We start from the raw sequence: 56,007 nt of genomic DNA, 5'->3' as shown, positions 1-56,007 counted from the left end.
TGCCTCCCCCTGCTGCACAACCCGTCATTTTGCCCCTTTACGGGGCGGTTTTTGCTCGGGGCATCTACCACCGGGTTTCAGCCTTTCAGGGTCTGCTCCAGCACATGCAATTGCTGGTTCAGTTCGGTGAGCTGCTGGCGCTCGCCCGAAATCTTGCGCACGGCGTGCAAAACGGTGGTGTGGTCGCGCCCGCCGAACAATTCTCCGATCTCGGGCAGGCTCTTTTGTGTCAGCTCCTTGGCCAGGTACATCGCAATCTGGCGCGGGCGGGCAATGCTGGCCGGGCGCTTCTTGCTGTACATGTCGGCGACCTTGATCTTGTAATAGTCGGCCACCGTCTTCTGGATGTTTTCCACGGAAATCTGCCGGTTCTGGATCGACAGCAGGTCGCGCAGCGCCTCGCGGGCGAGCTGGATGGAGATTTCCTTCTGGTTGAAGCGTGAGTACGCCAGGATCTTGCGCAGCGCGCCTTCAAGCTCGCGCACGTTGGAGCGCACGTTCTTGGCGACGAAGAAGGCGACTTCCTCGGGCATCTCGGTGCCTTCCACGCGCGCCTTGTTGATCAGGATGGCCACGCGCATTTCCAGCTCGGGCGGCTCGATGGCCACCGTCAGGCCCGAATCGAAGCGCGACACCAACCGCTCGTGGATGTTGGCCAGGCCCTTCGGATAGGTGTCCGACGTCATCACGATGTGGCTCTTTTTGGCCAGCAGGGCTTCGAACGCGTTGAAGAACTCTTCTTGTGTGCGGTCCTTGTTGGCGAAGAACTGCACGTCGTCGATCAGCAGCAAATCGAGCGAGTGGTAGCGCTCCTTGAACTCGTCGAAGGTGCGGCGCTGGTAGGCCTTAACCACATCCGACACGAACTGCTCGGCATGGATGTAGAGAACTTTGGCGCCCTGCTTGTCTTGCAGCAGGCGGTTGCCCACGGCGTGCACCAGATGGGTCTTGCCCAGGCCCACGCCGCCGTAGATGAACAGCGGGTTGTACAAGTGGCCCGGCATGCCCGCCACGTGCATGGCGGCCGAGCGTGCCATGCGGTTGGCCGTGCCCTCCACCAGGGTTTCAAAAGTAAGGGCAGCGTTGAGCCGGTTGCGGAAGGCGCCAGCGGAGGAGTCGTCGCTGTTGCCGATGGGAGATTCTGCCGGTGCAGGGGTGTTGGAAGGCTCGGGCGACGCTGGGCGCACATAAGTGCGGGCAACGGATTCCCGCTGAGCGAGCGCTAACTCCAAGGCGACGGGCTGGCCGTACAGGCCTTCAAGCAAAGCAGCAATGCGGCCCGCATACTGGGCGCGGATCCAGTCGAGCTTGAAGCGGTTGCCCACCAGCAGCGTGACCTTGGAAAAATCCTCAGCCACTTGGGCGATCAGCGGCTTGATCCAGGTGTTGTATTGCTGTTCGGGCAGGTCTTGCGCCAGTTGCTCTGTGCAGGCTTGCCACAGGCCCTGGCCCGCATCGGCGCTGGGGGATTGCTGGGGGCTGCGGGAGGGTTCCTCGGTCATTTCTGGAGAATTATTGTTGTGGATAGGAGGAACGGGGCTGGGCGGGGGATTGTAGCTTGCTAAGGAGTTATCCACAATTTGATGGCCCCTGCCGTCGGGTGATTCGCAGGGAGGGTGGCGGGTGCGCTGTGGCCGCGGGAAACAAGGCTCCGATAGGCCTGCCCGTCAAAAGGCATTGCCAGCAGTCAACAAGCCTGCGATAATTTTGGGTTTCCCTGAATGTGTTCAGGGTGATTTGACCCGGCGCACCGTTATTTCTGCCTCGTCCTGATAGGGATGGAGCAGGGGTTCAGGAGCAGCAGTCCGGAACTGAACCTCAAGGAATAGCACCATGAAACGTACTTATCAGCCCTCCAAGACGCGCCGCGCGCGCACCCACGGTTTCCTCGTCCGCATGAAGACCCGCGGCGGCCGTGCCGTTATCAACGCACGCCGCGCCAAGGGCCGCAAGCGCCTGGCCGTCTAAGGCCGTTGCGGTCCACGGCCTGCTTCTTGCCTGCCCCCGGTTTGTACCGTCAGGTTCCAAACGGGGTGCTTGCATGCAACGGCTGAAAACCCGTCCGCAGTTCCAGGCCGCCATGGCGGGGGGCACTGTCTCTCGCACAGCGCATTTCGCTCTGCACCGCCTGGTGTTGGACGCTGATACTGACAGCAGCGCCGCTGCCAACCCAGCCAGTGCTGCACCCACAGGGCCCGGCTCCTTGCCGCCAACGCAAGGGCCGCAGGCCCTGTTTGCCGTGCAGGGCGTTTGGCTGGGTGCCATGGTGCCCAAGCGCTGGGCGCGGCGCGCGGTGACGCGCAACACCATCAAGCGACAGATCTACACCGTGGGTGCCACGTTTGAAGCGCGGTTGCCGCAGGCCGCCCATGTGGTGCGTCTGCGCACGGCCTTCGACCGCAAGCAGTTCCTCAGTGCCACGTCCGACCAGCTCAAGCAGGCCGTGCGTGCGGAGCTGCTGCAGTTGTTTGGCCATGCTGCGCGGCGCGCCGGTGGTGTTGCCCCGTCTCAGCCGGTGGCTGCAGAGGCGGTTGCACCATGATGCAGCGTTTGCTGATGGGCGTGGTCAAGGGCTATCGGCTGTTTCTGAGCCCCTGGCTGGGTTCGGCCTGCCGGTTCGAGCCGACCTGTTCGGCCTATTCGCTGCAGGCGCTGGAGCAGCATGGCGCTGCCGCAGGCAGTTATCTCACGGTGCGCAGGCTGGTACGCTGCCACCCCTGGTGTGACGGAGGTCATGATCCGGTGCCGCAAGATCTGCCGCGCAGCATGCGGCTTTTCTCGCGGCTGCATCATCCGTCTTCCACCACCCAACCATCCTCACCAAAGAAGTCTTCATGAACGACATTCGCCGCACCATTTTGTGGGTGATTTTTGGCTTTTCCATGGTTCTGCTGTGGGACAAGTGGCAACTGCACAACGGCAACAAGGCCACGTTTTTCCCCTCTACCCCGGCCGTGACAGCGCCAGCCGCTGCGGGCGCCGCGTCGGCTGCGGCCGGTGCCGCCAGCGTTCCAACCCCCAGCGTCCCCGTGGCCGCAGCGGGCCAGGGTGCCTCGGCCGTCCCCGGCCAGGCGGCACCGGCAGCGGCAGCCCCCGCCGCCGCGCGTGAGCGCCTGGAGGTCAAGACCGATCTGTATCGCCTCGTTTTCGACAGCGAAGGCGGCTCGCTCATCCAAGCCGAGTTGCTCAAGCATGTGGACATGGCCGACAAGGCCCGCAACTTCCTGTTGCTGGACGAGAGCGCTCAGCGTGTCTATGTGGCGCAGACGGGCCTGGTGGGCGGCAGCTTCCCCACCCACAAGACCGTGATGACGGCCGTGCCCGGCCCGCGCGAGCTCAAGGATGGCCAGGACGAGCTTGCTATCCGCTTCGAGTCGCCCGAGCAGGGTGGCGTGAAGCTGGTCAAGACCTGGACCATCAAGCGCGGCGTCTATGACATCGCCGTCAAGCACGAAGTCGTCAACACCGGCAGCGCGGCCGTGTCGCCCCAGCTGTACCTGCAACTGGTGCGCGACGGCAACAAGCCGCCGGGCGAGTCGTCGTTCTATTCCACCTTCACCGGCCCCGCGGTTTTCACCGAAGCCAAGAAGTACCAGAAGATCGAGTTCAAGGACATTAAGAACAAGAAGTTCGATATTCCCGCTGAGTCGACTAACGGCTACATCGCGATGGTGCAGCACTATTTCGCTACCGCATGGCTGCTGCCCGATGGGGTGAAGCGAGAGTTGCGCTTGGATTCAGCAGATATCGGTGCTAACACGCCAGATTGCTGCTATCGAGTTCAGATGATTACTCCTTTGGGTGAGTTGACTCCCGGTCAATCCAAAACCATCGACGCGCGCCTGTTCGCCGGCCCGCAGGTCGAGACCATGATGGAAAAGCTGTACCCCGGCCTGGAGCTGGTGAAGGACTACGGCTGGCTCACCATTTTGTCCAAGCCGCTGTACTGGTTGCTCGACCAGTTGCACAAGCTTTTGAACAACTGGGGCTGGTCCATCGTGGCCCTGGTGCTGCTGCTCAAGATCGCGTTTTACTGGCTCAACGCCAAGGCCTACGCCAGCATGGCCAAGATGAAGGCCGTCAACCCCAAGATCATGGAGATGCGCGAGCGCCTGAAGGACAAGCCGCAGCAGATGCAGCAGGAGATGATGCGCATCTACCGCGAGGAAAAGGTCAACCCCATGGGTGGCTGCTTCCCCATCATGATTCAGATCCCCGTGTTCATCGCGCTCTACTGGGTGCTGCTGTCCAGCGTGGAAATGCGCAATGCGCCCTGGATCGGCTGGATCAAGGACTTGTCCACGCCCGACCCATTCTTCATCCTGCCCTTGTTGATGACAGCCAGCTCGCTGCTGCAGACGGCCCTGAACCCCGCACCGCCCGATCCGCTGCAGGCCAAGATGATGTGGTTCATGCCGCTGATCTTCAGCGTGATGTTCTTCTTCTTCCCGGCCGGCCTGGTGCTGTACTGGTTGACGAACAACATCCTGTCGATTGCGCAGCAGTGGATCATTAACACCCGCATGGGCGTGCCACCGCAGTTCAATCTGCCGAAGTTCAAGTGATCGTTGCCTGATCACTAAGCCCTGAAAGGCCGCGCAAGCGGCCTTTTTTAATTGCATCACCCTGTACAGTCGCCACCATGCTTGCCCGCCACCGTGATCCCATTGTTGCCATCGCCACAGCTCCCGGGCGCGGGGCCGTCGGCATCGTGCGCGTGTCGGGGCGTGGGCTGGACGCGCTGGTGCAGGCCCTGTGTGGCCGCGCGCTGAAAGCCCGTGAGGCCACCTACCTGTCTTTTCGGGATGCACAAGGCCAGGCCATCGACCAGGGACTGGCGCTGTACTTCCCCGGCCCACACAGCTATACCGGCGAGGACGTGCTGGAGCTGCAGGCCCACGGCGGCCCCGTGGTGCTGCAACTGCTGCTGGCGCGCTGCCTGGAGGCGGGGGCCCAGGCCGACCCGGCCACTGGCGCGGCCACCCTGCCCGGCCTGCGCGTGGCCCAGCCGGGCGAGTTCACCGAGCGGGCCTTCCTCAACGACAAGATCGACCTGGCCCAGGCCGAGGCGATTGCCGACCTGATCGACGCCAGCACCGAGGCCGCAGCCCGCAGCGCCAGCCGCTCGCTCACGGGGGCGTTCTCGGCCGAGATCCACGCCCTGCGCGACGCACTCATCCACCTGCGCATGCTGGTGGAGGCCACGCTGGATTTTCCTGAAGAAGAAATCGACTTCTTGCGCAAGGCGGATGCGCATGGGCAGCTATCAAAATTGCAGCAAACGCTGGCCTTGGTGATGCAGCGTGCACGCCAGGGCGCGCTGCTGCGCGAGGGCATCAAGGTGGTGATTGCGGGCCAGCCCAACGCGGGCAAGAGCTCGCTGCTCAACGCGCTGGCGGGGGCCGAGCTGGCCATCGTCACGCCCATCGCAGGCACCACGCGCGACAAGGTGCAGCAGACCATCCAGATCGAGGGCGTGCCCCTGCACATCATCGACACGGCGGGCCTGCGCGACAGCCAGGATGAGGTGGAGCGCATCGGCATCGCTCGCGCCTGGGACGAGATAGCGGGCGCCGACGCCGTGCTGTTTCTGCACGATCTCTCACGCCGGGATGCTATTGAATATGTAGCTGCTGACGCTGATATAGAAAGCGCATTGGCCCAAAAACTGCCCGCATCCATCCCGGTGATCGATGTCTGGAACAAGCTCGATTGCGCCGCCGATGCTGCCACGTCTGCGCAGCCCCAGGGCGCTGCCCGCCCCGCCGTGCACCTGTCGGCGCGCACCGGGCAAGGGCTCGACGGCCTGCGGCGCATCCTGCTGGACGTGGCGGGCTGGCAGTCGGCCCCCGAGGGCATCTACATCGCCCGCGCCCGCCATGTCGAGGCGCTGCAGGCAGTGGCGGCCCACCTGCAAGAAGCTGCCGATCAGTTGCAGGCCCAGGGCCCGGCGCTGGATTTGTTGGCCGAAGAATTGCGACTGGCCCAGAACGCACTGAGTGCCATCACCGGCGAGTTCAGCTCGGACGACTTGCTGGGTGTCATCTTTTCCAGCTTCTGCATCGGCAAATAGCGACCGTTGGTCGCCTTATCTTGTAAATGGACGTAAACATCGCTTGTGCCCGATCTGTAACAACGTTACTTTCGGCGGACCATGAATGTTTCCACCTCTACCGCCCCCAAGGTTGACCTGAAAGGGTTGCTGGACGCCATTGCGCAGGCCAGCGCCGACGACAGCATGACCAATCCGCTGTCTACCGCGCAATGGGACGTGCTGTCGTCCTACTTGCTGCCCGTGGTCTTGTCTGCGGGGCAGGTGCTTTTTTCCCAGGGCGCCTCGGACCGGACGCTGTATCTGGTGGAAAGCGGGAGCCTGAGCGTGCACCTCCAGGATGAAAAAGAGCGCCTGCGCCTGGCCATCGTGGGCGCGGGGTCCGTGGTGGGGGAAGGTGCGTTCTTTTCGCACCGCGCCCGCAGCGCCACGGTGCAGGCCAGCGCGCCGTGCAAGCTGTGGAGCCTGACGGCCATCCGTTTTACCGAACTCACCAACCGCCAGCCCGCCATTGCGCTGGGGCTGGCGATGGCCGCGGGTGCAGTGCTGGCCAAGCGCCTGGGCAACCGCCGCCGCCGCGTTGCGGCGACCTGACAGGCAGCCCGCAGGCCCGTGTTTGTGGGCATTCTCGATGCAGCAGAAGAGGTGCTGCGCGGTACACTTGATTTGGATTGTTTAAGAATCTGTTCAACATTTGGGGCCCCAAAGATACTGAACAGGCTTTAAAAGCGCCGCCCAAAGAAAGCAAGTCATGTCTCTGTTCAGCTGGTTCAGTCGCAAACCCGCCCCCCCTAAGCCCCGGCCAGCGGCAGAACCGTCAGGTCTTTTGAATGCCGATGCCACCGTGCCGCTGCAGGGCCGCGCGGGCAAACCGTTGGTTCCGCCCCTGCCGCCGGACCATGCCGCCAACCGCAAGAACGAGCGCATGGAGCGCCGCGAACTGTTGTACACCGTGGTGCGCGATGCCATGGTCCGGGCCGGAGTGCTCTCGGCCAGCTACAAATTCAAGGTGTTGTCGCTGGACCAGCGCGGCCGCCAGTTTCTGGTGATGATGGACCTAGCGCGTGAATACGGCGGCGAGACGGTACGCCTGTCCGAAATCGAGGCGCTGATTGCCCAGACAGCCAAAACCCGCTACGACATCCTGGTAACCGCCGTGTACTGGCGCATCAATGACCATGTGGCGTTGGGCATTCCCCAAAAGGGCGTGGCCCCCCAGGGAGCGGCGCTGCCTGTGCCAGCGGCGGTGCCTCCCATGGCCCGGCGGCCCCCTGTGGCTGCGGCCCCTGCACCGGTGGCCAAGCCCGCCGCGCCGGTCGCAACAGCTACACCCGCTGCACCGGTCGCACCAGCCGTGCCGACCGTTCCAACTGCTCCCGTGCGCCCGGCAGCAGCGGCCCCGGTTTTGGGGACGGCGTCTTCATGGCCAGCGCTGATGGCTGCCGGTCCGGCCGCCGCCGCGCCCGAGGCGCCGCGTCAGGCAGCCCCGCGCTACGAACCCATTGAAGCCGACGAGGTGGCCGCCTTCAAGCGCGCGCTGGCCAACGCCGCTGCGGCACCGGCGGCACCTGCCAAGCCGGGCGTGCCCGTGCGGTCCGGGCCTTTGCTCCCGCCGTCACAGCCCACCGGTTTTGAAGACACCGAAATGCCTGGCGCGGACAACCGATCCCCGGACCTGAGCAATACCCAGTACGGCGAATTGCGCTGATTCTTCGGCGCTGTGTTGGTGATGGACAGAGCCCTCCCTTGCGGAGGGCTTTGTTTTTCTTGGGGGCCTGGGCTGGTGGTCAGTGCCCGGCGAAGTCCACCAGCGTGTACAGCGGCAGGCCGGATTCGCGCAGCCGGTCGGATCCCCCGAGCTCGGGCAGGTCCACGATGGCGGCGCCTTCGGTGACGGTGGCGCCCAGTTTTTCCAGCAGCTTCTTGCCCGCCATCATGGTGCCGCCCGTAGCGATCAGGTCGTCGATCAGCAGCACACGGTCGCCCGCCTTGACGGCGTCGGTGTGCAGCTCCACGGTGGCGCTGCCGTATTCCAGTTCGTAGGTTTCCTCGACGGTGGTGAAGGGCAGCTTGCCCTTCTTGCGGATGGGCACGAAGCCCACGTTGAGCTCATAGGCAACCACGGCGCCCAGGATGAAGCCGCGCGCGTCCAGCCCTGCCACCACGTCAGGGCGCAGCGCTTTGTCCATGTAGCGGTGCACGAAAGCGTCGATAAGCACACGGAACACCTTCGGGTCTTGCAGCAGCGGCGTGATGTCGCGGAACTGCACGCCCGCTGCGGGCCAGTTGGGCACGGTGCGGATGTGCTGGCGAAGATAGTCGTTGACGCTGAGTGGCTGCATGGGAGAGGGTGTGCAATGAAGGCGGGAGCGCCCGGGGAAGCTGAAGGCGTGGCATGGCCGTTGCCGGGGGGCGGAAAGTGAAGCAGTGTAAACAGGCCGCCGTGCCTGTGCCAGCAGTCTCTTGGCTGCGGCCACCAGCCCCATAATGATTCACTGTTGCCACATTTCGTTGCAAAGAGCAGTTTCAGGCTGTACCCCCCCTCCTCAGAAGATTGGCCCATGCCCATCTCAGTCCTGTTGATCGAAGATGATTCCCACCATGCGCAAGCGGTGGCGGGCGCGCTGGCCGACCCTTGGTCTGGCTGGCGGGTGGATGTATTGCCCTCGCTGGCGGATGCGCATGTATTTTTGGTGGGGCAGCGGCCCGATGTGGTGCTGGTGGCGCAGAACGCCTTGGGCGGGGAGTCTTTCGATCTTTTGCAACTGCTCGATGGCGTGCCCGCCATCATCATTGTGAGCATAGGGGCAGAGACGCACGCCGCGCAGGCCATGCGGCACGGGTTTGACGACTTCGCCGTGCGGGACCGGGCCCTGGACTATCTGCTCACGCTGCCCGCGCAGATCGATGCCGTGCTCGAGCGCAGTTCCAGCGAGAACGCCCGGAGGGCTGCCGAGGCCATGCAGGCCCGCCAGCACCGCCTGTTGCAGGCGATATCAAGGGCCCAGGCCGTGTTCATCGCGAGCTCTGGACCACGGGCAGCGTTCGAGGCCCTGCTCGAAGAGCTCTTGTCCCTGACCCAGAGCGCCTTCGGCCTGGTGGGCCAGGTGCAGCGGGCGGCCGATGGGCACCCCTTTTTGCGGGTGCATGCCATGAGCGACCTGAGTTGGGATGCCGCGTCCCGCAAGCGCTACGCACAGCACGCCGAGGACGGCATGGTGTTCGACAGCCCACATTCCCTGTTGGGTGCTCCCCTGGTGTCGGGGGAGCCCGTGGTCAGCAACGATGCCCGCCACGATGCGCGCAGCGCTGGCACGCCGCCAGGGCATCCCACGCTCAATACCTACCTGGGCCTGCCTATCCATGCAGGAGGGGAGTTGGTGGCGATGGTGGGCCTTGCCAACTGCAGCGAGGGGTACTCGCTCGCCGATGTGCAGTTTTTGCAGCCGTTGCTCAACACCGTCGGCCAATTGGAGATGGCACGCCGCGCCCAGCTGGCCCGCAGTGAGGTCGAGACCGAGCTGGCGCGCACCAGCGCCCTTCTTGTTGAAAAGACCCGTGCGTTGGAGGTCACGTTGGCCAGTGTCTCCCAGGGCATCACCAAGGTGGACGCCGAAGGGCGGATCCGCATTCACAACCGGCGCTACCTGGAGCTGCTGGACCTGCCCGAGGCCTTGCTGGCGGCCGAGCCCAAGGTAGAAGAGGTGGTGCGCTTTCAGACCGAGCGCGGGGACTTTGGCCCGCAGTTCCAGCTGATCGAACCTGTCGCACGCACCTACGTGGCATCGGAGTACGAGGCCCACCGCGAAAGCCTGACCATGCCGGACAGCTATGTGCGGCGCACGCACAGCGGCCGCTACATCGAAGTGCGCACCAACCCCCTGGAGGCCGGCGGGCGTGTGCGCACATTCACGGATGTCACCGACTACCTGGGCACCCTGGAGGCCCTGCGCCTGAGCGAGGCGCGCTGGCGCAGCCTCACACACCTGTCCTCGGACTGGTACTGGGAGCAGGACGCGCAGTTTCGTTTTGTGCGGCTGGATGGCAACCCCCACCATGAAACCGGCGTGCCCGATGAAATGCACTACGGCCTCACCCGCTGGGAGCTGCCCAACGCCTTCGTGAAGGAGGGCCAGTGGGAAGCACATCGGGCGCAGCTCGAGGCGCACCAGGTGTTCCACGACTTCGAGATGCAGCGGCTGACCCTGCAGGGCACGCCCGTCTGGGTGTCGATCAGCGGCGAGCCCATTTTTGATGCCGAAGGTGTGTTCACGGGCTACCGGGGCGTGGCGCGCGACATCACCGAGCGCAAGCTGGCCGAGGCCGAGATCAAGCGCCTGGCGTTCTACGATGAACTGACGGGCCTGCCCAACCGGCGGCTGCTGATGGACCGGCTGGAGCGTGCGGTGACTGCGAGCGTGCGCGATGGCAGCCACGGGGCCTTGCTGTTCCTCGACCTGGACAACTTCAAGGGCATCAACGACACCATGGGCCACGAATGGGGGGACCGCCTCCTGGTGCAGGTGGGCGCGCGCCTATGCGCCAGCGTGCGGGCTGCCGACACCGTGGCGCGCCTGGGGGGCGATGAGTTCGTGGTGGTGCTCCAGGGCCTGCATGCCGAGCAGCCCGAGGCTGCCGTTGAAGCCGAAGCCGTGGCGCAAAAGGTGCTGGCAGCGCTGAACCAGCCCTATCTGGTGGAGGGCTGCGATATCTACAGCACGCCCAGCATCGGCCTTGCGCTGTTCCGGAACGCGCTGCAGCCGGTGCAAGAGCTGCTCAAGCGTGCGGACCTGGCCATGTACCAGGCCAAGGCCCAAGGGCGCAACACCCTGTGTTTCTTCGATCCCGCCATGCAGGCGGCGGCGTCGGCGCGGTCGGCCCTGGAGGGCGACATCCGCCAGGGCATCTTGCGCAACGAATTCCTGTTGCACTACCAGCCCGTGGTCGACGAGGCCGGCCAGTTGCTGGGCGCCGAGGCCCTGGTGCGCTGGAACCATCCGCTGCGTGGCATGGTGTCGCCTGCAGACTTCATCCCGCTGGCCGAGCAGACGGGGCTCATCCTGCCCCTGGGGCGCCAGGTGCTGGCGATGGCCTGCAGCCAATTGGCGCAGTGGGCGGCCAACCCGTTGGCGGCCCGCTGGAGCCTGGCCGTGAACGTGAGCGCGCAGGAGTTCCGCCAGCCCGATTTTGTCCAGGACGTGCTCACCGTGCTGCGCGAGTCAGGCGCGGACGCACACCACCTCAAGCTGGAGCTCACCGAAAGCCTGCTGCTGCAGGATGTGGAGGACAGCATCCTCAAGATGCAGGCCCTGCGCACGCTGGGCGTGGGTTTTTCGCTCGACGACTTCGGCACTGGCTACTCGTCGCTGTCTTACCTCAAGCGCCTGCCGCTCGACCAGCTCAAGATCGACCAGAGCTTTGTGCGCGACGTGCTTACCGACCCCAACGACGCCACCATCGCCTGCACCATCATCACCCTCGCGCAAAGCCTGGGCCTGGACGTGGTGGCCGAGGGGGTAGAGACCGAAGGGCAGCACGATTTCCTGCTGCGCAACGGCTGCAAACAATTTCAGGGCTACCTGTTCGGACGGCCGGGGCCTGTGACGGCGCTTTGATTGCTATAAAAATAATAGCTGCTTGCGCTTATCAGTAAAGCGCTAGAGGCACAATTTACTTGGATTTCAGCGCTAACCTGTGCAACTGGCACTATCCAAGCCAGGGATGCCAAGCAAGGGCCGCCCCGCAGCGAGGGCATCGTCCCCCTTCCCGAATTGCGTAGCAATTCGAGAGAAGGGGGAAGGCGCGCAGCGCCTCAGGGGGATGTACTCTGCCTCTACCCCCGCAGCAGCGTGTCCTCCGCCAGCGTCAGCGCGGCGGGGTGGCCCGAGAGCACCAGGGTGTCGCCTTCGGCCAGCAGGGTTTCGTCTGTCACCGCGCTCACATGGCCGTTGCTGCGCCGCAGGTTCACCACGCGCACGCCCATCACGGGCAGGGCCAGGTCGCCCAGGCTGCGGCCCAGGGCGGTGGAGCCGGGCGGCAGGTTGAGGGTGGACAGGCGCTCCTGGTCGCGCTCGTTCGCGGTGTCGTCGTCGGCGCCGTGGAAGTAGCCGCGCAGCAGGTTGTAGCGTGCGTCGCGCTGGTCCTGCACCAGGCGCAGCACGCGGCGCATGGGCACGCCCACCAGCGCCAGCGCGTGGCTGGCCAGCATCAGCGAGCCCTCGATCGCCTCGGGCACCACCTCGGTGGCACCGGCCTCTTGCAGCTTGTCGAGGTACAGGTCGTCCTGCGTGCGCACCACCACCGGCACCTGCGGCGCGTGGGAGCGGGTGTTGGCCAGCACCTTCAGCGCGGCGGGCACATCGATATAGGTCACGGCCACGGCGCTCGCGCGCACCAGGCCCGCCGCCATCAGCGCCTGCAGCCGGGTGGCGTCGCCGTAGACCACCGAGTCGCCCGCCGCAGCGGCCTGGCGCACGCGGTCCGGGTCCAGGTCGAGTGCCATGTAGGGAATGCCCTCGTGCTCCAGCATGCGCGCCAGGTTCTGCCCGCAGCGGCCATAGCCACAAATGATCACATGTTTGTTGGTGTTGATGGACTTGCGCGCGATGGAGGTCATCTGCAGCGACTGCTGCAGCCAGTCGCTGGCCACCAGCTTCATCACGATGCGGTTGCTGTACATGATGAGGAAGGGTGTGGCCAGCATCGACAGCACCATGGCTGCGAGGATGGGGTTCATCAGCGCGGGTTGCACCAGCCCGTTGACCTGCGTGAGTGATAGCAGCACAAAGCCGAACTCGCCTGCCTGCGCCAGGTACAGCCCTGTGCGCAGCGCCACGCCCGTGGTGGCGCCCATGCTGCGCGCGATCACCAGGATGATCACGAGCTTGAGCACCAGCGGCACCACCAGCAGCGCCAGCACTACGGCCCAGCGGTCCACCAGGATGTGCCAGTCCAGCATCATGCCGATGGTGATGAAAAACAGCCCCAGCAGCACGTCGTGGAACGGCCGGATGTCCGTGCCCACCTGGTGGCGGTATTCCGTCTCGGACACCAGCACGCCCGCGATGAAGGCCCCAAGCGCCAGGCTCAGGCCCGCCAGCTCGGTCAGCCAGGCCAGGCCCAGCGTGATGAGCAGCAGGTTGAGCATGAACAGCTCTTCGCTTTTGCGCCGTGCCACCAGCGTGAGCCACCAGCGCATGAACCGCTGCCCGCCTGTGAGCAGAATCCCCACCAACACCGTCGCCTTGATCAGCGCCCAGCCCAGCGAGGTCAGCAACTGGTCGGGCGACGAGCCCAGGGCCGGGATCAGCACCAAAAGCGGCACCACGGCCAAATCCTGGAACAGCAGGATGCCCATCACCCGCCGGCCGTGCTCGCTTTCGAGCTCGGCGCGCTCGGACATCAGCTTCACCACAATGGCCGTGCTGCTCATGGCCATCACGCCGGACAACGCCAGCGCCGTCTGCCAGCCCATGTCCCACACCCCGCCCACCCAGTGCGACAAGGCCAGTGCCAGCCCGAACACGGCAGCCATGGTCAGCACCACCTGCATCAGCCCCAGGCCGAACACCTGGCGGCGCATGGCGCGCAGCTTGGGCAGGCTGAATTCGAGCCCGATGGCAAACATCAGGAACACCACGCCGAACTCGCCCAGGTGGCGCACGCCCTCGGAGTCCCGCGCCAGCGCGAGCGCGTGTGGGCCGATGAGCACGCCCGCCGCCAGATAGCCCAGCATGGGCGGCAACTTGAGGCTGCGGCAGGTCACCACGCCCAGCACTGCGGCCAGCAGGTAGAGCAGGGTGAGGGCGAGTGAAGACATGGGTTCGATCCTATCCGAGCTTGCGCGCGGGCAGGCCGCCGCTTTTGCCACCGGGGATGCACGGACCGTGCCAGAGGGCATCCCCACGCCACGGCCCGGCGGGCATGCCCGGTCGATAGAATCCCCGCATGACTCCCGCCCCCGCCGCGCTGCCCCCATTTGATGCCGACCAGGCCCTGCGCCTGGCCCGCGAGACCTTCGACATCGAGGCCGCCGCCCTGACCGGGCTGGCCGCCCGCGTCGATGGCGTGTTTGCCCAGGCGGTGCAGATGGTGCTGCAGGCCCGCGGTCGGGTGGTGGTGATGGGCATGGGCAAAAGCGGCCACGTGGGCCGCAAGATCGCCGCCACGCTTGCCTCCACCGGCACCCCCGCCTTTTTTGTGCACCCCGCCGAGGCCAGCCATGGCGACCTGGGCATGGTCACGGGCGACGACCTGGTGCTCGCCATCTCCAACAGCGGCGAAAGCGGCGAACTCACGGCCATCCTGCCCGTGCTGCGGCGCCTGGGCGCTCCGATGATCGCCATGACCGGCGGGCTGCAGTCCACGCTGGCCCGCTATGCCGACCTGGTGCTCGACTGCAGCGTGGAGCGCGAGGCCTGCCCGCTGAACCTGGCCCCCACCGCCAGCACCACGGCCCAACTGGCCATGGGCGACGCGCTGGCCGTGGCCCTGCTCGACGCCCGGGGCTTTCGCCCCGAAGACTTTGCCCGTTCGCACCCCGGCGGTGCGTTGGGCCGCAAGCTGCTCACCCATGTGAGCGACGTGATGCGCTCGGGAACCGAGGTGCCGCGTGTGGCGCCCGATGCCTCCTTCAGCGACCTCATGCGCGAGATGAGCGCCAAGGGCCTGGGCGCCTCGGCCGTCGTGGACGCCGCCGGGCAGGTGCTGGGCATCTTCACCGACGGCGACCTGCGCCGCCGCATCGAGGCCGGCGCCGACCTGCGCACTGCCACCGCCGCCCAGGTCATGTACGCGAGCCCACGCCGCATCGCCCCCGACGCGCTGGCCGTGGACGCCGCCGAAATGATGGAGGCCCACGCCATCACCAGCGTGCTGGTGGTGGATGCGGCGGGCGCATTGGTCGGCGTGGTGCACATCGGCGACCTCATGCGCGCGAAAGTCATATGACCCCCCTGAGTCGCTGCGCGCCATCCCCCCAGGGGGGGACGCACCCCGTGGCCCGGCAAAGCCGGTTCCACGGGTGCACTGGCGGCGGCCGCGCCTGTTTCATCCGCAACGCCTCCTATTGAAATGACCCTGCCTGTGCTGCAATTTCCCCCCGAGCTGCTGCTGCGCGCGCAGGGCGTGCGCGTGGCTTTCTTCGACGTTGATGGCGTGCTCACCGATGGCGGGCTGTACTTCAGCGAAGCGGGCGAGACGATCAAGCGCTTCAACACACTGGATGGGCATGGCCTCAAGCTGCTGCAAAAGGCAGGCATCACCCCCGCCGTGATCACGGGCCGCGACTCCGCCCCGCTGCGTGTGCGCCTGAAAGCCCTGGGCGTGGAGCACGCCGTGTTCGGCACCGAAGACAAGCGCCCGGCGGCCGAGCAGATCCTGGCAACCCTGGGCCTGGCCTGGGACCAGGCCGCCGCCATGGGCGACGACTGGCCCGACCTGCCCGTGATGCGCCGCAGCGCCTTTGCCTGTGCGCCCGCCAATGCCCAGACCGAGGTGCGCCATGCGGCCCATTTCGTCACCCAGGCGCGCGGCGGTGATGGCGCAGCACGCGAACTGTGCGACCTGCTGCTGGTGGCCACGGGCCGCTATGCGGCGTTGCTGGCGGACTACACCGCATGATCCGCGTGGTTCGCCAGGGCTGGGACCAGCTCTCGATCTACCTGCCGGTGCTCTTGATGGGCCTGCTGGCTCTGGGATCCTGGTGGCTGGTGCGCAACGCGCCCATGCCCCAGGCGCCCGCCATCGTGCCCCTGAAGACCCACCAGCCGGACTACTTCATGAAGAACTTCTCGGTGAAGAACTTCGATGCAACGGGCCGCCTCAAAAGCGAGGTGCAGGGCCAGGAAGCGCGGCACTACCCCGACACCGACACGCTGGAGATCGACCAGGTCCGAATGCGTTCGGTCACCCCCGACGGCCGCCTCACGGTAGCCACGGCCAACCGCGCCCTGAGCAATGCCGATGGCTCGGAAGTGCAATTGTTCGGCAACGCCATCGTCACCCGCGAGCCCCTGCCCGCGAAGCCGGGGGCGCAGGCGCAGCCGCGCATGGAGTTCCGTGGCGAATTCCTGCACGCCTTCACCAACACCGAGCGCGTGCGGTCCGACCAGCCCGTCACGCTCACCCGGGGCAATGACCGCTTCACGGCCGACGGCATGGACTACGACAACCTCGACCAGGTACTGCAGCTGCGCGGGCGCGTGCGCGGCATGATCCTGCCGGGTGCCGCCAAAAAATAAGCCCTCCTTCTTTCCCCGCCCTTGTTGCCCCCTGCCGGAGCCTGCATGACCACTCCCCTTGTTTTCATCACCGGCGCGTCCAGTGGCATCGGCCAGGCGCTGGCCCTGCGGTTCCACCAGGCAGGCTACCGCCTGGCCCTGGTGGCGCGGCGCACATCTGAGGTAAAAACATGGGCTAGCGCCCAAGGGATAAGCGCTGATAGCTATGAAATTTATAGTGCCGACGTGTCCGTGACCGACAGCATCATCGCGGCAGGCCAGGCGTGCCTGGCGCGCCAGGGCGTGCCCGACGTGGTCATCGCCAACGCAGGCATCAGCGTGGGTATGGACACCGCTGTGCGGGACGACATCGACGTGATGGCCCGAACCTTCGCCACCAACAACATCGGCATGGCCGCCACGTTCCAGCCGTTTGTCGAAGCCATGGCGCAGCGGCGCAGCGGCACGCTGGTCGGCATTGGCAGCGTGGCGGGCATCCGGGGCCTGCCGGGGCATGGCGCCTACTGTGCCAGCAAGGCGGCTGTCATCAGCTACTGCGAAAGCCTGCGCGGCGAGATGCGCCCGCACGGGGTGCGTGTGGTCACCATCTCGCCCGGCTACATCGACACGCCGCTCACGCAGAAAAACCGTTACAGCATGCCGTTCCTGATGCAGCCCGGTGACTTTGCCGACCGCGCCTACCGGGCCATCACGGCGGGCGTGAGCTACCGGGTCATCCCCTGGCAGATGGGTGTGGTGGCCAAGCTGCTGCGCATGATCCCCAACCCCCTGTTCGACAAACTGCTCGCGGGCCGCCCGCGCAAGCGCCGCCAGACGGAGCAGCAGTAGCCGTAGCAACTCGTTGCCCAGTTGGGGTGGGTTGCTGCGGGGGCATGCCACCCCTCGGCCCAAAACACGGCGGCCGGGCATGAAAAAAGCCCCCGCAGGGGCTTTTCAAAATATCTGCCGGGGCGCTGGGCTCAATAGCCGCCGTTGCCGCCGTAACCACCACCACCGCCGCCATTGCGGCCACCGCCACCACCGCCGTTGCGGGAGCCCGAACCGTAGGGGCTGCGAAAGCCGCCTTCGCCACGGCCACCACCGCCACCGCCGCCGTAACCGCCACCACCATCGCGGCCACCGCCGCCGTAACCACCACCGCCGCCGCCTTCACGGCCACCGCCGTAGCCGCCGCCTCCACCACTGCGGCCACCGCCGCCGTAGCCGCCGCCACCACCGCCTCCAAACCCACCACTGCGGGGTGGGCGGGGCTCCATGGGGCGTGCCTCATTGACCACGATGCTGCGGCCGCCGAGAGGCTGACCGTTCATGCCATTGATCGCGGCCTGGGCTTCTGCGTCGCTGCCCATTTCCACGAAACCAAAGCCCTTGGAGCGGCCCGTGTCGCGCTCCATCATGACCTTGGCGCTGGTGACTGCGCCAAACTGGCCGAAGGCCTGTTCCAGATCGCTGTCGCGCACCGAGTACGGCAGGTTGCCGACGTACAGTTTGTTGCCCATTAAGGGACTCCTCAAAAACACATGAATAAAGCGATGGAGTCCCGAAAACGCAGCCAGCTAATCTCAATGACGCTCTCAGCGAAACTGACGGATCACCGCAAACTTGGAAAGCGAGAAAAACCCGCGAAGCCATTATGCGCCACACTTTCGCGGAAAAAGCAAGCGGCATGGCCTGTTGTGGTGCCCATGCTGCGCGGGCATGAAAAAAGGAGCCCTGGGGCTCCTTGTTTTGCCGTCGGCAGACGGTGAAATCTGCCGATGAGGTCTTTTTAGTAGCTACCGCGGCCACCGCCGTAGCCGCCACCACCGCCGCCGCCGTAGCCGCCGCCACCGCTACGGCCACCGCCGTAACCGCCGCCGCCGCCATTGCCGCCACCGAAGCCACCGCTACGGGGAGCGCGGGGCTCCATAGGACGGGCTTCGTTGACCACGAGGTCACGGCCGCCGAAGTTTTGACCATGCACGCCTTGGATGGCGGCTTGGGCTTCAGCATCGCTGCCCATTTCGACAAAGCCGAAGCCCTTGGAACGGCCGGTGTCGCGCTCCATCATGACCTTGGCGCTGCCAACCGAGCCGTACTGGCTGAAGGTTTGCTGCAGGTCTTCGTCGCGGAAAGAATAGGGCAGGTTGCCCACGTAGAGTTTGTTGCCCATGAAGGACTCCTGAAAAAACATGAAAACGCGATGGAGCCCGACGCAATCAACAAACCTGTGACGACTTCAAAGACGCGAAACTGACCATTCACCGCTAAGCCAACTGCCTTCCTGCAAGCAGAAAAGCGAGGCCATTATCAGTCACTTTATGGGGCTGTGGGGGTTTATTTCTTGGCCCAGCCCACCAGAACGCGCGAATTGCACGGTTTTTGGGGGCAATCTCAGGGCAAACCATAGGGTAAAATGGAAAAGTCTTTGGGGAGTAGCCCGCCCGGCAGCGCAATGCGCCGGGGGCATGCGTCAACAAACTTGGGTTCGGTGAACCTATGGCGTATGCGGTTTTTTGAACTGGGCGAGACCATTGACTGCAAACCGATCCATAAAGGCCGGAGTCGGGGTGCAGTCAATGCGTTTTCCACCCATCCGGCCGGATAGGACCCCACATGGAACCGTTTTTCGTCTCCACCGCCATCGTTGCGCTCGCCGAAATGGGCGACAAGACGCAGCTTTTGGCGCTCGTGCTCGCCGCCCGCTTCCGAAAACCCTGGCCTATCGTGCTGGGCATCCTGGTCGCCACGCTGGTCAACCATGGCCTGGCGGGTGCCGTGGGCGCCTGGGTCACAACCTTTCTGGGCCCGCAGACCTTGCGCTGGATCCTGGGCGCATCGTTCATCGCCATGGCGATCTGGATGCTTATCCCCGACAAGCTCGATGAAGGCGAGGCCGACGGCTCCCCGCGCTGGGGCGTTTTTGGCACCACGCTGGTGGCTTTTTTTCTGGCCGAGATGGGCGACAAGACGCAGATCGCCACGGTGATGCTGGCCGCGCAATACAACGCCTACCTGTGGGTGGTGGCGGGCACCACGCTCGGGATGATGATCGCCAACGCGCCCGTGGTCTGGCTGGGCGAGCGCATCACGCGGCGCATGCCGATCCGCGCGGTGCATGTGGTGTCGGCGGTGATCTTTCTGGTGCTGGGGCTGCTGGCGATCTTTGCACCCACCGGGGCCTGACGCCACCACAACGGCAGGCGCTTTTGGTATATTTACCGAACGCGCCGATTTGCCAAAGCTTGCGGGCGCTTTATAAATTCTGCTAAAGACCCGTCCGACATATCTGCCCGGCCTCGTTTTTAGCGACGCCGGGTTTTTTTATGTCGTTCATTGTTACGCCCCAGACCATGCACTTCCCGGAGGCCTTGCCGCTGCAAAGCGGCGCGTCCATCCGCGACTACCACCTGACCTACGAGACCTACGGCACGCTCAATGCCGACCGCTCCAACGCGGTGCTCGTGTGCCATGCCCTGAACGCCTCGCACCATGTGGCGGGTGTCTACGCGGGGCAGGACAAGAGCGAGGGCTGGTGGGACAACATGATCGGGCCGGGCAAGCCCGTGGACACCGACCGCTTCTTCGTCATCGGCGTGAACAACCTGGGCTCGTGTTTTGGCTCCACCGGCCCCATGCACACGCACCCGGACACGGGCCAGGTCTATGGTGCGGACTTTCCCGTGGTCACGGTGGAAGACTGGGTGGACGCCCAGGCCCGGCTGCTCGACCGCCTGGGCATAGGGCAACTGGCCGCCGTGCTGGGCGGCAGCCTGGGCGGCATGCAGGCATTGGGCTGGACGCTGCAATACCCTGAGCGCGTGCGCCACGCCGTGGTGGTGGCCAGCGCGCCCAACCTCACCGCCGAGAACATCGCTTTCAACGAGGTGGCCCGCCGCGCCATCGTGACCGACCCGGACTTCCACGGCGGCCACTTCTACCGCCACGGCGTGGTGCCCAAGCGCGGGTTGCGCATCGCCCGCATGATCGGCCACATCACGTACCTGAGCGACGACGTGATGAACGAGAAGTTTGGACGCAGCTTGCGTGCCCCCACGCTCCCCGCTTCGCGTGGTTTGCTGCCCCCCGAGGGGGCTGGTCCGGCTCGGGGCGGCCCAGCGCCGGATCTCCGCGATTATTTGTACAGCACGCAAGATATTGAGTTCCAGATCGAGAGCTACCTGCGCTACCAGGGCGACAAGTTCAGCGACTACTTCGACGCCAACACCTATTTGCTCATCACCCGCGCGCTCGACTACTTCGACCCCGCCCGCTCCCACGGCGGCAACCTCACCCGCGCGCTGGCGCGCGCGCAGGCCAAATTCTTGCTGGTGAGCTTCACCACCGACTGGCGCTTCTCGCCCCAGCGCAGCCGCGAGATCGTCAAGGCCTTGCTCGACAACCGCCGCAACGTGAGCTACGCCGAAATCGACGCGCCCCATGGGCACGATGCCTTTTTGCTTGATGACGCACGTTATATGAGCGTGATGCGCTCATATTTTGATAGCATTTCTAAAGAGGTGCAGCCATGACCGACAAAGCCGCCATGAAAGCGCTGGCGCGCCTGGTGCCCGAAGGCAGCCGCGTGCTCGACCTGGGCTGCGGCGACGGCGCCATGCTCGACTACCTGCAGCGCGAGCGCGGCTGCAGTGGCTACGGCGTGGAGATCGCCGACGCCAACGTGCTCGCCTGCGTGCAGCGTGGCGTGGATGTGATCCAGCTCAACCTGGACGAAGGGCTGGCCATGTTCGACGACAACACCTTCGACGTGGTGCTGCAGATCGACACGCTGCAGCACCTGCGCAACGCCGAGGTCATGCTGCGCGAGACGGCCCGTGTGGGCCGCACCGGCGTGGTCGCCTTCCCCAACTTCGCGCACTGGCCCAACCGCCTGTCCATCCTGCGCGGGCGCATGCCCGTCACGCGCCGCCTGCCCTATCAGTGGTACGACACGCCCAACATCCGCGTGGGCACCTACAAGGACTTCGAGGTGCTGGCCACCAAGAACAGCCTGCGCATCCTGGAGTCGTTCGGATTGCAAGAAGGACAAGAGGTGCGCTGGTTGCCCAACGCGCGCGCGGGCACGGCCGTCTTCCACTTCGAACACGCCTAGCACGCTCGCCCGCCTGCACGACACGCGGCTGTCAAGCGCATCGGCTAAGGTGCGGGCTCCATCCAAGGAGACCCGCATGAAACGCATTGCACTGCGCGCCGTGATTGCCGCCGCGCTGCTCACCACCTGGGCGCTGGGCGCCGCCGCGCAGCAGGCCTGGCCGCCCACCCCCACCGTCATTGCCCACCGGGGCGCTTCGGCCCTTCGGCCCGAGCACACGCTGGCCGCGTACCAAAAGGCCATCGACGACGGCGCCGACATCATCGAGCCCGACCTGGTGATCACCAAGGATGGCGTGCTGGTGGCCCGGCATGAGAACGCCATTGCCATTCTCAATGCCGATGGCTCTGTGAAAGAAGCCACCACCGATGTGGTGGACCGCCCCGAATTTGCCGCGCGCAAGGCCACCAAGACCATCGACGGCAAAGCCCTCACCGGCTGGTTCGCCGAGGACTTCACGCTCGCCGAGCTCAAAACCCTGCGCGCCCGTGAGCGCATCCCCGCACAGCGCCCGGCCAACGTGGCCTACAACGGCCAGTTCGAGGTGCCCACGCTGCAAGAGGTGATCGACCTGGCCAAGGCGGCGACGGCCAAAACCGGCCGCGTGGTCGGCATCTACCCCGAAACCAAACACCCCAGCTACTTCCAGTCCATCGGCCTGCCGCTGGAGGCGCCGCTGCTGGCCGTGCTGGAGAAAAACGGCTGGAACCACAAAGGCGCCCCCGTGTTCGTGCAGTCCTTCGAGGTGGCCAACCTGCAGGCCATCCGCAAACAAAGCAGCGTGCGCCTGGTGCAACTGGTCGCGCCATCGGGTCGGCCGTATGACTTCGTGGCCCAGGGCGCGGCCAATGTGCGCAGTTATGCCGACCTGATCACGCCCGAGGGGCTGCAACAGGTGGCGGCGTATGCCAACGCCATCGGCCCGTTCAAAACCCTGGTGGTGCCGGTGAAGGACGGCGAGCTCGGCGAGCCGACAGGGCTGGTGGAGCGCGCCCGCGCCGCTGGCCTGGCCGTGCACATCTGGACGCTGCGGCCCGAGAACGCCTTTTTGCCTGCGGGCCTCAAGAAGGCACCCACCAGCGACGCCACCCAGCGTGGCGACAGCGTGGCCGAGATCACGGCCTACCTGCGCGCGGGCGTCGATGGCTTTTTCACCGACGACCCGGCCGTGGGCCGCGCGGCGGTGTTGGCCTTCACGTCGTCGTTGCCGAAGAAGTAGCCGAGGGCGACACCTTGGGCCGCCCGCTGCGGCCCGGTGGCGCGCGCCGGGCCTGCCGGGCCCCCAACTGGCGTGCAGCGCCCACCCATTGCACCAGCCGCTCGGTGCTGGTGCTGCGCACCGGGCCAAAGCTGTGCGTGCGCACGGGCCGGACGCCGCAGAACTCCAGGATGGCTTTTTTCATCTGGTGGTGGCCCGGCATGCGCGTGACCCAGCGGAAGTACCAAGGCGGCGAGTCCATGCTGACCAGCAGCTCGGCCGACCGCCCGGCCAACAGCTTGTCCCACATCGACGAACCCTGGCGATACTTGAACGCATAGCCCGGCAGGAACACGCGGTCGATAAAACCCTTGAGCAGCGCGGGCATGGCGCCCCACCAGATGGGGTACACCCACACCAGATGGTCGGCCCAGCTGATGTCAGCCTGCGCGGCCACCAGGTCGGGCTCCAGCGGCTGCGCTGCGCCATAGCCCTGGAGCAGCGGGTTGAACGCGAGCTGCCCCAGGTCCAAAACCCGCACCTCGGCGCCCGCATGGCGCGCGCCCTCGGCATACGCGTGCGCCATGCCAGCACACAGGCTGTCGGCGGCAGGATGGCCCAGGATCACCAGAATGTGTTGTTTTGCCACGGAATCTCCATCACACAGAAGTTGTTGATGGCGCCATGCTCACCTTGCCCCACGGGGCAGAGTCAAGTGATCAGGTCCAAAGATGCCGATGGGGGTGCCGAACGCCGTGTGGAATGCGGGGACAGCGGCTTTGCCGCCAACCCGCTGGGCGCGGCGCAGGCCTGGGGTGTGACGGGCACGGCCAGCGAGTCGCAGGTGTGCAGCTCGGCCTCCAGCACGGCCAGTTGGGCGTCCAGTGCCGCCAGGCGCGCCAGCTCTTGCGCCACGGCGGCGCGGCGCTGGGCAACCAGCTGGGCCATGCGCTCCCAACCAGCGGTGGTGTCGATGTGGGGCAGGCCATCCAGGTCCGCAAGCCGAAAGCCCAGCGCCTGGGCCTGGCGGATCAGCAACACACGCGCCACGTCGGTCTCGCCGTAGTGGCGGTAGCTGCCTGCGCGCGCCACGGTGCCCATCAGGCCGCGCGCTTCATATAGGCGGATGGCCTTGGGTGTGGTGCCCGTGTGGTGGGCGAGTTCTCCGATGCGCATGGACAGTCCTGCTCAGGGGGTGTGTTTGCTATAAAAACAGAAGCTGCTTGCGCTTATCCATCAAGCGCTGGAGGCCAATTTTGCCTAAATCTTCTGCAAAAGCGCGCGACGGCCCCGTGCCGCGCAGGATAAGCTGCTGTGTTCATTTTTTGTGCGACCTCCCTGGCCCACCCTTTCTGCCCCTGCCCGCCATGCCCCAGTTTGCCGCCAACCTGAGCCTGATGTACACCGAGCTGCCCTTTCTGGATCGCTTTGCCGCCGCCGCGCGCGACCGGTTCACGGCGGTGGAGTTTCAGTTTCCCTATGCCTTCGCGCCCACCGAGGTGGCTGCGCGGCTGGCCGACAACGGCTTGCAGCTGGTGCTATTCAATGCCCCGCCCGGCGGCGCCGACAGCGCCAGCATGGCCACGGCCTGGGAACAAGGCGAGCGCGGCACGGCGGCGCTGCCGGGGCGCGGGGCGGAGTTCCGCGCAGGGGTGCAAGAGGCTTTGCGCTATGCCGAAGTGCTGAACTGCCCGCGCATCCACGTGCTGTCGGGCATTGTGCCGCCCGGTGTGGAGCGCGAATCGCTCAAGGGCCTGTGTGTGGACAACCTGTGCTGGGCGGCCGAGCAGGCCGCGCGCGCGGGCCGTGAGATCCTCATCGAACCCATCAATCTGCGCGACATGCCGCGCTATTTTTTGAACCGGCAAGACCATGCCCACGAGCTGCTCGATGCCGCGCAGGTGGGCAACCTCAAGGTGATGATGGACCTGTACCACTGCCAGATCGTGGAGGGCGACGTGGCCACCAAGCTGCGCAACTACCTGCCCACTGGCCGCATCTCGCACATCCAGATCGCAGGCGTGCCCGGCCGGCATGAGCCCGACCGGGGCGAGTTGTACTACCCCTACCTGTTTGACACCATCGATGCGCTGGGCTATGCGGGTTGGGTGGGCTGCGAATACCGGCCTGCCGAGGGCACCTCACAGGGACTGGGGTGGCGTGACAGGGCGTTGGCAATACCGTCTCACGCGTGACACAGCGTTGATTTGCCGCAACAGTACGCGTGATTGCGTAAGGGAATGCGTGAACCCATGCCATAGGACTCCGGACGTAGAGTGATTGCCGACCGGCGCTACCGGTTGGCTTTTCACTTTCAGGAGATATTTCGCATGGCTGCATCCCCCGCCAACAACCGTTCCGTCGCACGCCAGGTCACGCTGATGGCCATTGCGCTGGTGGCCCTGGTGCTGGTGCTGGTGGGCTTGGCGATCTCCGTTTTGACCGAGCGCAGCACGCGCGCGCAGGTCACGGCCAGCGTGGGCGACACGGCCCAGAGCGTGGCCCATTCGCTCGATGCGGCCGACAACACCAACCGCGAGCTGGTACACCTCACCATGCGGGGTTTTCAGCGCTATTTCGAGGGCACGATGCAGCTCGACGAAGCCTCGGGCGAGCTGCGCAGCTACGGCGCGCTGGTCAACGAGGACTATGGCTCGGTGGACAAGTTCGCCACCGAAACCGGCGGCATCGCCACCGTGTTCGCGCGCAAGGGCGACGACTTCATGCGCGTGACCACCTCGATCAAGAACGACAAGGGCGAGCGCCAGCAAGGCACGGTGCTCGACCGCAAAGACCCGGCCTACGCGGCGGTGATCAAGGGCGAACCCTTCACGGGCCTGGTCACCGTGGGCGGCAAGTCCTACATGGGCTACTACCTGCCCACCAAGGACGGCGCGGGCAAGGTGATTGCGCTGCTGTTCATCGGCAACGACATCACCGTGTTCCACACCATGCTGGCCAAGCAGGTGGCGCAGACCAAGTTCTTCGAGCACGGCGGCACCTACGTGATCTACCCTGGCGCTTCGGTGGATCAGGCGACGTTTGTGTACCACCCCACTGCCAGCGGCAAGCGCGTGCTGGAGGCCTACCCCGAGGTCCGCCCGTTCCTGGAGGCGCTGGCCGAGTCCAAGGATGGTTACGTGCGCGAGGCCGCGTCCGTGCTGGGCGCGGGCGCGCAAGACCCCTGGGCGCTGATGCGCAAGACCAGCCGTGGCTGGTGGGTGGTGGCCGAGGTGTCCGATGGCGAAGCCATGGTCAGCCAGGGCCGCATCACCGTTGCGGTGTGGAGCCTGATGGCCGTGGCCGTGGCGCTGCTGGCCATCGGCCTGTTCCTCATGCTGCGCCGGGGCGTGAGCCGCCCGCTGAAAGACCTCACCCAGGCCATCACGCTGGTGGCGCAGGGTGACCTGACCGAGGCGTTCCGCACCACGCGGCGCGACGAAATCGGCGCGCTGGTGCAAGAGGTCGAAGGCATGCGCCAGCGCTACACGCAGATGCTGCAGCAGGTGCGCACGGCGGTGGACAGCATCACCACCGCCAGCGCCGAGATCGCCAGCGGCAACCAGGATTTGTCGGCCCGCACCGAGGCCACGGCCAGCAGCCTGGCCCAGACGGCGCAGAGCATGGACCAGCTGACCGCCACCGTGCGCCAGTCGGCCGACGCCGCGCGCCAGGCCAACCACCTCGCCAGCACCGCCGCCGAGGTGGCTGCGCGCGGCGGCCAGGTGGTGGGCGAGGTCGTCACCACCATGGGTGACATCAACCAAAGCTCACGCAAGATCGCCGACATCATCGGCGTGATCGACTCCATTGCATTCCAGACCAACATCCTGGCCCTGAACGCTGCCGTCGAAGCGGCCCGTGCAGGCGAGCAGGGCCGGGGCTTTGCCGTGGTGGCCAGCGAGGTGCGCAACCTGGCCGGGCGCAGCGCTGAGGCCGCGCGCGAGATCAAGGCGCTCATCGGCGCATCGGTGGAGCGGGTGGAATCCGGTGCGCGCCTGGTGCAGAACGCGGGCAGCACCATGGACGAGATCGTGGGCTCGGTCAAACGTGTGGGCGACATCATCGGCGAGATCACGGCGGCATCGGGCGAGCAGTCCGACGGCATCGGCCAGGTCAACACCGCCGTGAACCAGCTCGACCAGATGACCCAGCAAAACGCCGCGCTGGTGGAGGAATCCGCCGCCGCCGCTCAGAGCCTGCGCGAGCAGGCCACGCGCCTGGCCGGTGCAGTGCAGGTGTTCAAGCTGCTGCCCGGCGATGGCGACGAACACCACGGGGGCATGTCGGCCCTGCCAGCCCCCGACAACGCGGCGCCCAGCCCCGGCGAGCGTGAACCCACGCGCCTGCGCTGACAGAAAGCGCCACATAAGCGCCCGCCGTGGCCTGCTCGCCATGATGCCTCTGTGTATCGTGTTGGCACATCGGCGTTTCGCACGGCGCCGTCCTTGGTTTATGCTGGGCTGACCCACCACCCCGCACAGGCCCACGCACAGGCTTTCACACGCCATGGCAGCCGATGTTCCGACCATGCTGGCAATGATCATTGTCAGCTCGCTCATGATGGCCGTCTCCATGGCCGTTGTGGGCTGGGGGCGCCAGCGCGATGGCCTGGCGCGCTGGGCGATGGCCTTGTTGCTCAACGCCATTGGGCACCTCCTGATCATGCTGCGCGGCGTGGTGCCGGATGTGCTTTCGATCGTGGTGGGCAACGTCCTGCTGTCCTGCGTGTTTGTCGGGATGATCGCGGCGATCCACCAGTTTCAGGGGCGCTCCGTGCGCTGGCCGTTGCTGCTGGCGCCGCCCGTGCTGGTTTTGGGCTTTGTGGTGATGTTCATCGACAACTTTGCGGCGCGCGTAAGCGTTGTTGCACTGGTGATCGGCCTGCAGGCCGTGTGGACCTTGGCCACGGCCCTGGAGAGCCGCCATGCCACCGCCGGGCGCGGGCAATGGTTGCTGGTGGCGGGCTTGGGGCTAGAGGCCGTCGTATTGAGCATCCGCGCGCTGCTGGCCCTGGGCGGCAGCGCCATCGCTAGCGGCATCCTGCAGGCCAGCCCGCTGCAGACGCTCACCTTCTTCGCCACGTTTTCGGTGGTGCTCATCAGCTCCATGGGCTTTGTGTTCATGGCGCGCGACCGCGCCGACGAAAGCAACCGCATCATGGCCGCTGTCGATTCGCTCACAGGCGTTGCCAACCGCCGCTCGCTCATCGCCGCGCTCGACCGCGATGTCTCGCGCGCCGTGCGCATGCGCGAGTCGATCGCGCTCATGATGGTGGACATTGACCACTTCAAGCGCGTGAACGACCGCTACGGCCACCCGGTGGGCGACCAGGTGCTGTGCAGCGTGGTGAACGTGCTGCGTGCGCGGGTGCGGGCGCAGGACCTGGTGGGCCGCTACGGGGGTGAGGAGTTCATGGTGGTGCTGCCCGACACCACGCTGCAGGGGGCGGAGCAACTGGCGCGCACGCTGTGCCGGGCTGTGGCCGAATCACCCTGCCGCGTCGGCGCGGTGGAGGGTGTGGAGGCCGGTGCGCAAACCCGTGCCGAATCCGATGGCGACACGAGCATCGCCGTCACCGTGAGCATTGGCGTGTTCGGCGGCCGCCTGGAGTCCGGCGATAGCTGGGACATGCTCATCGCCGCCGCCGACCGCGCGCTCTACGAGGCCAAGGAAAACGGGCGCAACCGGGTGGAGGTGGCCACGGCCCTGCGCCGCCCTGCCGCCCAGAGTGCGGCGCTGGACGACCCCAACACCCATCCCACATCGCGGTATTGAGCAAGCGCTGGGTACCCCGCCAGTGGGCGGTGCCATGGCAGGGGTTTGTTCGAACCCTCCATGGCGGGCGTGCGAGCCTTGTGTTGGAATGCTGGTTTTGGTCCACGAGATCGCCCGTTTTCAGGAGAGCCGCTTATGAACGCCCGAGTCCCCGCCCACGCCCTGCAACCCGCCCTGGCCCTCGAAAGGGTCAGCCAGGCGTGGGACAACGACATCGTTCGCCAGCTCACCGACTACATCGCCATCCCCGCCAAATCGCCCATGTTCGCGGCAGACTGGGCCGAGCAGGGCCTGCTCGACACCGTGGTGCGCAATGCCGCAGCCTGGGTGGAGTCGCAGAAGGTCGAAGGCCTCACGCTCGACATTGTGCGCCTTGAAGGCCGCACCCCCGTGCTGTTCTTCGAAATCGCCGCCACCCAGGCCGGTGCCACCGACACCGTGCTGATGTACGGCCACCTCGACAAGCAGCCCGAGTTCTCCGGCTGGCGCAACGACCTCGGCCCCTGGACGCCCAAGTACGAAGACGGCAAGCTCTACGGCCGCGGCGGCGCCGACGACGGCTACGCGGTCTACGCCAGCATCGCCGCCGTGCAGGAGCTGAAACGCCAGAACGTGCCCCACCCGCGCATCGTGGGTCTGATCGAGACCTGCGAAGAAAGCGGCTCGCGCGACCTGCTGCCCTACATCGAGGCCCTGAAGCCCCGCATGGGCAACGTGGCGCTGGTGGTGTGCCTGGATTCGGGCGCGGGCAACTATGACCAGCTCTGGCTTACCACCAGCCTGCGCGGCATGGCCACGGGCACGCTCAAGGTCGAGATCTTGACCGAAGGCATCCACTCGGGCGACGCCTCGGGCCTGGTGCCTTCGTCGTTCCGCATCATGCGCCAGGTGCTGGATCGCCTGGAGGACAGCGCCACCGGCCGCCTGCTGCCTGCCAGCTTCCACTGCGAAGTGCCCGCCGACCGCCTGGCCCAGGCCCGTGCCACGGCCGCCATCCTGGGCGACGAGGTGTACAAGCGCTTCCCCTGGGCGCACTACGACTGCGGTGGCGCCACCACCTTTGCATTGCCCACCACCACCGACCCGGTGCAGGCGCTGCTCAAGCGCACCTGGGAGCCAACGCTCTCCGTCACCGGTGCCGAAGGCTTCCCGGCGCTGCAGGACGCGGGCAACGTGCTGCGCCCCTACACCGCCTTCAAGCTCAGCCTGCGCCTGCCGCCCCTGGTGGATGCCGCCCAGGCCGTGCAGGAGCTCAAAGCGCTGCTCGAAGACAACGCACCCTACCAGGCCAAGGTCACCTTCCAGGGCACGAGCGGCGCCACGGGCTGGAACGCGCCCAGCACCACGCCCTGGTTCGAGCAGGCGCTCAACGCGGCATCAGAGGCCCACTTCGGTGCGCCCTGTGGCTACATCGGCCAGGGCGGCACCATTCCGCTCATGAACATGCTCAGCGAAGGTTTCCCTACCGCGCAGATGATGGTCTGCGGCGTGCTGGGCCCCAAGAGCAACGCACACGGCCCCAACGAGTTTTTGCACGTGCCCTATGCCAAAAAACTCACCGCAGCCGTGGCGCAGGTGATTGCAGGCATGGCACAAAAACCCGTGGAGTCGGCCATAGCGGAATGAGGCGCTTGCCAACTTTTCGGCCCTTTCTTTTTTGACCCTTCGAGCAGACCAAAACAATGATGGACAAACGCGGATTCCTGCAGGCCTGTGCGGCCACCACCCTGGGCGCGGTGGCCAGCCATTTGGCGCATGCCCAGGCGCCCGTTTCTGCTGCTGCGGCTGCAGCGGCGGTGGTGGGCCCACGCCACACGCTGTCGGGCACCAACAGTGAGGGCAAGCCCGTCGCCCTGGCGGACTTTTCGGGCAAGGTGTGCCTCGTAAGTTTCTTTACGGCAGGCTGCGCCCTGTGCACCAACGAGCTCAGGCTGATGCGCGAGTTCTATGCCGCCAACCGCCAGCGCGACTTTGTGCTGCTGGGTGTGAACATGGACGAAAAGAATGCGGACTTCATGCAGTACATCGAACTGCTCAAAGTGTCTGTGCCCGCAGAGCAGCGTTTTCCTATTGCCTGGCGCAATGCCGGCGGGCACCAGGACAGCTTTGGCGCCATCACCCGCCGCCCCACCCACTACGTGCTCAACCGCCAGCACCAGCAGGTGCTGCGGCGTGAGGGCAACTTCCAGCCTGCTGATTGGGACGACCTCTGGGCTTCGCTTGCGTAAGTTGTGCGAGGCGGCACCTTGCCGGTGGCCTGCCATGCGGCCCCAGCGGCAGTCCGTTGATAGAGCTTGGCCATTGAGTGCATTGAGAGTCAGGGCGCGCGGGGTATGCTGCCCCACCATGTGTTGAACACCCTGCCTGTCATGATTTCAGATGAACTGACCCCTTCGACCCTGACCTCCTTCACCGCCAGCGACGGCGAGAACCTGGCCGTGCAGGATTGGCCCTCGCCCGAGGGCGAGCCTTGCCGGGGCACCGTGTTGCTGGCGCATGGCCTGGGCGAGCATGTGGGCCGCTACGGCCCCGTGGCGCGGCGGCTGAACGACTGGGGTTTTGCAGTGCGCGGCTACGACCACTACGGCCACGGCGAATCGTCCGGGCCGCGTGGCGGGCTCACCAGCGACTTGCGCCTGCTGGACGACCTGGCCGATGTGGTGGACGCCACCCGCGCCCGCATGCCCGCAGGCCAGCCGTTGGTGCTGCTGGGCCACAGCATGGGTGGGCTGATTGCCGCACGGTTTGTGGCCATGAATCTGCGGCCGGTGGATGCGCTGGTGCTCTCATCCCCCGCGCTCGACCCTGGGCTGAGCGCCGTGCAAAAGCTGCTGGTGGCCACGCTGCCGCGCCTGGCTCCCAACCTGCGCGTGGGCAACGGGCTCGACGCCCAGTACCTCTCGCACGACCCGGCCGTGCCTGCCGCCTATCTGGCCGATCCGCTGTGCCACGACCGTATCAGCGCCCGCCTGGCCCGCTTCATTGCCGAAGGCGGCCCGGCCACCGTGGCCCGCGCCGCGCGTTGGAGCGTGCCCACGCTGCTGCTCTGGGCAGGCAGCGACAAGCTGGTCAACCCCGCTGGCAGCCGCGCCTTTGCCAGCGCCGCACCCAAGGCGGTGGTGCAGTCGCATTGTTTCGAACCCCTGTACCACGAGCTGTTCAACGAAAGCCCGGAACTCGCCGAGCCGGTGTTCGATATGCTGCGCCAGTGGCTACAGCAGCGCTGCCCGGTGGTGGGGTAGCGCGCCTTGTCTTCAAAAATTTGAAGAAAATGGCTGCTAGCGCTTATTCATCAAGCGCTAGCAGCTATCATTTTTGAAGCAATCCGCCCAACATTCCGAACAGGTCATTGGCATCGCCAAACCCGCCCTGTGGAGCCTGGCCTTGGGGGCTGAGCTGGTCCACCAGGCCCGGCAGCACCTGGGCAAGCTGGCCTGCGGCGGCGTGAGAGCCCATGCCCAGCTGCGCGGCGATCTGTGACAGCGGGCCGTTGCCCAGCACCTGGGTGAGCTGCTCGCCCGAGATCGCATGGTTGGGGCCAGAGCCCAGCCACGAGGCCAGCACATTGCCCATGCCCGCCTGCTGGAACTTGGCCATCAGGCCAGGCAGTCCGCCCACCGGGCCATCGTTGCTGATCAGGGACATCACCGCCTGGATGAGCTGCGGGTTCTGCGCAGCCATGCTGAGCAGGCCGCCCAGCCCACCTGCGGCATCGCCATTGGCCTGCGCGTGTGCGCCGCCCTGCGACGCATTGTTGATGACGGCACCGAGAACGGAATCGAGCAAACCCATGGTGATCTCCTGGAGAAAAGATAAAAAACGGCCAAATGCCGCACCAGGCCAAGGGGGGCCCGCTACCTGCGATGGTACGCAGGCAGATGCCTAACACTGTGTTAACAATCGTGAATTCTTTGACCTTGACAGGGTCACTTCCCGGGTGTTGGCCGCTTCTCCAGCAGGGGCTCGCTCACGCCCTGAACACCCACCAGGCCCAGCACCGTCTTGCGGCCAAACGTGGTGTTGGCGCGCACGGCGGTGTCGATGTCCGACAGCACCTGCTTTTCGGTGGCCAGCAGCGGGGCCACTTCGTCAGAGCGGATGTTCACCGTCATGCGCCTGTGGTGCCGCACTACTTCACGCGCCGCTGGGCCGCCAGCCACGCCAGCGCCAGGCCCGTGACCACGATGGGCACCAGCGAGCCCGCGTTCAGCAGCGTCCAGCCCTGCGTAGTGACCAGCACGCCCGATGAAAACGCGCTCAGCGCCAGCGTGGCGTACACGCAGAAGTTGATGGCCGCCTGGGCGCGGTCTTTTTCCTCGGGCCGGTAGGCTGTCATGGCCAGCGTGGTGGAGCCGGTGAACAGAAAATTCCAGCCCACGCCCAGCAGGAACAGCGCCACGCCGAAGTGGTGCAGCTCCACGCCCATGAGCGCCACGGCCACGCAGGCGAAGTTGAGCAGCACGCCCGTGCCCATGATGGGCAGCACCCCAAAACGTTTGATGAGGTGGCCGGTGAAGAAGCCGGGCGCGAACATGCCGATCACATGCCACTCCAGCACCAGCGCCGAGGCGTCGAACGCAAAGCCGCACACCTGCATGGCCAGCGGCGTGGCGGCCATCAGCAGGTTCATCACGCCATAACCCAGCGCGGCGCCCACGATGGCCACGGCGAAGGCGGGCTGGCGCATCAGCACGCCCAGGGGCCGCCCCTGCTCGCGCTGCCCGGCTGCGTTGAGCACCACGGGTTGCGCGGTAAAGCGGATCATCGACATGCACACCATGGACAGCAGCGCCACGCCGATCAGCGCGATGTAGGCCCCTGCAAACGGCACCGGGAACAGCGTGCGTGTGGCGCTGGCGAGGTTGGGGCCCGCCACGGCGCCCAGCAGGCCACCGGCCAGTACCAGCGACACGGCCTTTTCGCGGTAGTCCGGCGTGGTCAGCTCGGCGGCGGCAAAGCGGTACAGGCCGCCGTTGGCGCTGTAGTAGCCCGCCACCACCGTGGCCGTGCACAGCAACCAGAAGTTGGCGCTGAACGCGGCCCAGGCGCACAGCGCGGCCGACGCCGCCGCCACGGCCAGCCCGATCTGGAACGACACCTTGCGCCCCCAGCGCATCTGCGTGTGTGCCACCAGCGGGGTAGACAACGCCCCGCCCACCACATAGCCCATCACCGGCAGCGTGGCCATCCAGCCAAAAGGCGCCAGCTGCAGGCCCACCAGGCCGTTGATGGCGATGAAGACCACGTTGTTGGTGAGAAAAAGGCCTTGGCACAGGGCCAGCAACCACAGGTTTTTATTCACGGTAGGCGGCGCTCTGGGAGGTTGGAAGAGAGGGTGGGTGAAGTGGTGGGAGGAATGGACGCAAGTCAAGGCCGGGTAGCCCAGTGGTGCACCGCAGGAGCGGGTCACATCAAAGCCTGACTGCTTTGCTACACCATTGTGCACCGCCGTTGATGAAGATCAGCGGATGCACGGCGCAGCCCCCGTATGGTGGCGCCCAGTGCTGTGGCTCCCCACCGGGGTCAGCGTTTGAATTGTCTGTGATGGAACCCCTGAACCCCCTGGAGGCCGCGCCGCCCGTGGCCGCCGCGCCGGCCCTTGAACTCGTCTGCCCGGCGGGCAGCCTGCCCGCCTTGAAATCGGCGGTGGACCACGGCGCCAACTGTGTTTATCTGGGCCTGCGCGACGCCACCAATGCGCGCAATTTCGCGGGCCTCAATTTCGATGAGGCGGCCATCGCCAGCGGCATTGCCCACGCGCATGCGCGCGGCTGCAAGGTGTTCATGGCGCTCAACACCTACCCGCAGGCATCCAACCCTGGCCCCTGGCGCAGCGCGCTGGACAAGGCGGTGGACCTGGGCGTGGATGCCGTCATCCTGGCCGACCCCGGCCTCATGCAATACGCGGTGCAGCAGCACCCCCGGCTGCGGCTGCACTTGTCGGTGCAGGGCTCGGCCACCAATTACGAGGCCATCAACTTCTACCGCGAGCAGTTCGGCATCGTGCGCGCCGTGCTGCCGCGCGTGCTGTCGCTGGAGCAGGTGCGCCAGGTCATCGACCGCACGCCGGTGGAGATCGAGGTGTTCGGCTTTGGCAGCCTGTGCGTGATGGTCGAGGGGCGCTGCGCGCTGTCGTCGTACGTGACGGGTGAATCGCCCAACACCCACGGCGTGTGTTCGCCCCCGAAGGCCGTGCGCTGGCAGGAGACGCCCAAGGGCCTGGAGTCGCGCCTGAACGGCATCCTCATCGACCGCTACGCCCCCGGCGAGAACGCGGGCTACCCCACGCTGTGCAAGGGCCGCTTCGACGTGGGTGACGACGAGAACTACTACGCCATCGAGGAGCCCACCAGCCTCAACACGCTGGAGCTGCTGCCCCAGCTACTCAAGATGGGTGTGCGCGCCATCAAGATCGAAGGCCGCCAGCGCAGCCCCGCCTACGTGGCCCAGGTCACGCAGGTCTGGCGCGAGGCCATCGACCAATGCCTGGCCAGCCCCCACCGCTACGCCCCCAAGACCACATGGATGGCCAGCCTGGACCAGGTGGCCGAAGGCCAGCAGCACACGCTGGGCGCCTATCACCGGCCCTGGAAATGAGGAACAACCCACCTGAGGCGCTGCGCGGCGGTCGCTGGCCTGGGCCGCGCCAGTTCTAAGCCAAGCGAGCCGCTTTGAGCCCGAAACACCACGATAAAAATGACGGAGACCACTCCATGAAACTCTCCCTCGGCCCGCTGTTGTATTACTGGCCCCGCGACACCGTGCTCGCCTTCTACGAAGCCATGGCCGCCACGCCCGTGGACGTGGTCTATCTGGGCGAGACCGTGTGCTCGCGCCGCCACGAGCTGCGCCTGGACGACTGGCTGGCACTGGCGCGCATGCTGCAGGAAGCGGGCAAGCAGGCGGTCTTGTCCAGCCAGGTGCTCATCGAGTCCAGCGCCGACGTGGGGGTGATGCACAAGATCACTGGCAATGGCGAGTTTCTGGTCGAGGCCAACGACATGGGCGCCGTCAGTTGCCTGGCACGCGCAGCGCCCGGGCCGCAGGCCTTCGTGGCCGGGCCGCACCTGAACCTGTACAACGCGAGCTCGCTGCAGTGGATGGCGCAGTTGGGCGCCACCCGCTGGGTGATGCCGGTGGAGATGTCGCAAGAAGCGCTGGCCGCCATGCTGGCCCAGCGCCCGCGCGGTGTGGAGACCGAGGTGTTCGCCTACGGGCGCATGCCGCTGGCCTACTCGGCCCGCTGCTTCACCGCGCGCCACCGCAACTTGCCCAAGGACAACTGCCAGTTCAGTTGCCTGGAGCATGCCGACGGCCTGCCGCTGCGCACGCGCGAGAGCGAGGGCTTTCTGGTGCTCAACGGCACGCAGACCCAGTCGGCCCGTGTGTACAACCTGGTCAACGAACTGGCGGCGATGCGCGCCAGCGGTGTGGACGTGCTGCGCCTGAGCCCACAGGCGCAGCACATGCCACAGGTGATTGCCGCTTTTGACGAAGCCCGGCGCGCCAAGGCCCCCGATGAGGCACCGGGCGAAGCCATCGACCACGTGGAGCGCATGCAGCCGCTGATGCCCGACCTGCCCTGCAACGGCTACTGGTTCGGCCGCCCCGGCCTGGAGCAGGGCCATGTGGGCGGCACGGCTGCGGCCCGGCCTTGATGGGAGGACGGGCCGTCATGTACCACGGAGAACGTTTCAACAGCATCAGCCACCTGGTCGGCGCCCTGCTGGCCACGGCGGGCACGGCCGTGCTTGTCACGCTGGCGGCGCGCCTGGGCGACCCGTGGAAGGTGGTGGCCTTCAGCATCTACGGCGCCATGCTGGTGGCGCTGTATGCCGCATCCACCGCGTACCACAGCGTGCGCGGGCGGGCCGCCAAGGCCAGGCTGCAAAAGCTCGACCATTGCAGCATCTACCTGCTCATCGCGGGCAGCTACACGCCGTTTGCGCTGGTGTCGCTGCGCGGGCCCTGGGGCTGGACGCTGTTTGGCGTGGTGTGGGGCCTGGCCCTGCTGGGCATCGTGCAGGAGATCTGGTGGGCGCGTGGTGCGCGCGTGTTATCGCTGGTGTTGTATGTGCTGATGGGCTGGCTGGCGCTGGTGGCCGTGGTGCCGCTGTGGAACGCGCTCACGCCCGGCGGCTTTGGCTGGCTGCTGGCGGGCGGGGCCTTCTACACGCTGGGCATCGTCTTCTACGCACTGGACCACCGCGTGCGCCACGGCCATGGGCTGTGGCATCTGTTTGTGTTGGGCGGCAGCGTCTGCCACTTTTTTACCGTGCTTTTCTACGTCGCCTAAGAAGCTGCCATGACCATGTCTCCCCACTCCCCTTCGTCGGATTTTTTGGTGGTGCCCGCGCCTGTGGGCGCGGTGCTTGCGCGCTTGCCCGCCTACCCTGGCTCGTTGTTGCTGGTGACCGCGCTCAACCTGGCGCTGGCGCGGCATCTGCCCGCTGATGTGGGGCGCCTGCTGCAGCACAAGAAGATGCGGGTGCAGGTGCGCGACGCGCGCCTTGCGTTCGACTTCGCCTGGACGGGCCAGCGTTTTGCGCCCCATGCCCCGCTCGTTGCGCCCGCCGTGGCGGACGTCACGCTCAGCGCCACGGCGCATGACTTTTTGCTGCTCGCGCAGCGCAAGCAAGACCCGGACACCCTGTTCTTCAGCCGCCGCCTGTCGATGGAGGGCGACACCGAGCTGGGCCTGGTGGTGAAGAACGCGCTCGATGCCATCGAGCTGCCCGTGCTCGACCCGCAGCAGTGGGTCGATACGCTGCACCCACGCCAATGGGCGCACAAGCTGGCACCCAGCGCCCTGCGAGCGCGCTTCTTCGGAGGCCAACCATGACCATCACCACCGCCCCTGACCATCCCCTGGTCTATTCCTGCTCGGGCTGCTCCAGCGCCGCGCAGCTGGCTAACCACGTGGCGCTGCAGCTCGACCGGCGCGGCGTGGCCGAGATGTCGTGTATCGCCGGTGTGGGCGGCGACGTGCCACACCTCATGAAAACCGCGCGCTCGGGCCGCCCCATCATCGGGCTCGACGGCTGCCCGCTGGTGTGCGTGAAAAGCACGCTCGCGCGCCACGGCATCGTGGCCGGGCGGCACTACCAGTTGCAGCAGTACGGCGTGAAAAAACGCGCCCATGAAGACTTTGACCCGGTGCAGGCCGCGCTGGTGCTGGAGCAGGTCGAAGCCGACCAACTGGCGCAGCCCCTGCGGCGGCCGGTGGCTGCGGAGACCGCACATGGCTGAGCCCGAACCTTCACCCCCCCTGCGCCGCATCATCATCGCCATCTCGGGCGCCAGCGGCGCCGTGTATGGCGCACGCCTTTTGCAGGTGCTGCAAGGGCTGCCCGGCGTCGAGACGCACCTGGTGGTATCCGACGCGGGCTGGCGCAACCTGCACCACGAGCTCGACATGGACCGCCCCGCTGTTGAGGCCCTGGCGCACCGCGTGCACGACGTGAACAACGTGGGGGCGGCCATCGCCAGCGGCTCGTTCGACTGCCATGCGATGGTGGTCGCGCCCTGCTCCATGCGCACGCTGGCCGCCATCGCACACGGCCTCGGCGACAACCTGCTCACCCGCGCAGCCGACGTGGCGCTGAAGGAGCGCCGCCGCCTGGTGCTCATGGTGCGCGAATCGCCGCTACACCTCGCCCACCTGCGCAACATGGTGGCCGTGACCGAGATGGGCGCCATCGTCTGCCCGCCAGTGCCCGCCTTCTACCTGCGGCCCACCACGCTGGGCGAGGTGGTGGACACCAGCGTGGCGCGCGTGCTCGACCTCATCGGCGTGGCACACCAGATCGCACCGCGCTGGCAAGGTTTGGAGTCAAATGCTCCTTAATTCATAGCTGTTTGCGCTTGTTGAATAAGCGCTAGCGGCCTATTTCATTCAAACTCTGTACCTATGGCCTACCGCGACCTGCGCGACTTCATGGCCCAGCTCGAAGCCACTGGCGACCTGCGCCGCGTGCAAGAAAGCGTCTCGCCCCACCTGGAGATGACCGCGCTGAGCGACCGCGTGCTGCGCGCGGGCGGCCCCGCGCTGCTGTTCACGCAGCCCACCGGCCACCACATGCCCGTGCTCACCAACCTGTTCGGCACACCGGGCCGCGTGGCCCGCGCCATGGGCGTGGCCGACCTGCACGGTGTGCGTGCGTTGGGCGAGCTGCTGGCCACCCTTAAGGAGCCCGAGGCCCCCAAGGGCTTCAAGGACATGCTGGGCATGGGCCAGTTGCTCAAAACCCTGTGGAACATGGCGCCCCACACCGTGGCGCGCGGCGCGCCCTGCCAGCAAGAGGTGTGGGAGGGCCCCGACGTAGACCTGGCCCGCCTGCCCGTGCAGCATTGCTGGCCCGGCGACGTGGCCCCGCTCATCACCTGGGGCCTGACCATCACGTGCGGCCCGCGCAAGGCGCGGCAGAACCTGGGCATCTATCGCCAGCAGGTGCTCTCACGCAATGAGGTCATCGTGCGCTGGCTGGCCCACCGGGGCGGCGCGCTCGACTTTGCCGACCACTGCGCCATGCACCCCGGCCAGCCCTACCCCGTGGCCGTGGCGCTGGGGGCCGACCCGGCCACGCTGCTGGGCGCGGTCACGCCCGTGCCCGATTCTTTGAGTGAATACCAGTTCGCAGGCCTGCTGCGCGGCGCCCGCACCGAGGTGGCGCCCGCGCTGGGCGTGCCGCTCTCGGTGCCCGCCACGGCCGAGATCGTGCTCGAAGGCCATATCCAACCCGATGCGAACCATGCCAGCGGCTGGCAACACGCGCTGGAAGGGCCGTATGGCGACCACACCGGCTACTACAACGAATGCGCCGAGTTCCCCGTGCTCACGGTGGAGCGCATCACCCTGCGCAAGGACGCCATCTACCACAGCACCTACACCGGCAAGCCGCCCGACGAGCCCGCCGTGCTGGGCCTGGCGATGAACGAGCTGTTCATCCCGCTCTTGCAAAAGCAGTTCCCCGAGATCGTGGACTTCTACCTGCCGCCCGAGGGCTGCAGTTACCGCATGGCGGTGGTGAGCATCAAGAAGGCCTACGCGGGCCACGCGCGGCGCGTGATGATGGGCGTGTGGAGCCACCTGCGCCAGTTCATGTACACCAAGTTCATCGTGGTGGTGGACGACGACGTGGACGTGCGCGACTGGAAGGATGTGATCTGGGCCATCACCACCCGCATGGACCCGGCCCGCGACACGCTGCTGGTGGAGCACACGCCCATCGACTACCTGGACTTCGCCTCGCCCGTGAGCGGCCTGGGCAGCAAGATGGGCATGGACGCCACCAACAAATGGCCCGGCGAAACGCAGCGCGAGTGGGGGCGGCCGATGCGCATGGACGAGGGGGTTACGGCGCGTGCGGACGAGTTGTTTGTGGCGCTGGGGCTGTGAGGTTCTTTGTGACGTACCGCAATCGATCGGGTAGAGCTTGTCTGAAAGGCGTTGGGAGGACCGGGGTTCCTACGCGCGCGTTCTACTAGCCAAGGAATGTACCGAAGCGGCCTTCACCATTGGATAGCGGTAATTGGTGAAAGCGGAAGCTCGACGTTCGAGTTAGGCCGCACAGCGGTAGTAGTCCTTCTCGTAGGGTGGAAGCTTTTCGAGTGGAACCCACGGGTGCGAGAAAAGCGATCTACGATCTCCTCGAATGACTGCACGCCAAATGTCTTTCATTTGACTGTCGGGTACATCGCGAAGATACAGGTTCTCTGGAAGATCCGACTCAAGCTCCTCAACGATGTCGATGTTGTCGAAGGTAATAAGCCCAGAGACTTGGGCTGTAACGGACCAATGCTCGTTGCCGATTGAGACCTGCGTGTGCTCATCGTCGGGCGTATCGAATTGCTCGTGACGAAGTTCATGCAGCAGGTTTGCCATGACGACATTTTCGTTCGCTATAGAAACATCGTCACCGTGGCCATAGCGGGTGCAATAGAAACTCATCCTGTGGTTTACATCTGAGTTAGCCTGCAAGCACCTTTACCTAGGTGCACCAAGCAAGTCTGCGGCAAGATTCTGTGCCTCCTCCAAAGCTGCGTTCGGTAGGCACACTGTGAGTTTGTCACCCAGCACTCCGGCGACGCGCGCGTAGACAACAACACGTTCATTCACAATGACCGCAAGCATTGAACCGAGGTTTGCTTCAGTCCATCGACGCATCGTGCCCGCGCCTTCTGTCGAGAAGGTCAATCGAACTGAAGGCTCTTCGGGACCCAGCCCAACTCCCTCGCAATCCCAGGATGCAATAGCGCTGATTATTTGCTCTCCAGTTAGAAGGGCTGTACTGTCAACCCAAACGGGCGAGTCTCCTCCTCGTCGGGGCAGTTGTCTCATTCCCGGCCGAGAAGTGTCACTCGCCGAAGCAACCTGAAGGCTAGCTCTAGGAGGTCCCTCACGCGGAGCGCTAACCTGACGCCGAGATTCTTTCAGGATCGTCGCGAGTCGATCGACCCGCTCCCAAGCTTCAACTGGAACTTGCACGACCCAACATGTGCTCGCCAAGTACGCGGAGAACTCGCGTCGCTGTGTTGCAGCAGTCGTGGGCGTCTCAATTTGATATGACACCGTCACCTCTCTGTCGGAGAGATAACTACGCTTGCTCTCGATCGCTCGTACTTGTGAAATTCGCCAACCCTTTCGCAGTTGCTCACCTCCTGCCAAGAACCGACCCACCAACTCTTGGTCAGACGCTGTTGCTATTCGCTGCTGCGTCCAGTCTGACCCGAGAAGTCGATTTCTGAATTGCGCAGAATCGGGAGAGTATCTGTCGTCAACAATCTGCTGAAGGCGAGAGCGATACTGCTTGAGGTTACGAGGCTGAATGAGTTCGACAGTTCGCACAGCATCTTCGACGCTCCAACGCGCGAACGTGACAGCGGCTTCTTCGGCGCTCTTCATGCAGACGTTAGCAGCGCTGGAGAAGGTCGCGCCGATCGACATGCCCAACCCGATCCCGGTTTTGAGAATGACTGAGGAATGCCACATGACTTGATTCTGCTGGTTAACGTGATGTATCCCGCAAAACCTGCGGAATGAATTGGGCCGTGCGGGATATTCTGAACACAGATTTCTCCTGAAGGTGGCTTGTAGTCTGAGTTCGCGGGCGTTGGGCTGTGGGAATATTCAGGTATAAAAATTCCGCAAAACCGGACGAACTCCAACTGCGCAAACTATACCGAGCAAGCCTACGCGCAGCTCCAATGGCCTGTTTTCGAATACGAGCCGGCCCGGGTCGTGACGGATTGCTTTGGAAAAATGGTGATCACCGTGGGCTCTTGGTCAATAGATAGCCGCCAACTTGGCCGGGCGAGACAAGGTTCAGCCCCCACTGCAGGGGCTCACTCCAGCCACCCCTTGGGCACCTTGTCCGCCTTCTTCTCCACCGGGTTGGCCGTGAGCCACTGCGGTGCGTACTGGCGCATGAACTCCTTGGCCTTGTCGGGCCGGGCCGTGAGCCAGGCGTCGTACGCGCCTTCGTTCAGGATGGCGGGCATGCTCTTTTCGCTGCCGGGCGGGCCGTAGCGGTGCAGCAGCGCGTGGTTGTTGGCGTTCACGGTGAGCAGGCAGTAGCTCACGATCACCTCGCCGTCGCTCCCCTGCCAGCGTGCCCACAGGCCGGCCACGCCCATGGGTTTGCCGTCCACGCGGGCGATGCGCGTGGGCACGGCCTTGCCGGAGCGCCAGTCATCCTCATAGAACGCCACCATCGGCACGATGCAGCGCTGGCCGTTCAGCCACGCATCGCGGAACGCGGTGCCGGTGGAGGCCAGGTCGGATTTGGCGTTGACCAGCTTGGGCGCGCGCAGTTTGGCGTCGGACGCCGACTTGACCCAGTGCGGCACCAGGCCCCACTGCGCGGGCACCAGCACGCGCGTGGTGTCGGCACCGGCATCGGCTTCTGGCGCTGCGCCTGAAGGCTGGGCCAAGGCCGTTGCGGTGGCCACATGCACGACAAAGCCGCCCGGCTTGCGTGGCCATAAGTGGCGTTCGAGCGGCACCGCCGGGGGCTCAACCGCGAAGGCCTCGCGGTAGCTGTCGGCGGGGTGCAGGGTTTCGTAGTGGGTGCTCATCGGGCGATGGTAACTGCGCAGCAGGGCGGTTAAAGAAAAAACAGGCGCTAGCGCTTTTCCTTCAAGCACTAGTAGCTATAAAATCAATAGCAATTGTGCGCTTCCCATCAGGCGCCGTGACTTGTATCAAGCCCGGTGTCGCCTGCGTTGTGACATGCCCACGTGGCATTTTCACAATGGCCGCATGGACTTCGCACCCTCGCCCCTGGCCCGTGACATGCTCGCACGCCTCACCGCGTTCATGGACCGCTATCTGCTGCCCTACAACGCCGCTTGGCATGCGGCCGTGCAGGCGGGCGACTACCCGCCGCCGTTCGTGGAAGACCTGAAGGCCCTGGCGCGCGAAGAAGGGCTGTGGAACCTGTTTTTGCCCACGCTGCGCGAGGACGAACCGGGCACGCGGCTGTCCAACCTCGACTACGCGCCGCTGGCCGAGGCCATGGGCCGTTTGCCCTGGGCCGCAGAGGTCTTCAACTGCCAGGCACCGGACACCGGCAACATCGAGCTGCTGCACCGTTTTGCCACGCCCGCCCAGCGCGCGTTGTGGCTGGTGCCGCTGCTACACGGCCAGATGCGCTCGGCCTTTGCGATGAGCGAGCCCGACGTGGCCTCGTCCGACCCTACCAACCTGCAGACCACGGTGCGGCGCGAGGGCGATGACCTGGTGCTCAGCGGCCGCAAGTGGTTCATCACCGGCGCGGCGCACCCGCGTTGCAGGCTGCTTATCGTGTTGTGCCGCAATGCGGATGCGCAGGACAGCACCAGCAGCCATGCGCGCCACAGCATGGTGCTGGTGCCTGCCGATGCGCCGGGCCTGCACATCGTGCGCAACATCAGCGTGCTGCACCACCACGCCCCCGAGGGGCATTGCGAGGTTTTGCTGCAGGGCGTGCGCGTGCCCGCCGATCACCTTTTGGGCGACTGGGGCGCGGGTTTTGCGATGGCGCAGGCGCGCCTGGGGCCGGGGCGGGTGCACCACTGCATGCGCAGCATCGGCCAGTGCGAGCTGGCGCTTTCTCTGGCCACCGAGCGCGCGCTGGAGCGCACGGCGTTCGGCAAGCCGCTGGCCGAGCAGGCCAATGTGCAGGAGTGGCTGGCAAAGGCGCGCATCGAGATCGACCAGGCGCGTTTTCTGGTGCTGCACGCCGCCTGGCTGCTGGACCAGGGCGCTGCGGCCGATGCCCGCCAGGTGCGCGCCCAGGTTGCGGCCATCAAGGTGGTGGCCGCACGGCTGCAGCAGCGCGTGGTGGACCGCGCCATGCAGATCTTCGGCGCCATGGGTCTGTCGCCCGACACGCCGCTGGCCGCGTTCTGGACCTGGGGCCGTGCGCTGCGGCTGATGGACGGGCCTGATGAAGTGCACCTGCGCACCGTGGCCCGGCACGAGCTGGCCCAGGCGCGCGCGCGGCTGGGGGAATCGGCTGCCTGGTTCACCACGCCCGAGCAGATGCGCGCGCCACCACATTTGCGTGCGTGAGAAGCTTTTCACGGTCCGAGGCACTACCCACCGTTCGGGCCATTGGCAGGACGGCGTGGTGTGGTGATACTGGGCGCCTTCACATTGCCTGGAGGGCCTTGCCATGAAAATTTCAGCCATTGCCGTGACGACCGCCGTTGCACTGCTGCCCGGCGCCGTGGGCCTGGTCTACGCCCAGACCCAGAAAATGCGGCCGGGGTTGTGGGAGCACAGCGTGTCGATGAAGAGCCAGAGCGGCCAGATGGAGGCAGCCATGGCGGAGATGCAGAAATCCATGGCCAACATGACGCCCGAGCAGCGCAAGCAGGTGGAACAGATGATGGCGCAGCAGGGCGTGGCCATGGGCGCGAAAGGCAACACGAACACGGTGAAGGTGTGCATCAGCCCCGAGCAGGCCGACCTGGACCGCATCCCGCCGCAGGAGGGCTGCACCCAGACCGTCAAGCGCACCGGGCCGAGCTCCATGGCCATGAGTTTTCAGTGCAAGGGCTCCAAGGGAGAGCCGCCCACCACGGGCGAGGGCACCATGACGTTCAGCGGCCCCACGGCCTACACGGGCCAGTTCAAGGTCAAGACCACCATGAACGGCAAGCCCGATCAGCTCGACATGGCGCAGACGGGCAAGTGGCTGGCGGCCGACTGCGGCAACCTCAAGCCCGCGCGCTGAACCCCGCGGCCCCCGCCGAGCGGTGGGACACATTGGGCGCCACCACCACCCGATTGCGCCCGAGGGCCTTGGCGGTGTAGAGCGCCTGGTCGGCGCGCTCCAGCGTGTGCAGCACGGTGTCGCCCGCAATGTGCAATGCCAGGCCCGCCGACACGGCCATGCGCACCGTGCCCTTGGCGTGTGGGATCTCCAGCGCCTCCACTGCCTGCCGGATGCGTTCGAGCAGTTCGCGGGCGTCGTGCATTTCGGTGTCGGAAAGCATCAGCACGAACTCCTCGCCGCCCCAGCGGGCCAGCACATCGGTGTCGCGCACGCTGGCCAGCACGGTGCCTGCAAAGGCCTGCAGCGCACGGTCGCCCATGGCGTGGCCATGCCGGTCATTGATGGGCTTGAAGTGGTCGATGTCGAGCTGCGCCAGCAGCAGCGGGCGGCCGTTGCGCTGGCTGCGGCGTTGTTCCAGCTCCATCAGGTCGACCATGGCGCGGCGGTTGAGCAGGCCGGTCAGCTCGTCGCGTGTGGCCAGCTCGCGGTTGACCTCCAGCGCCTGCGCCAGGGCCTCGCGCTGTTGGCGCAGCCGCGAGCGGATGCGCTGGATGCGCAGGTTCAGCGAGATGCAGCCCCCAAGCACGATCATCACCATCAGCGCATAGGCGGTGTCGAGGTAGCCAAACGGGGTGGCGCTGAGGCGGGTGGTCGCTCCGATGGCGCAGGCAAAGGCCAGCAGCGCGTAGATGCCGATGCCGATCACCTCGGCCACCGTGAGGCCGAAGGTGCCAAAGAACAGGATCATGGCCAGCACGCTGGGCACCAGCCCGCGTGCCTCGCCCGCCAGCACGTAGGCCACGGCGCCGCTGGTGATGGTCCAGACCATCTGGGGAATGGTGAGTGAAGGGTCGCGCAGCCCTGCGGTGGCGCCTGAGCGGACGAAGGCCGCCATCATGCCCACCCCACCCACCGACAAGCTCGCCCACCACAACACGGACTGCATATCCACCGCTGCGCTGAAATACGCCACCAGCAGCATCACGCCCGCGCTGCTGACCATCAGCAGCAACGCCAGCAGGCTCATGCCCACCAGCGTGCGCCGCCGTGGGTCGGTGGAGAGAATCACATCCCTGAGGCGTTGCCAGCGGGAGGGGTGACGCAAGATGGCAGGCTCCTGCTAAAGGTGGGGCCGCGCGGGGGGTGCACGCGGGAAGGCCGGCAGCGGGGTGGCCGCGTGCCGGTCGCGCATTCTAGGGCGCAAGAGGCCCAGGGGACAACCCTGCCTTTTTCCGGAATGTCAACACACTTTTACCGCAGGGTGAGCGCTGCCAGGGCGGCCAGCGGCGCGGTTTCTGCGCGCAGCACGCGCGGGCCCAGCGTGACGGGGGCAAAGCCGTGTTGCTGGGCCAGGTCTTCCTCGGCGCTGCTGAGCCCGCCTTCGGGGCCCGAGAGGAACAACACGGGCCGCTGGCCCTTGTCGGATTCGGCGGCCTGGTGCAGGGGCAAGGTGCCGGGGCGCAGCGACAGCAACAGGCGCAGTGCAGCGTCTGTTGTAGCGGTGGCCGATGCCGCGTGCGTGCGCACCCAGGCGGCGAGGTCAATGGCGCCGTGCACCACGGGCACGCGGTTGCGGCCGCATTGCTCGCAGGCGGCCACGGCCACGGCCTGCCAGTGGGCGATTTTCTTGTCGGCGCGTTCGCCTTTGAGCTTGAGCACGCTGCGCTCGGCCACCAGCGGGGTGATGCTGGCCACGCCCAGTTCGGTGGCTTTTTCCACCAGCCAGTCCATGCGCTCGTTGGCGGTGATGCCCGCGAGCAGGTGCACGGCGCGCGGCGCCTCGCGCTCGGTGGCATGGTGGGCGCCCACCAGCACGCGCACGTCGTTGCGGCCCATCTTCAGCACGGTGGCATCGAACTCGCCGCCGGGGTCGCCCGCGCCCTGGCCGCCGTGGAACAGCGTGATGCCGTCGCCGGGCTGCAGGCGCAGCACCTGCACATGGCGCGCGGCGCCAGGGGGCAGGTCCAGCTCGGTGCCGGTGGACAGAAGGGCAGGGCAGTGAAAACGAGGCATTTGCTATTAATTTGATAGCTATTAGCGCTTGATAAATAAGCGCTAGAGCCTGTTTTTATTCAAACCACTGCACATCCAGCCGTGGCGCCTGCTGTTACATGCGGCCGTATGCAAAACCTACGGCGGGCTCGGTGCCTTCGATCTGGTCCAGCATTTGGAGCAGCGGACCCAATTGGCGGTAGCGGTTGGCCGTGGCGCGGATGTAGGCCAAAAAGCGCGGCGTGTCGGCCAGGTATTTGGGCTTGCCGTCGCGCAGCGTGATCCGCGCAAAGATGCCCGCAACCTTGAGGTGGCGCTGCAGGCCCATCCATTCCACGCTGCGGTAGAACTCGCCAAAGTCGTTGCCCCAGCCGCTCGCGCTGTTGGCGCCCAGCAGACCGGCCTTGCGTGCCTTTTCCCAGTAACGCACGGTGATGTCGATGACGAACTCTTCTTCCCAGCTGATGAACGCATCGCGCATCAGGCTGGCGATGTCGTAGGTGATGGGGCCATAGACGGCGTCCTGGAAGTCCAAAACCCCCAGTGGGCCGCCGGGTTCGGCGGGCACCATCAAATTGCGGGTCATGAAGTCGCGGTGCACGTACACGTTGGGCGCGGCCAGGTTGTGGGCCACGATGGCGTTGAACGCGCTGGCCAGGGTGGCCTGTTGCTTGTCGTCCAGGGTCACGCCCCGGTGTTTGGCCAGATACCAGTCGGGGAACAGCGCCAGCTCGCGGCGCAGCAGCGTCTCGTCGTACACGGGCAGCACGCCGGGCTGGGAGGCTTTTTGCCACTGCAGCAGCACATCGGTGGCCTGCTGGTACCAGGCGTAGGCGTCCTGGGGCTTGTCGGGGTTCAGCAGCTCGATCAGCGTCTGGTGGCCCAGGTCGGACAGCAGCATGAAGCCGCCGGGTGCGTCCCAGGCCAGGATCTGCGGCACGTTCAGCCCCGCAGCCGCCATGAGGCTCTGCACCAGCACGAAGGGCTCGCAGTTTTCTTTGTCTGGCGGCGCATCCATCACGATGCGGCTCACGCCCGTAGCGCTGTCGATGCGCAGATAGCGCCGAAAGCTGGCGTCGGCTGATGCCGGGCGCAGGGTGGCGGGCAGCAGTTGCTCAGTGCCGACCAGGGGCGCCAGCCAGGCGTCGAAGGCGGCTTTGCGGGCGGCGTCAGGCCAGGTAACGGGGGGCAAGACAGCAGTCGCCATGGGCGCGCCCAGGGGCGGATGGGTGGGTGATGGGGGGAATGGGTGGCTCATGGATAATCCGATTTTACAAACCCGCTCAGCGCGCCGCCCTGGTGCCGCCCTGAGCGGGTCCTTTCATCTGCCACAGCCCCAACCGCTCCACGTGCCACGCTGCAAGCCCCCCACCGTGCAGACCTCTCTTTCCCCCCGGCCCCGGCTTGCCACGGCAAAGGCTGCGCGCCCGCCCGTGCCGCGCGCTCTGGCCTATGGCGTGGCGCTGGCCTGGTGCGGCCTGCCGCTCGCGGCCCTGGCCCAGGGCCCGGCAGCGCCCAGCGCCTGGGACGCACCGCCTGCGCTGCGCACCTCGCCCCTGTTGCAAGAGAAGATTCCGGACGCCGTGCGGCCCCAGCTCCCGGTCTTCGTGACGGGCGACCACATCAGCGGCCAGCCCGACCTCAATGCGCTCATCGAGGGCAATGCCGAGCTGCGCCGGGGCGACACCGTGATCCGCGCCGACCGGCTGGACTACAACGTGCCCGAAGACCTGGCCAAGGCCAACGGTAGGGTGCGCATCAACCGCGCGGGCAACGTGTATGAAGGCACGGCGCTGGAGCTGCGCGTGGATGCCTTCGAGGGCTTCTTCAGCGATGCGCGTTACCGCTTTTTGGCCACACAGGCGCATGGCGACGCCACGCGCGTGGACTTCACCGACCGCTACCGGGCCACGGTGCACAACGCCACCTACACCACCTGCGAGCGCGGCAACGAAGAAAGCTGGGAGCCCGACTGGGTGCTGCGCGCGGCCACCATCCACATCGACAACGAAGAAGAGGTGGGCACCGCCGAAAACGCGGTGCTGGAGTTCAAGGGCGTCTCGGTGCTGCCCATCCCCTACATCACCTTTCCGCTGTCGGACAAGCGCAAGTCCGGCCTGCTGCCGCCCACCATCGGCATCGACAGCCGCGACGGCCTGGCCTACATCCAGCCCTACTACTGGAACATTGCGCCCAACCGCGACGCCACGCTGCGCGCGGCGCTCATGACCAAGCGCGGCGCCAACCTGGGCGGCGAGTTCCGCTATCTCGAATCTGCCTACCAAGGCAAGATCAGCGCCGACGTAATGCCCGCTGACCGGCTGCGCGACCGCTCGCGCTGGAGCGCCTCGGGCCAGCACCAGGGCTTCATCGACTCCCCCATCGGCGGGCTGGGGCTGAACCTCAACCTCAACCGCGTGAGCGACGACAACTACTGGCGCGACTTTGGCCGCGCCTCCGAGCCGCTGCGCCAGCGCCTGCTGCCCAACGATGCCCTGCTGTCGTGGGGGCGCAATGACATGTCGGCCTCCGTGCGCACCCTCAAGTGGCAGACGCTGCAGGACGTGAGCTCGCCCATCGTGCCGCCGTACGACCGCATGCCACAGCTGCAATGGCGCTACACGCCCTCGCAACTGGGCGGCGGGCTGGATGCCAGCGTGGAGCTCGATACCACACGCTTCGAGGCCGCCCGTGCGCTCACCCGCCAGCCCAATGCCGACCGCAGCTATGCCATGGCGCAGATCAGCCGGCCGTTTTTGTCGCCTGGCGGTTTCGTCACGCCACGCCTGCAACTGCACGCCACGCAGTACCAGTTTGACAGCCCCCTGTCCAACGGCGACCGCTCGGCCAGCCGCGCCCTGCCCACCTTCAGCCTGGACAGCGGGCTGGTGTTCGAGCGCGAAGCTGCCTATTTCGGCCGCGGCTTTTTGCAGACGCTGGAGCCGCGCGCCTTCTACACCTACACGCCCTACCGCGACCAGAGCCGCCTGCCGGTGTATGACACGGCGGCCAACGACTTCAACTTCGCCACCATCTACACCGAGAACGCGTTCGGCGGCAACGACCGCCTGGCCGACAACAACCTGCTCACGCTGGGTGTGACCACGCGCCTGCTGGACCCCAACACCGGCGCCGAGGCCGCGCGCTTTGGTGTGGCCCAGCGCCTGCGCTTTTCGGACCAGAAGGTGACCCTGCCCGGCGGCACGCCCGTGAGCGAGCGTCTGTCCGACCTGCTGCTGGGCGCGGGCATCAACTGGACGCCGCAGTGGGGCTTTGACTCCACCGTGCAGTACAACCCCAAGACGGGCCGATCGATCCGCTCGACCATCGGCGCGCGCTACAGCCCCGGCAGCTACCGCACCGTGAGTGCGGCCTACCGTCTGCAGCGCGGCACCAGCGAGCAAGTCGATGTCGGCTGGCAGTGGCCCCTGAACGACCTGTGGGGCGACAAGGGCAAAGACCTGGGCGCGGGCCGCGGCCAGGGCGGCGGGCGCTGGTACAGCGTGGGCCGCCTGAACTACAGCCTGAAAGACCGCAGGTTGGTGGACACCGTGGTCGGCTTTGAATACGACAGCTGCTGCTGGATCGGCCGCGTGGTGCTTGAGCGCCTGCAAAGCAGCGTGACCACCTCCAACACCCGCCTGCTGTTCCAGATCGAGTTCGTGGGCTTCTCCCGCCTCAGCCTGGGCTCCAGCCCGCTGGAAACCTTCAAGAACAATGTGCCGCGTTACCAGAACCTGCGTGAACAGGTTTCGACGCCCAGCCGTTTCAGCAACTATGACTAACGCCATGAATCACCGCGCATTTGCCCTGGCCCTCGTTGCCCTGGCGTCCCTTGCCTCGCAAGGCGCCGCAGCGCAGGGCCTGCGCCCCTCGGGGGCGTTGTCGTCCGGCAAAGGGGGGTTGTCCGCTCCCTCTTCCTCCTCGTCGCCGTCGGTGCGCCCGCCCGCCGCGCCATCCATCACATTGCCCGCACCTGGCGCCAACACGGCGCCCCGCTCGGCGGACTTCATCGTGGCGGTGGTCAATTCCGAGCCCGTCACCAACTACGAAGTGCGCTCGCGCCTGGAGCGGGCCGAGGCGCAGATCGCCAAGCAGGGCGGCGCCCTGCCGCCGCGCGACCTGTTGGCCCGCGAGGTGCTCGAGCGGCTGATTCTGGAGAAGGTACAGCTGCAGCAGGCGCGCGAGGCGGGCATCAAGGTGGATGACTACGCGCTGTCGCAGGCCGAACAGGGCGTGGCGCGCCAGAACGACATGACGGTGGACCAGCTCTACACACGCCTGGCTCGCGATGGCATGTCCAAGGAGCGTTTTCGCGAGGAGCTGCGCAACCAGTTGCTGCAGCAACGCCTGCGCGAACGCGATGTGGAAGCGCGGGTGAAGGTGACCGATCTTGACGTGGACCAGTTCCTGCGTGATGAGCAAAAGGGCACGGACGTCGCGTCCATGGAAATCAACCTGGGCCATGTGCTCGTGCTGGTGCCCGAGAACGCCAGCCCCGTGCAGGTAGCCGAGCTCCAGGCACGCGCCCAACGCGCTGCCGACCGCGTACGCGCTGGCGAAGACTTCGCCGCCGTGGCGCGCGAAATGTCCGATGCGCCCGAAGGCCAGCGCGGGGGCGGCCTGCTGGGCCTGCGCCCGGCTGACCGCTACCCCGAACTGTTCGTGAACTCCACGCTGGGCCTGCCCGTGGGCTCCATCGTGGGCCCCGTGCGGTCCCCGGCGGGCTTTCACGTGCTCAAGGTGGTCGAGCGCGTCACGGCGGGCATGCCAGCCACCGTGGTGCAAAGCCATGCGCGGCACATCCTGCTGCGCACCGGCCCCCAGCTGTCCGAAACCGCCGCCGCCACGCGCCTGGCCGACTACCGCCGCCGCGTGCTGGCCCGCCAGGCCGACTTTGCCGACCTGGCCCGCGAGCATTCGCAAGACGGCAGCGCAAAGGAAGGTGGCGACCTGGGCTGGGCCAGCCCCGGCCGCTATGTGCCCGAGTTCGAACAGGCCCTGAACACCCTCAGGCCTGGCGAGATCAGCGAGCCGCTGGTGTCGCGTTTTGGCGTGCACCTGATCCAGTTGCTGGAGCGCCGCGAAGCCAAGCTCACGCAGCGCGAACAGCGCGAGATGGCGCGCAGCACCGTGCGCGAAAAGAAGCTCGACGAGGCCTATGCCACCTGGGCGCAGGAGCTGCGCGGCCGGGCCTACGTGGAATACCGCGACCCACCGCAATAAGCGGTGCGCATGCCCATCTCCCGACTCAGACAGACCAGACACAGGTAAGGCCGCGTTGAAACACATCCCCCGCAAGCGCTTCGGGCAGCATTTCCTGTCCGACAAGGGCATCATCGAAGACATCGTGCAGGCGATTGCGCCGCTACCGGGCCAGCCCATGGTCGAAATCGGCCCCGGCCTGGCCGCGTTGACGCAGCCCCTGGTGGAGCGCCTGGGGCGCCTCACCGTGATCGAGCTGGACCGCGACCTGGCCCTGCGCCTGCGGCTGCACGGGCAGCTCGACGTGATCGAATCCGACGTGCTCAAGGTCGACTTCACAGCCCTGGCGCAGACGATGCGTGAAAAGGCCGCACAGCCCGGCCTCAAGCTGCGGGTGGTGGGCAATCTGCCCTACAACATCTCCACGCCCATCCTGTTCCATCTGCTCGATCATGTGCAGGTCATCGAAGACCAGCACTTCATGCTGCAAAAAGAAGTGATCGACCGCATGGTGGCCCGCCCCGCCACGGGCGACTATGGCCGCCTGTCGGTGATGCTGCAGTGGCGCTACGCCATGGAGAACGTGTTGTTCGTGCCGCCCGAGAGCTTCGACCCGCCCCCGCGCGTGGACAGCGCCGTGGTGCGCATGGTGCCGCACGCCGAGCCCGCGCCCCTGTCGCAGCCCTTGCTGGAAGAACTGGTGCAGGTCGCCTTCAGCCAGCGCCGCAAACTGCTGCGCAACACCCTGGGCCGCTGGCTGGAAGCGCGCCAGTTCACCGGCACCTTCGACACCCAGCGCCGCGCCGAAGAGGTGCCCGTGGCCGAATACGTGGCCCTGGCACAAAAATGCTCTTGATTTGATAGCTGCTTGCGCTTGTTGAATAAGCGCTAGAGCCTGATTCTTCTGATGAAGTGCAGGCCTCAGAGGAGCCCGCTCACCCCGGCTTCGACAGGCTCAGCCCGAACGGACAGTGGAAGAGGCTGCCTGAGAGATGGACATTGCCAGCCAGATGATTGCGCCACAAGCCAAAGCAACTGGCGCGATCCAGGCCAGAGATGCCGAGCAAGGGCCGCCCCGCAGCGAGGGCATCGTCCCCCTTCCCGGCGAAGCCGAGAGAAGGGGTGAAGGCGCGAAGCGCCTCAGGGGGATGCCCCGAATTATGCGGCGCTGAGCCAATACCCGGAGTTGAACGGACTGCTCATGCGCAGCGCCATGGGGGACACGTCAACGAGCTTGTCGGTGGGCATTTTCTCGGTGGCGTCGCTGCCGCCGATCTCGATGCCCTCGACACCACCCTTGGTGTCGGTAGTCGCCTCGTTCGCCCGTTCTGCTTGGCTGGTGGATGCAGAACGGGCTACAGAAAAGAATAGAAACAGCGGAACGGAATCTTGCGGTCACCCCAGTAGTCGGCGGCGTCGCGGAAGATGTCGAGCAGCTGCTCGCGCGCTTCCTTGTCGAACTTGCCCGTGGCCGGGATCTGCTCGAGCACCACGATGAAGCCCGGCTGAGGGCCCGACTTGTGCAAGGGGTCCGTCATGCAGTCGTACAGCGCATCGAAGTTCTTGCCGAAGTGCGATGGGAAGGTGAATTGCCCGGCAATCAGGTCCAGCACGTCTTGTTTGGACTGTGCGTGGGCCAGGTTGGCGTACAAGAAATGATGACCCATGGAGGTGGCCGCGTCCTGCAGGTCCTGCACGCGGAAGGCGCGAATGGACTGCACGATGTTGGTGCGCACGCCACGCAGTGGCGCTTCCAGGTCTTTACGAAGTGGCGTCTGCATCTCCGCTACTCTTTCTTTATAAAGTCCACAAACTTCTGGCTGATCGCAAGGCCACGGTGGGCGGCCTGCGAGTGGGGGGATTCAAGGGGCGCGATGCGCACGGCCAGCTCAGTACTGGTTGGCGTGCACCGCATCGGGGTCACTCGACGATTTCGCGAAAACTGGCGTAGTGGTCGCTGGTGTAGTAGCAGGCGTCCGGCGTCCGGGGCTTGCCACCGCACACGATGCGCCGGGCTCCCCGGTTGCGCGATCCTGGCGTTCTGACGGTGTATTCGCGGTAGTAGCCCCGCTTGTGGGCGGGCAACAGCCGCTCGCGATTGCCAAAAACCGTTCCGTCCTTGTCATACGGAAAGGGCCCGCCTTCACGGATCAGCGCATAGGTTGACCGCCCCTGGGGCGGCAACTCGGCCAGTGCGATGGGAGTGGTGGACCCGCCCTCGGACGGAGTGTTCCGGGCATGTCCCGCAAGCGGGGACAGCACGAACGCAACACCCAAAACACACAATAACCCTGCTTTGCGCGCCCGGGTGGCTACAGCCTTCAGCATCAACGAAACCTTTCAGAAACTACGGGTTAACCCGAAATTTCGACCCGCTAGTGTCGCTCAACGGTCCCCAAAAAGCAAGCGTCTGCACAAAGATTGGGCAGACGCTGGGGGGCTTTGCAAGCATCAATAGTTAGTGCTTGCTATCTATTTATCGCTTACCGCAACGCGTTGGCATCTGCCACGGTGAGCGCGGTCATGTTCACGATCCGGCGCACGGTGGCGCTGGGTGTCAGGATATGGACCGGTTTGGCGGCGCCCAGCAGCACCGGGCCGATGGCGATACCGCCGCCCGCAGCGGTCTTGAGCAGGTTGTAGGCGATGTTGGCGGCATCGATGTTGGGGAACACCAGCAGGTTGGCGTCGCCCGTGAGTTCGCTGCTGGGCATGAGGGCCGAGCGGGCCTTGCCGTCCAGCGCCACGTCGCCGTGCATTTCGCCGTCCACCTCCAGCCAGGGGGCTTGCTGGCGCAGCAGATCCAGCGTCTGGCGCATCTTCACGGCGCTGGGGTGGTTGCTGGTGCCGAAGTTGGAGTGCGACAGCAGCGCTGCCTTGGGCTTGATGCCAAAGCGCATCATTTCCTCGGCGGCCAGGGCGGTGATCTCGGCCAGTTCCTTGGGGGTGGGGTCGTAGTTGACATGCGTGTCCACCAGGAACACCTGGCGCCCCGGCAGCATCAGGCCGTTCATGCAGGCATACACCGGCACGTCCTGCTCCGTGCTGTCGGCACCGCCCGCGTGTTTGCCGATCACCTGGTCGATGTAGAGCAAATGGTTGGCCGTGGTGCCCCAGGTGCCGCAGATCAGGCCGTCCACCTCGCCCTTGTGCAGCATCATGGAGCCGATCAGCGTGAGGCGGCGGCGCATCTCGATCTTGGCGACCTGCTGAGTGATGCCCTTGCGCTCGGTCATGCGGTGGTAGGTCTGCCAGAAGTCGTGATAACGGTGGTCGAAGTCGGTGTTGACCACGTCGTAGTCCACGCCTTCCTTCAGGCGCAGGCCGAATTTTTCGATGCGCTGGGCGATGATGGCCGGGCGGCCGATCAGCGTGGGGCGGGCCACCTTCTCGTCCACCACGATCTGCGCGGCGCGCAGCACGCGCTCTTCCTCGCCCTCGGCATAGGCCACGCGCTTCTTGGCGGCGGTGCGCGCGGCGTCGAAGATGGGCTTCATCGTCGTGCCCGAGGCATAGACGAAGGTCTGCAGCCGGTCGCGGTAGGCGTCCATGTCGGCAATGGGGCGCTGCGCCACGCCGCTGTCGGCGGCCGCCTGGGCCACGGCCGGGGCGATCTTCATCATCAGGCGCGGATCGAACGGCTTGGGGATCAGGTACTCGGGGCCGAACGACAGCTTCTCGCCCACATAGGCGGCGGCCACCACCTCGCTTTGTTCGGCCTCGGCCAGCTCGGCAATGGCGTGGACGGCGGCAATCTCCATCTCATCGGTGATGGTGGTGGCGCCGCAGTCGAGCGCGCCCCGGAAGATGTACGGGAAACACAGGACGTTGTTGACCTGGTTGGGGTAGTCCGAGCGCCCCGTGGCCATGATGATGTCGCTGCGCACGCTGTGCGCCAGCTCGGGGGTGATCTCGGGGTTGGGGTTGGCCAGCGCGAAGATCACGGGCCGTTCGGCCATCGTGGCCACCATCTCGGGCTTGAGCACGTTGCCTGCCGACAAGCCCAGGAACACGTCTGCGCCCACCATCACCTCGGCCAGCTTGCGCGCGTCGGTCTTTTGCATGAACTGGCGCTTGTCGTCGTCCATCAGCTCTTCGCGGCCTTCATAGACCACCCCGGCCAGGTCGGTGACGAACACGTTCTTGCGCTGCACGCCCACCTTGAGCAGCAGGTTCAGGCAGGCCAG

At 66.0% G+C, this 56,007-nt stretch carries 52 protein-coding genes and 1 riboswitch; of the genes, 34 read left to right on the top strand and 18 right to left on the bottom strand.

Annotated features, from left to right (window positions below):
• Positions 1-77: 77 nt before the first annotated feature.
• Positions 78-1,502 (bottom strand): chromosomal replication initiator protein DnaA, encoded by a 1,425-nt coding sequence (dnaA, locus tag Q0105_RS14710; protein WP_298212884.1) that lies wholly within the window; start codon positions 1,500-1,502, stop codon positions 78-80.
• A gap of 331 nt (positions 1,503-1,833) precedes the next feature.
• Between dnaA and rpmH the strand changes: the two genes are divergently transcribed.
• From rpmH to Q0105_RS14675, 7 genes are all read left to right on the top strand, one after another.
• Positions 1,834-1,968, top strand: coding sequence for a 50S ribosomal protein L34 (rpmH, locus tag Q0105_RS14705; protein ID WP_005798102.1), 135 nt, complete (start codon positions 1,834-1,836; stop codon positions 1,966-1,968).
• A 73-nt stretch (positions 1,969-2,041) separates the two neighbouring features.
• Positions 2,042-2,542: a ribonuclease P protein component gene (locus Q0105_RS14700; protein WP_298212883.1), complete on the top strand. Its 501-nt coding sequence runs from the start codon at positions 2,042-2,044 to the stop codon at positions 2,540-2,542.
• Positions 2,539-2,838 (top strand): membrane protein insertion efficiency factor YidD, encoded by a 300-nt coding sequence (gene yidD, locus Q0105_RS14695; RefSeq protein WP_298212882.1) that lies wholly within the window; start codon positions 2,539-2,541, stop codon positions 2,836-2,838. Before Q0105_RS14700 ends, yidD begins: the two co-directional genes overlap by 4 nt.
• A complete protein-coding gene (gene yidC, locus Q0105_RS14690; protein ID WP_298212881.1) occupies positions 2,835-4,565 on the top strand; it encodes a membrane protein insertase YidC in 1,731 nt (576 codons plus the stop codon). Before yidD ends, yidC begins: the two co-directional genes overlap by 4 nt.
• A 77-nt stretch (positions 4,566-4,642) precedes the next feature.
• Entirely contained in the window at positions 4,643-6,073 is a 1,431-nt protein-coding gene (gene mnmE / locus Q0105_RS14685; RefSeq protein ID WP_298212880.1) for a tRNA uridine-5-carboxymethylaminomethyl(34) synthesis GTPase MnmE, read from the top strand.
• Positions 6,074-6,154: 81 nt separating this feature from the next.
• Positions 6,155-6,646, top strand: a complete 492-nt coding sequence (locus Q0105_RS14680) for a cyclic nucleotide-binding domain-containing protein (protein ID WP_298212879.1) — start codon at positions 6,155-6,157, stop codon at positions 6,644-6,646.
• 157 nt (positions 6,647-6,803) lie between these two features.
• The gene (locus Q0105_RS14675) at positions 6,804-7,760 is read left to right on the top strand and encodes a hypothetical protein (protein WP_298212878.1); all 957 of its coding nucleotides are present in this window, start codon (positions 6,804-6,806) and stop codon (positions 7,758-7,760) included.
• A 79-nt stretch (positions 7,761-7,839) separates the two neighbouring features.
• Here Q0105_RS14675 and Q0105_RS14670 read toward each other — a convergent pair whose 3' ends face one another.
• Positions 7,840-8,394, bottom strand: a complete 555-nt coding sequence (locus Q0105_RS14670) for an adenine phosphoribosyltransferase (RefSeq protein ID WP_298212877.1) — start codon at positions 8,392-8,394, stop codon at positions 7,840-7,842.
• A 219-nt stretch (positions 8,395-8,613) separates the two neighbouring features.
• Between Q0105_RS14670 and Q0105_RS14665 the strand changes: the two genes are divergently transcribed.
• Positions 8,614-11,667, top strand: a complete 3,054-nt coding sequence (locus Q0105_RS14665) for an EAL domain-containing protein (RefSeq protein WP_298212876.1) — start codon at positions 8,614-8,616, stop codon at positions 11,665-11,667.
• Positions 11,668-11,885: 218 nt separating this feature from the next.
• Here Q0105_RS14665 and Q0105_RS14660 read toward each other — a convergent pair whose 3' ends face one another.
• The gene (locus tag Q0105_RS14660) at positions 11,886-13,871 is read right to left on the bottom strand and encodes a monovalent cation:proton antiporter family protein (protein WP_298212875.1); all 1,986 of its coding nucleotides are present in this window, start codon (positions 13,869-13,871) and stop codon (positions 11,886-11,888) included.
• A 128-nt stretch (positions 13,872-13,999) separates the two neighbouring features.
• On the opposite strand from Q0105_RS14660, the gene Q0105_RS14655 reads away from it, so the two are divergent.
• From Q0105_RS14655 to Q0105_RS14640, 4 genes are all read left to right on the top strand, one after another.
• Positions 14,000-15,001: a KpsF/GutQ family sugar-phosphate isomerase gene (locus Q0105_RS14655; protein WP_298212874.1), complete on the top strand. Its 1,002-nt coding sequence runs from the start codon at positions 14,000-14,002 to the stop codon at positions 14,999-15,001.
• A 123-nt stretch (positions 15,002-15,124) separates the two neighbouring features.
• Complete coding sequence (locus Q0105_RS14650; protein ID WP_298212873.1) at positions 15,125-15,673, top strand: HAD hydrolase family protein; 549 nt, start codon at positions 15,125-15,127, stop codon at positions 15,671-15,673.
• Positions 15,670-16,293, top strand: coding sequence for an LPS export ABC transporter periplasmic protein LptC (gene lptC / locus Q0105_RS14645; RefSeq protein ID WP_298212872.1), 624 nt, complete (start codon positions 15,670-15,672; stop codon positions 16,291-16,293). Before Q0105_RS14650 ends, lptC begins: the two co-directional genes overlap by 4 nt.
• A 45-nt stretch (positions 16,294-16,338) precedes the next feature.
• Positions 16,339-17,121, top strand: coding sequence for an SDR family oxidoreductase (locus Q0105_RS14640; protein ID WP_298212871.1), 783 nt, complete (start codon positions 16,339-16,341; stop codon positions 17,119-17,121).
• A 131-nt stretch (positions 17,122-17,252) separates the two neighbouring features.
• Here the strand turns inward: Q0105_RS14640 and Q0105_RS14635 are convergent, their stop codons facing one another.
• Positions 17,253-17,792 (bottom strand): RNA-binding protein, encoded by a 540-nt coding sequence (locus tag Q0105_RS14635; protein ID WP_298212870.1) that lies wholly within the window; start codon positions 17,790-17,792, stop codon positions 17,253-17,255.
• Between the two features lie 269 nt (positions 17,793-18,061).
• Positions 18,062-18,445: an RNA-binding protein gene (locus Q0105_RS14630; RefSeq protein WP_298212869.1), complete on the bottom strand. Its 384-nt coding sequence runs from the start codon at positions 18,443-18,445 to the stop codon at positions 18,062-18,064.
• A gap of 240 nt (positions 18,446-18,685) precedes the next feature.
• A riboswitch (yybP-ykoY riboswitch) is annotated at positions 18,686-18,884 on the top strand.
• Positions 18,885-18,888: 4 nt separating this feature from the next.
• Here Q0105_RS14630 and Q0105_RS14625 point away from each other — a divergent pair.
• The 4 genes from Q0105_RS14625 (at position 18,889) to Q0105_RS14610 (ending at position 22,604) form a co-directional block, all read left to right on the top strand.
• Positions 18,889-19,458: a TMEM165/GDT1 family protein gene (locus tag Q0105_RS14625; RefSeq protein ID WP_298212868.1), complete on the top strand. Its 570-nt coding sequence runs from the start codon at positions 18,889-18,891 to the stop codon at positions 19,456-19,458.
• Between the two features lie 140 nt (positions 19,459-19,598).
• Positions 19,599-20,804 (top strand): homoserine O-acetyltransferase, encoded by a 1,206-nt coding sequence (locus Q0105_RS14620; RefSeq protein WP_298212867.1) that lies wholly within the window; start codon positions 19,599-19,601, stop codon positions 20,802-20,804.
• A complete protein-coding gene (gene metW / locus Q0105_RS14615) occupies positions 20,801-21,385 on the top strand; it encodes a methionine biosynthesis protein MetW (RefSeq protein ID WP_298212866.1) in 585 nt (194 codons plus the stop codon). Before Q0105_RS14620 ends, metW begins: the two co-directional genes overlap by 4 nt.
• A gap of 76 nt (positions 21,386-21,461) precedes the next feature.
• Positions 21,462-22,604, top strand: a complete 1,143-nt coding sequence (locus Q0105_RS14610; protein WP_298212865.1) for a glycerophosphodiester phosphodiesterase — start codon at positions 21,462-21,464, stop codon at positions 22,602-22,604.
• Here Q0105_RS14610 and Q0105_RS14605 read toward each other — a convergent pair.
• Both Q0105_RS14605 and Q0105_RS14600 read right to left on the bottom strand, forming a co-directional pair.
• Positions 22,579-23,232 carry an NAD(P)H-dependent oxidoreductase gene (locus tag Q0105_RS14605; RefSeq protein WP_298212864.1) on the bottom strand — a complete coding sequence of 218 codons (654 nt, stop codon included), beginning with the start codon at positions 23,230-23,232 and terminating at the stop codon, positions 22,579-22,581. The genes Q0105_RS14610 and Q0105_RS14605 overlap by 26 nt on opposite strands.
• 62 nt (positions 23,233-23,294) lie before the next feature.
• Entirely contained in the window at positions 23,295-23,759 is a 465-nt protein-coding gene (locus Q0105_RS14600; protein WP_298212863.1) for a MerR family transcriptional regulator, read from the bottom strand.
• A gap of 191 nt (positions 23,760-23,950) precedes the next feature.
• Between Q0105_RS14600 and otnI the strand changes: the two genes are divergently transcribed.
• The 6 genes from otnI (at position 23,951) to Q0105_RS14570 (ending at position 31,603) form a co-directional block, all read left to right on the top strand.
• Positions 23,951-24,778, top strand: a complete 828-nt coding sequence (gene otnI, locus Q0105_RS14595; protein ID WP_298212862.1) for a 2-oxo-tetronate isomerase — start codon at positions 23,951-23,953, stop codon at positions 24,776-24,778.
• Positions 24,779-24,913: 135 nt separating this feature from the next.
• Entirely contained in the window at positions 24,914-26,938 is a 2,025-nt protein-coding gene (locus tag Q0105_RS14590; RefSeq protein ID WP_298212861.1) for a methyl-accepting chemotaxis protein, read from the top strand.
• 154 nt (positions 26,939-27,092) lie between these two features.
• Positions 27,093-28,361: a GGDEF domain-containing protein gene (locus tag Q0105_RS14585; protein ID WP_298212860.1), complete on the top strand. Its 1,269-nt coding sequence runs from the start codon at positions 27,093-27,095 to the stop codon at positions 28,359-28,361.
• 135 nt (positions 28,362-28,496) lie between these two features.
• Complete coding sequence (locus Q0105_RS14580) at positions 28,497-29,987, top strand: M20 family metallopeptidase (RefSeq protein WP_298212859.1); 1,491 nt, start codon at positions 28,497-28,499, stop codon at positions 29,985-29,987.
• Positions 29,988-30,046: 59 nt separating this feature from the next.
• Positions 30,047-30,589 (top strand): TlpA disulfide reductase family protein, encoded by a 543-nt coding sequence (locus Q0105_RS14575; protein ID WP_298212858.1) that lies wholly within the window; start codon positions 30,047-30,049, stop codon positions 30,587-30,589.
• A 141-nt stretch (positions 30,590-30,730) separates the two neighbouring features.
• Positions 30,731-31,603 carry an alpha/beta hydrolase gene (locus Q0105_RS14570; RefSeq protein WP_298212857.1) on the top strand — a complete coding sequence of 291 codons (873 nt, stop codon included), beginning with the start codon at positions 30,731-30,733 and terminating at the stop codon, positions 31,601-31,603.
• Positions 31,604-31,670: 67 nt separating this feature from the next.
• On the opposite strand, the gene Q0105_RS14565 is transcribed toward Q0105_RS14570, so the two are convergent.
• The 3 genes from Q0105_RS14565 to Q0105_RS14555 all read right to left on the bottom strand — a co-directional run bounded on the left by Q0105_RS14565 (position 31,671) and on the right by Q0105_RS14555 (position 33,663).
• Entirely contained in the window at positions 31,671-32,153 is a 483-nt protein-coding gene (locus Q0105_RS14565; protein WP_298212856.1) for a YidB family protein, read from the bottom strand.
• 134 nt (positions 32,154-32,287) lie between these two features.
• Positions 32,288-32,473, bottom strand: a complete 186-nt coding sequence (locus Q0105_RS14560; protein ID WP_298212855.1) for a hypothetical protein — start codon at positions 32,471-32,473, stop codon at positions 32,288-32,290.
• Between the two features lie 17 nt (positions 32,474-32,490).
• The gene (locus Q0105_RS14555; protein WP_298212854.1) at positions 32,491-33,663 is read right to left on the bottom strand and encodes an MFS transporter; all 1,173 of its coding nucleotides are present in this window, start codon (positions 33,661-33,663) and stop codon (positions 32,491-32,493) included.
• A gap of 242 nt (positions 33,664-33,905) precedes the next feature.
• On the opposite strand from Q0105_RS14555, the gene Q0105_RS14550 reads away from it, so the two are divergent.
• The 7 genes from Q0105_RS14550 (at position 33,906) to ubiD (ending at position 39,759) form a co-directional block, all read left to right on the top strand.
• Complete coding sequence (locus tag Q0105_RS14550; protein WP_298212853.1) at positions 33,906-34,958, top strand: peptidase U32 family protein; 1,053 nt, start codon at positions 33,906-33,908, stop codon at positions 34,956-34,958.
• Between the two features lie 116 nt (positions 34,959-35,074).
• Positions 35,075-36,019: a U32 family peptidase gene (locus Q0105_RS14545; RefSeq protein WP_298212852.1), complete on the top strand. Its 945-nt coding sequence runs from the start codon at positions 35,075-35,077 to the stop codon at positions 36,017-36,019.
• A 17-nt stretch (positions 36,020-36,036) separates the two neighbouring features.
• Positions 36,037-36,657, top strand: coding sequence for a hemolysin III family protein (locus tag Q0105_RS14540; protein ID WP_298212851.1), 621 nt, complete (start codon positions 36,037-36,039; stop codon positions 36,655-36,657).
• Positions 36,658-36,666: 9 nt separating this feature from the next.
• Positions 36,667-37,203: an SCP2 sterol-binding domain-containing protein gene (locus tag Q0105_RS14535; RefSeq protein ID WP_298212850.1), complete on the top strand. Its 537-nt coding sequence runs from the start codon at positions 36,667-36,669 to the stop codon at positions 37,201-37,203.
• Positions 37,200-37,610: a putative zinc-binding protein gene (locus Q0105_RS14530; RefSeq protein ID WP_298212849.1), complete on the top strand. Its 411-nt coding sequence runs from the start codon at positions 37,200-37,202 to the stop codon at positions 37,608-37,610. Before Q0105_RS14535 ends, Q0105_RS14530 begins: the two co-directional genes overlap by 4 nt.
• A complete protein-coding gene (locus tag Q0105_RS14525) occupies positions 37,603-38,208 on the top strand; it encodes a UbiX family flavin prenyltransferase (protein ID WP_298212848.1) in 606 nt (201 codons plus the stop codon). The genes Q0105_RS14530 and Q0105_RS14525 overlap by 8 nt, the downstream gene beginning before the upstream one ends.
• Positions 38,209-38,271: 63 nt before the next feature.
• Entirely contained in the window at positions 38,272-39,759 is a 1,488-nt protein-coding gene (gene ubiD / locus Q0105_RS14520; RefSeq protein ID WP_298212847.1) for a 4-hydroxy-3-polyprenylbenzoate decarboxylase, read from the top strand.
• 162 nt (positions 39,760-39,921) lie between these two features.
• Here ubiD and Q0105_RS14515 read toward each other — a convergent pair whose 3' ends face one another.
• Positions 39,922-40,245, bottom strand: coding sequence for a hypothetical protein (locus Q0105_RS14515; protein ID WP_298212846.1), 324 nt, complete (start codon positions 40,243-40,245; stop codon positions 39,922-39,924).
• A 1,460-nt stretch (positions 40,246-41,705) separates the two neighbouring features.
• Positions 41,706-42,437 (bottom strand): SOS response-associated peptidase family protein, encoded by a 732-nt coding sequence (locus Q0105_RS14510; RefSeq protein ID WP_298212845.1) that lies wholly within the window; start codon positions 42,435-42,437, stop codon positions 41,706-41,708.
• A 184-nt stretch (positions 42,438-42,621) separates the two neighbouring features.
• On the opposite strand from Q0105_RS14510, the gene Q0105_RS14505 reads away from it, so the two are divergent.
• Together Q0105_RS14505 and Q0105_RS14500 are read left to right on the top strand one after the other, a co-directional pair.
• Positions 42,622-43,914 (top strand): acyl-CoA dehydrogenase family protein, encoded by a 1,293-nt coding sequence (locus tag Q0105_RS14505; protein ID WP_298212844.1) that lies wholly within the window; start codon positions 42,622-42,624, stop codon positions 43,912-43,914.
• A gap of 103 nt (positions 43,915-44,017) precedes the next feature.
• A complete protein-coding gene (locus Q0105_RS14500; RefSeq protein WP_298212843.1) occupies positions 44,018-44,581 on the top strand; it encodes a DUF3617 domain-containing protein in 564 nt (187 codons plus the stop codon).
• Here the strand turns inward: Q0105_RS14500 and Q0105_RS14495 are convergent.
• From Q0105_RS14495 to Q0105_RS14485, 3 genes are all read right to left on the bottom strand, one after another.
• Positions 44,565-45,728 (bottom strand): diguanylate cyclase, encoded by a 1,164-nt coding sequence (locus Q0105_RS14495; protein WP_298212842.1) that lies wholly within the window; start codon positions 45,726-45,728, stop codon positions 44,565-44,567. The two genes, Q0105_RS14500 and Q0105_RS14495, sit on opposite strands and share 17 nt — an antisense overlap.
• A gap of 146 nt (positions 45,729-45,874) precedes the next feature.
• Positions 45,875-46,636, bottom strand: coding sequence for a 16S rRNA (uracil(1498)-N(3))-methyltransferase (locus Q0105_RS14490; protein ID WP_298212841.1), 762 nt, complete (start codon positions 46,634-46,636; stop codon positions 45,875-45,877).
• 94 nt (positions 46,637-46,730) lie between these two features.
• Complete coding sequence (locus Q0105_RS14485; RefSeq protein WP_298212888.1) at positions 46,731-47,822, bottom strand: phosphotransferase; 1,092 nt, start codon at positions 47,820-47,822, stop codon at positions 46,731-46,733.
• A 166-nt stretch (positions 47,823-47,988) separates the two neighbouring features.
• Here Q0105_RS14485 and Q0105_RS14480 point away from each other — a divergent pair, with 166 nt between their 5' ends.
• From Q0105_RS14480 to rsmA, 3 genes are read left to right on the top strand one after another with little or no spacing between them, the layout of a single operon-like run.
• Positions 47,989-50,400 carry an LPS-assembly protein LptD gene (locus Q0105_RS14480; protein ID WP_366145930.1) on the top strand — a complete coding sequence of 804 codons (2,412 nt, stop codon included), beginning with the start codon at positions 47,989-47,991 and terminating at the stop codon, positions 50,398-50,400.
• A gap of 4 nt (positions 50,401-50,404) precedes the next feature.
• Positions 50,405-51,841, top strand: coding sequence for a peptidylprolyl isomerase (locus Q0105_RS14475; RefSeq protein WP_298212840.1), 1,437 nt, complete (start codon positions 50,405-50,407; stop codon positions 51,839-51,841).
• Between the two features lie 55 nt (positions 51,842-51,896).
• Positions 51,897-52,676, top strand: a complete 780-nt coding sequence (gene rsmA / locus Q0105_RS14470) for a 16S rRNA (adenine(1518)-N(6)/adenine(1519)-N(6))-dimethyltransferase RsmA (protein WP_298212839.1) — start codon at positions 51,897-51,899, stop codon at positions 52,674-52,676.
• A gap of 499 nt (positions 52,677-53,175) precedes the next feature.
• Here the strand turns inward: rsmA and Q0105_RS14465 are convergent, their stop codons facing one another.
• From Q0105_RS14465 to Q0105_RS14455, 3 genes are all read right to left on the bottom strand, one after another.
• Entirely contained in the window at positions 53,176-53,601 is a 426-nt protein-coding gene (locus Q0105_RS14465) for a barstar family protein (RefSeq protein WP_298212838.1), read from the bottom strand.
• A gap of 139 nt (positions 53,602-53,740) precedes the next feature.
• Entirely contained in the window at positions 53,741-54,148 is a 408-nt protein-coding gene (locus Q0105_RS14460) for a ribonuclease (protein WP_298212837.1), read from the bottom strand.
• Between the two features lie 155 nt (positions 54,149-54,303).
• Positions 54,304-56,007: phosphate acyltransferase (locus Q0105_RS14455; RefSeq protein ID WP_298212836.1), on the bottom strand; the 1,704-nt coding region annotated here is incomplete at its 5' end.

This window comes from Acidovorax sp., assembly GCF_027492855.1.
Classification (GTDB): domain Bacteria; phylum Pseudomonadota; class Gammaproteobacteria; order Burkholderiales; family Burkholderiaceae_C; genus Acidovorax.
This window is presented reverse-complemented; position numbering and strand designations above follow the sequence as displayed.

Excerpts from the sequence above, each read along its gene's own strand:
- dnaA (WP_298212884.1), bottom strand. The coding sequence starts at position 1,502 with ATGACCGAGGAACCCTCCCGCAGCCCCCAGCAATCCCCCAGCGCCGAT.
- rpmH (WP_005798102.1), top strand. The coding sequence starts at position 1,834 with ATGAAACGTACTTATCAGCCCTCCAAGACGCGCCGCGCGCGCACCCAC.
- Q0105_RS14700 (WP_298212883.1), top strand. The coding sequence starts at position 2,042 with ATGCAACGGCTGAAAACCCGTCCGCAGTTCCAGGCCGCCATGGCGGGG.
- yidD (WP_298212882.1), top strand. The coding sequence starts at position 2,539 with ATGATGCAGCGTTTGCTGATGGGCGTGGTCAAGGGCTATCGGCTGTTT.
- yidC (WP_298212881.1), top strand. The coding sequence starts at position 2,835 with ATGAACGACATTCGCCGCACCATTTTGTGGGTGATTTTTGGCTTTTCC.
- mnmE (WP_298212880.1), top strand. The coding sequence starts at position 4,643 with ATGCTTGCCCGCCACCGTGATCCCATTGTTGCCATCGCCACAGCTCCC.
- Q0105_RS14680 (WP_298212879.1), top strand. The coding sequence starts at position 6,155 with ATGAATGTTTCCACCTCTACCGCCCCCAAGGTTGACCTGAAAGGGTTG.
- Q0105_RS14675 (WP_298212878.1), top strand. The coding sequence starts at position 6,804 with ATGTCTCTGTTCAGCTGGTTCAGTCGCAAACCCGCCCCCCCTAAGCCC.
- Q0105_RS14670 (WP_298212877.1), bottom strand. The coding sequence starts at position 8,394 with ATGCAGCCACTCAGCGTCAACGACTATCTTCGCCAGCACATCCGCACC.
- Q0105_RS14665 (WP_298212876.1), top strand. The coding sequence starts at position 8,614 with ATGCCCATCTCAGTCCTGTTGATCGAAGATGATTCCCACCATGCGCAA.
- Q0105_RS14660 (WP_298212875.1), bottom strand. The coding sequence starts at position 13,871 with ATGTCTTCACTCGCCCTCACCCTGCTCTACCTGCTGGCCGCAGTGCTG.
- Q0105_RS14655 (WP_298212874.1), top strand. The coding sequence starts at position 14,000 with ATGACTCCCGCCCCCGCCGCGCTGCCCCCATTTGATGCCGACCAGGCC.
- Q0105_RS14650 (WP_298212873.1), top strand. The coding sequence starts at position 15,125 with ATGACCCTGCCTGTGCTGCAATTTCCCCCCGAGCTGCTGCTGCGCGCG.
- lptC (WP_298212872.1), top strand. The coding sequence starts at position 15,670 with ATGATCCGCGTGGTTCGCCAGGGCTGGGACCAGCTCTCGATCTACCTG.
- Q0105_RS14640 (WP_298212871.1), top strand. The coding sequence starts at position 16,339 with ATGACCACTCCCCTTGTTTTCATCACCGGCGCGTCCAGTGGCATCGGC.
- Q0105_RS14635 (WP_298212870.1), bottom strand. The coding sequence starts at position 17,792 with ATGGGCAACAAACTGTACGTCGGCAACCTGCCGTACTCGGTGCGCGAC.
- Q0105_RS14630 (WP_298212869.1), bottom strand. The coding sequence starts at position 18,445 with ATGGGCAACAAACTCTACGTGGGCAACCTGCCCTATTCTTTCCGCGAC.
- Q0105_RS14625 (WP_298212868.1), top strand. The coding sequence starts at position 18,889 with ATGGAACCGTTTTTCGTCTCCACCGCCATCGTTGCGCTCGCCGAAATG.
- Q0105_RS14620 (WP_298212867.1), top strand. The coding sequence starts at position 19,599 with ATGTCGTTCATTGTTACGCCCCAGACCATGCACTTCCCGGAGGCCTTG.
- metW (WP_298212866.1), top strand. The coding sequence starts at position 20,801 with ATGACCGACAAAGCCGCCATGAAAGCGCTGGCGCGCCTGGTGCCCGAA.
- Q0105_RS14610 (WP_298212865.1), top strand. The coding sequence starts at position 21,462 with ATGAAACGCATTGCACTGCGCGCCGTGATTGCCGCCGCGCTGCTCACC.
- Q0105_RS14600 (WP_298212863.1), bottom strand. The coding sequence starts at position 23,759 with ATGCGCATCGGAGAACTCGCCCACCACACGGGCACCACACCCAAGGCC.
- otnI (WP_298212862.1), top strand. The coding sequence starts at position 23,951 with ATGCCCCAGTTTGCCGCCAACCTGAGCCTGATGTACACCGAGCTGCCC.
- Q0105_RS14590 (WP_298212861.1), top strand. The coding sequence starts at position 24,914 with ATGGCTGCATCCCCCGCCAACAACCGTTCCGTCGCACGCCAGGTCACG.
- Q0105_RS14585 (WP_298212860.1), top strand. The coding sequence starts at position 27,093 with ATGGCAGCCGATGTTCCGACCATGCTGGCAATGATCATTGTCAGCTCG.
- Q0105_RS14580 (WP_298212859.1), top strand. The coding sequence starts at position 28,497 with ATGAACGCCCGAGTCCCCGCCCACGCCCTGCAACCCGCCCTGGCCCTC.
- Q0105_RS14575 (WP_298212858.1), top strand. The coding sequence starts at position 30,047 with ATGGACAAACGCGGATTCCTGCAGGCCTGTGCGGCCACCACCCTGGGC.
- Q0105_RS14570 (WP_298212857.1), top strand. The coding sequence starts at position 30,731 with ATGATTTCAGATGAACTGACCCCTTCGACCCTGACCTCCTTCACCGCC.
- Q0105_RS14565 (WP_298212856.1), bottom strand. The coding sequence starts at position 32,153 with ATGGGTTTGCTCGATTCCGTTCTCGGTGCCGTCATCAACAATGCGTCG.
- Q0105_RS14560 (WP_298212855.1), bottom strand. The coding sequence starts at position 32,473 with ATGACGGTGAACATCCGCTCTGACGAAGTGGCCCCGCTGCTGGCCACC.
- Q0105_RS14550 (WP_298212853.1), top strand. The coding sequence starts at position 33,906 with ATGGAACCCCTGAACCCCCTGGAGGCCGCGCCGCCCGTGGCCGCCGCG.
- Q0105_RS14545 (WP_298212852.1), top strand. The coding sequence starts at position 35,075 with ATGAAACTCTCCCTCGGCCCGCTGTTGTATTACTGGCCCCGCGACACC.
- Q0105_RS14540 (WP_298212851.1), top strand. The coding sequence starts at position 36,037 with ATGTACCACGGAGAACGTTTCAACAGCATCAGCCACCTGGTCGGCGCC.
- Q0105_RS14535 (WP_298212850.1), top strand. The coding sequence starts at position 36,667 with ATGACCATGTCTCCCCACTCCCCTTCGTCGGATTTTTTGGTGGTGCCC.
- Q0105_RS14530 (WP_298212849.1), top strand. The coding sequence starts at position 37,200 with ATGACCATCACCACCGCCCCTGACCATCCCCTGGTCTATTCCTGCTCG.
- Q0105_RS14525 (WP_298212848.1), top strand. The coding sequence starts at position 37,603 with ATGGCTGAGCCCGAACCTTCACCCCCCCTGCGCCGCATCATCATCGCC.
- ubiD (WP_298212847.1), top strand. The coding sequence starts at position 38,272 with ATGGCCTACCGCGACCTGCGCGACTTCATGGCCCAGCTCGAAGCCACT.
- Q0105_RS14515 (WP_298212846.1), bottom strand. The coding sequence starts at position 40,245 with ATGGCAAACCTGCTGCATGAACTTCGTCACGAGCAATTCGATACGCCC.
- Q0105_RS14510 (WP_298212845.1), bottom strand. The coding sequence starts at position 42,437 with ATGAGCACCCACTACGAAACCCTGCACCCCGCCGACAGCTACCGCGAG.
- Q0105_RS14505 (WP_298212844.1), top strand. The coding sequence starts at position 42,622 with ATGGACTTCGCACCCTCGCCCCTGGCCCGTGACATGCTCGCACGCCTC.
- Q0105_RS14500 (WP_298212843.1), top strand. The coding sequence starts at position 44,018 with ATGAAAATTTCAGCCATTGCCGTGACGACCGCCGTTGCACTGCTGCCC.
- Q0105_RS14490 (WP_298212841.1), bottom strand. The coding sequence starts at position 46,636 with ATGCCTCGTTTTCACTGCCCTGCCCTTCTGTCCACCGGCACCGAGCTG.
- Q0105_RS14485 (WP_298212888.1), bottom strand. The coding sequence starts at position 47,822 with ATGGCGACTGCTGTCTTGCCCCCCGTTACCTGGCCTGACGCCGCCCGC.
- Q0105_RS14475 (WP_298212840.1), top strand. The coding sequence starts at position 50,405 with ATGAATCACCGCGCATTTGCCCTGGCCCTCGTTGCCCTGGCGTCCCTT.
- Q0105_RS14465 (WP_298212838.1), bottom strand. The coding sequence starts at position 53,601 with ATGCAGACGCCACTTCGTAAAGACCTGGAAGCGCCACTGCGTGGCGTG.
- Q0105_RS14460 (WP_298212837.1), bottom strand. The coding sequence starts at position 54,148 with ATGCTGAAGGCTGTAGCCACCCGGGCGCGCAAAGCAGGGTTATTGTGT.